This window comes from Micromonospora sp. DT48 (assembly GCF_049844495.1).
Classification (GTDB): Bacteria; Actinomycetota; Actinomycetes; order Mycobacteriales; family Micromonosporaceae; genus Micromonospora.
Genome location: NZ_JBNCLE010000007.1, coordinates 1 through 57,671 on the forward strand (window position 1 = coordinate 1; position 57,671 = coordinate 57,671).

Annotated in this window: 44 protein-coding genes and 1 riboswitch (1 of these 45 running past the window's edge); of the genes, 22 read left to right on the forward strand and 22 right to left on the reverse strand. The window is 71.2% G+C overall.

All coding sequences use genetic code 11. The annotated features are described in order from the left end of the window. Positions 1 to 77: 77 nt before the first annotated feature. Entirely contained in the window at positions 78 to 797 is a 720-nt protein-coding gene (locus ACLQ2S_RS08140; RefSeq protein ID WP_155216692.1) for a hypothetical protein, read from the reverse strand. 397 nt (positions 798 to 1,194) lie between these two features. On the opposite strand from ACLQ2S_RS08140, the gene ACLQ2S_RS08145 reads away from it, so the two are divergent. The 4 genes from ACLQ2S_RS08145 to ACLQ2S_RS08160 all read left to right on the forward strand — a co-directional run bounded on the left by ACLQ2S_RS08145 (position 1,195) and on the right by ACLQ2S_RS08160 (position 6,404). Beyond that, positions 1,195 to 2,337 (forward strand): helix-turn-helix domain-containing protein, encoded by a 1,143-nt coding sequence (locus tag ACLQ2S_RS08145; RefSeq protein WP_425701440.1) that lies wholly within the window; start codon positions 1,195 to 1,197, stop codon positions 2,335 to 2,337. Between the two features lie 124 nt (positions 2,338 to 2,461). After that, positions 2,462 to 2,602: a hypothetical protein gene (locus ACLQ2S_RS08150; RefSeq protein ID WP_155216688.1), complete on the forward strand. Its 141-nt coding sequence runs from the start codon at positions 2,462 to 2,464 to the stop codon at positions 2,600 to 2,602. Between the two features lie 62 nt (positions 2,603 to 2,664). After that, positions 2,665 to 2,869: riboswitch (cobalamin riboswitch) on the forward strand. Positions 2,870 to 3,012: 143 nt separating this feature from the next. Further along, complete coding sequence (locus tag ACLQ2S_RS08155; protein ID WP_155217003.1) at positions 3,013 to 5,373, forward strand: ribonucleoside-diphosphate reductase subunit alpha; 2,361 nt, start codon at positions 3,013 to 3,015, stop codon at positions 5,371 to 5,373. Then, a complete protein-coding gene (locus ACLQ2S_RS08160; protein ID WP_155216686.1) occupies positions 5,364 to 6,404 on the forward strand; it encodes a ribonucleotide-diphosphate reductase subunit beta in 1,041 nt (346 codons plus the stop codon). Before ACLQ2S_RS08155 ends, ACLQ2S_RS08160 begins: the two co-directional genes overlap by 10 nt. Before the next feature lie 59 nt (positions 6,405 to 6,463). Here ACLQ2S_RS08160 and ACLQ2S_RS08165 read toward each other — a convergent pair whose 3' ends face one another. The 9 genes from ACLQ2S_RS08165 to ACLQ2S_RS08205 form a co-directional block, all read right to left on the reverse strand. Further along, on the reverse strand, positions 6,464 to 7,180 hold the full coding sequence (locus ACLQ2S_RS08165; RefSeq protein WP_155216684.1) for a class I SAM-dependent methyltransferase: 717 nt from the start codon (positions 7,178 to 7,180) through the stop codon (positions 6,464 to 6,466). Further along, a complete protein-coding gene (locus tag ACLQ2S_RS08170; RefSeq protein WP_155216682.1) occupies positions 7,177 to 7,962 on the reverse strand; it encodes an ABC transporter ATP-binding protein in 786 nt (261 codons plus the stop codon). Before ACLQ2S_RS08170 ends, ACLQ2S_RS08165 begins: the two co-directional genes overlap by 4 nt. Continuing rightward, positions 7,959 to 8,945, reverse strand: a complete 987-nt coding sequence (locus ACLQ2S_RS08175; RefSeq protein ID WP_155216679.1) for an ABC transporter substrate-binding protein — start codon at positions 8,943 to 8,945, stop codon at positions 7,959 to 7,961. Before ACLQ2S_RS08175 ends, ACLQ2S_RS08170 begins: the two co-directional genes overlap by 4 nt. A 23-nt stretch (positions 8,946 to 8,968) precedes the next feature. Then, entirely contained in the window at positions 8,969 to 10,066 is a 1,098-nt protein-coding gene (locus ACLQ2S_RS08180) for a FecCD family ABC transporter permease (protein ID WP_155216677.1), read from the reverse strand. Positions 10,067 to 10,188: 122 nt separating this feature from the next. Next, positions 10,189 to 11,316, reverse strand: coding sequence for an alanine racemase (locus tag ACLQ2S_RS08185; RefSeq protein WP_309223033.1), 1,128 nt, complete (start codon positions 11,314 to 11,316; stop codon positions 10,189 to 10,191). Further along, on the reverse strand, positions 11,313 to 12,944 hold the full coding sequence (locus ACLQ2S_RS08190; protein WP_425701441.1) for an IucA/IucC family protein: 1,632 nt from the start codon (positions 12,942 to 12,944) through the stop codon (positions 11,313 to 11,315). The genes ACLQ2S_RS08185 and ACLQ2S_RS08190 overlap by 4 nt, the downstream gene beginning before the upstream one ends. Further along, positions 12,941 to 14,563 (reverse strand): IucA/IucC family protein, encoded by a 1,623-nt coding sequence (locus tag ACLQ2S_RS08195; RefSeq protein WP_425701442.1) that lies wholly within the window; start codon positions 14,561 to 14,563, stop codon positions 12,941 to 12,943. Before ACLQ2S_RS08195 ends, ACLQ2S_RS08190 begins: the two co-directional genes overlap by 4 nt. After that, on the reverse strand, positions 14,560 to 15,729 hold the full coding sequence (locus ACLQ2S_RS08200) for an ATP-grasp domain-containing protein (protein WP_155216995.1): 1,170 nt from the start codon (positions 15,727 to 15,729) through the stop codon (positions 14,560 to 14,562). The genes ACLQ2S_RS08195 and ACLQ2S_RS08200 overlap by 4 nt, the downstream gene beginning before the upstream one ends. Before the next feature lie 13 nt (positions 15,730 to 15,742). Further along, a complete protein-coding gene (locus tag ACLQ2S_RS08205; protein WP_155216675.1) occupies positions 15,743 to 16,030 on the reverse strand; it encodes a hypothetical protein in 288 nt (95 codons plus the stop codon). 6 nt (positions 16,031 to 16,036) lie between these two features. Here ACLQ2S_RS08205 and ACLQ2S_RS08210 point away from each other — a divergent pair, with 6 nt between their 5' ends. Beyond that, positions 16,037 to 16,336, forward strand: a complete 300-nt coding sequence (locus ACLQ2S_RS08210) for an amphi-Trp domain-containing protein (protein ID WP_155216673.1) — start codon at positions 16,037 to 16,039, stop codon at positions 16,334 to 16,336. 60 nt (positions 16,337 to 16,396) lie between these two features. On the opposite strand, the gene ACLQ2S_RS08215 is transcribed toward ACLQ2S_RS08210, so the two are convergent. Further along, complete coding sequence (locus ACLQ2S_RS08215) at positions 16,397 to 16,795, reverse strand: hypothetical protein (RefSeq protein ID WP_155216671.1); 399 nt, start codon at positions 16,793 to 16,795, stop codon at positions 16,397 to 16,399. Positions 16,796 to 16,870: 75 nt separating this feature from the next. Here ACLQ2S_RS08215 and ACLQ2S_RS08220 point away from each other — a divergent pair, with 75 nt between their 5' ends. From ACLQ2S_RS08220 to ACLQ2S_RS08245, 6 genes are all read left to right on the forward strand, one after another. Continuing rightward, positions 16,871 to 17,491 (forward strand): L-threonylcarbamoyladenylate synthase, encoded by a 621-nt coding sequence (locus ACLQ2S_RS08220; RefSeq protein ID WP_155216669.1) that lies wholly within the window; start codon positions 16,871 to 16,873, stop codon positions 17,489 to 17,491. Between the two features lie 276 nt (positions 17,492 to 17,767). Further along, positions 17,768 to 18,358 (forward strand): hypothetical protein, encoded by a 591-nt coding sequence (locus ACLQ2S_RS08225; protein ID WP_425701443.1) that lies wholly within the window; start codon positions 17,768 to 17,770, stop codon positions 18,356 to 18,358. A gap of 255 nt (positions 18,359 to 18,613) precedes the next feature. Next, the gene (locus ACLQ2S_RS08230) at positions 18,614 to 19,408 is read left to right on the forward strand and encodes an SCO2525 family SAM-dependent methyltransferase (protein WP_155216663.1); all 795 of its coding nucleotides are present in this window, start codon (positions 18,614 to 18,616) and stop codon (positions 19,406 to 19,408) included. Positions 19,409 to 19,613: 205 nt separating this feature from the next. After that, positions 19,614 to 21,455, forward strand: a complete 1,842-nt coding sequence (locus tag ACLQ2S_RS08235; RefSeq protein ID WP_155216661.1) for an SCO2524 family protein — start codon at positions 19,614 to 19,616, stop codon at positions 21,453 to 21,455. Then, the gene (locus ACLQ2S_RS08240; RefSeq protein ID WP_155216659.1) at positions 21,456 to 22,385 is read left to right on the forward strand and encodes an SCO2523 family variant P-loop protein; all 930 of its coding nucleotides are present in this window, start codon (positions 21,456 to 21,458) and stop codon (positions 22,383 to 22,385) included. Next, on the forward strand, positions 22,385 to 23,353 hold the full coding sequence (locus ACLQ2S_RS08245; RefSeq protein ID WP_196222504.1) for an SCO2522 family protein: 969 nt from the start codon (positions 22,385 to 22,387) through the stop codon (positions 23,351 to 23,353). Before ACLQ2S_RS08240 ends, ACLQ2S_RS08245 begins: the two co-directional genes overlap by 1 nt. Positions 23,354 to 23,365: 12 nt before the next feature. Here ACLQ2S_RS08245 and ACLQ2S_RS08250 read toward each other — a convergent pair whose 3' ends face one another. Further along, entirely contained in the window at positions 23,366 to 24,394 is a 1,029-nt protein-coding gene (locus ACLQ2S_RS08250) for an SCO2521 family protein (protein ID WP_155216655.1), read from the reverse strand. A gap of 211 nt (positions 24,395 to 24,605) precedes the next feature. On the opposite strand from ACLQ2S_RS08250, the gene ACLQ2S_RS08255 reads away from it, so the two are divergent. Then, positions 24,606 to 28,817, forward strand: coding sequence for a HEAT repeat domain-containing protein (locus ACLQ2S_RS08255; RefSeq protein ID WP_196222503.1), 4,212 nt, complete (start codon positions 24,606 to 24,608; stop codon positions 28,815 to 28,817). Between the two features lie 77 nt (positions 28,818 to 28,894). On the opposite strand, the gene ACLQ2S_RS08260 is transcribed toward ACLQ2S_RS08255, so the two are convergent. Genes ACLQ2S_RS08260 through ACLQ2S_RS08275 form a run of 4 tightly spaced genes read right to left on the reverse strand, consistent with a single transcriptional unit; the run spans position 28,895 to position 32,045 of the window. Next, entirely contained in the window at positions 28,895 to 30,019 is a 1,125-nt protein-coding gene (locus ACLQ2S_RS08260; protein WP_425701444.1) for an ABC transporter ATP-binding protein, read from the reverse strand. Continuing rightward, positions 30,016 to 30,861, reverse strand: a complete 846-nt coding sequence (locus ACLQ2S_RS08265) for an ABC transporter permease (protein ID WP_425701445.1) — start codon at positions 30,859 to 30,861, stop codon at positions 30,016 to 30,018. Before ACLQ2S_RS08265 ends, ACLQ2S_RS08260 begins: the two co-directional genes overlap by 4 nt. A 3-nt stretch (positions 30,862 to 30,864) precedes the next feature. Further along, the gene (modA, locus tag ACLQ2S_RS08270) at positions 30,865 to 31,590 is read right to left on the reverse strand and encodes a molybdate ABC transporter substrate-binding protein (protein ID WP_425701571.1); all 726 of its coding nucleotides are present in this window, start codon (positions 31,588 to 31,590) and stop codon (positions 30,865 to 30,867) included. Between the two features lie 32 nt (positions 31,591 to 31,622). Further along, complete coding sequence (locus tag ACLQ2S_RS08275) at positions 31,623 to 32,045, reverse strand: TOBE domain-containing protein (RefSeq protein WP_425701446.1); 423 nt, start codon at positions 32,043 to 32,045, stop codon at positions 31,623 to 31,625. 239 nt (positions 32,046 to 32,284) lie between these two features. On the opposite strand from ACLQ2S_RS08275, the gene ACLQ2S_RS08280 reads away from it, so the two are divergent. The 7 genes from ACLQ2S_RS08280 to ACLQ2S_RS08310 all read left to right on the forward strand — a co-directional run bounded on the left by ACLQ2S_RS08280 (position 32,285) and on the right by ACLQ2S_RS08310 (position 42,663). After that, positions 32,285 to 34,699 (forward strand): family 43 glycosylhydrolase, encoded by a 2,415-nt coding sequence (locus ACLQ2S_RS08280; protein ID WP_425701447.1) that lies wholly within the window; start codon positions 32,285 to 32,287, stop codon positions 34,697 to 34,699. Between the two features lie 143 nt (positions 34,700 to 34,842). Next, positions 34,843 to 37,191, forward strand: coding sequence for a family 43 glycosylhydrolase (locus ACLQ2S_RS08285; RefSeq protein WP_425701448.1), 2,349 nt, complete (start codon positions 34,843 to 34,845; stop codon positions 37,189 to 37,191). A gap of 36 nt (positions 37,192 to 37,227) precedes the next feature. Further along, positions 37,228 to 37,860: a hypothetical protein gene (locus ACLQ2S_RS08290; RefSeq protein WP_425701449.1), complete on the forward strand. Its 633-nt coding sequence runs from the start codon at positions 37,228 to 37,230 to the stop codon at positions 37,858 to 37,860. A gap of 91 nt (positions 37,861 to 37,951) precedes the next feature. Next, on the forward strand, positions 37,952 to 38,998 hold the full coding sequence (locus tag ACLQ2S_RS08295; protein ID WP_425701450.1) for a hypothetical protein: 1,047 nt from the start codon (positions 37,952 to 37,954) through the stop codon (positions 38,996 to 38,998). A gap of 108 nt (positions 38,999 to 39,106) precedes the next feature. Then, complete coding sequence (locus tag ACLQ2S_RS08300) at positions 39,107 to 41,065, forward strand: copper resistance CopC family protein (protein ID WP_155216641.1); 1,959 nt, start codon at positions 39,107 to 39,109, stop codon at positions 41,063 to 41,065. An 84-nt stretch (positions 41,066 to 41,149) separates the two neighbouring features. Beyond that, positions 41,150 to 42,031 carry a hypothetical protein gene (locus ACLQ2S_RS08305; RefSeq protein WP_155216639.1) on the forward strand — a complete coding sequence of 294 codons (882 nt, stop codon included), beginning with the start codon at positions 41,150 to 41,152 and terminating at the stop codon, positions 42,029 to 42,031. Positions 42,032 to 42,129: 98 nt separating this feature from the next. Continuing rightward, complete coding sequence (locus ACLQ2S_RS08310) at positions 42,130 to 42,663, forward strand: AAA family ATPase (RefSeq protein WP_425701451.1); 534 nt, start codon at positions 42,130 to 42,132, stop codon at positions 42,661 to 42,663. On the opposite strand, the gene ACLQ2S_RS08315 is transcribed toward ACLQ2S_RS08310, so the two are convergent. Continuing rightward, positions 42,660 to 43,643, reverse strand: a complete 984-nt coding sequence (locus ACLQ2S_RS08315) for a hypothetical protein (protein ID WP_425701452.1) — start codon at positions 43,641 to 43,643, stop codon at positions 42,660 to 42,662. The genes ACLQ2S_RS08310 and ACLQ2S_RS08315 overlap by 4 nt on opposite strands. A 189-nt stretch (positions 43,644 to 43,832) precedes the next feature. Between ACLQ2S_RS08315 and ACLQ2S_RS08320 the strand changes: the two genes are divergently transcribed. Beyond that, positions 43,833 to 44,390 (forward strand): GNAT family N-acetyltransferase, encoded by a 558-nt coding sequence (locus ACLQ2S_RS08320; RefSeq protein ID WP_155216635.1) that lies wholly within the window; start codon positions 43,833 to 43,835, stop codon positions 44,388 to 44,390. A 76-nt stretch (positions 44,391 to 44,466) separates the two neighbouring features. On the opposite strand, the gene ACLQ2S_RS08325 is transcribed toward ACLQ2S_RS08320, so the two are convergent. Beyond that, entirely contained in the window at positions 44,467 to 46,341 is a 1,875-nt protein-coding gene (locus tag ACLQ2S_RS08325) for a Xaa-Pro dipeptidyl-peptidase (protein ID WP_425701453.1), read from the reverse strand. 452 nt (positions 46,342 to 46,793) lie between these two features. Between ACLQ2S_RS08325 and ACLQ2S_RS08330 the strand changes: the two genes are divergently transcribed. After that, complete coding sequence (locus ACLQ2S_RS08330; protein WP_155216631.1) at positions 46,794 to 48,134, forward strand: cellulose binding domain-containing protein; 1,341 nt, start codon at positions 46,794 to 46,796, stop codon at positions 48,132 to 48,134. Positions 48,135 to 48,206: 72 nt separating this feature from the next. On the opposite strand, the gene ACLQ2S_RS08335 is transcribed toward ACLQ2S_RS08330, so the two are convergent. From ACLQ2S_RS08335 to ACLQ2S_RS08350, 4 genes are all read right to left on the reverse strand, one after another. Further along, entirely contained in the window at positions 48,207 to 49,151 is a 945-nt protein-coding gene (locus tag ACLQ2S_RS08335; protein ID WP_309223024.1) for an acyltransferase domain-containing protein, read from the reverse strand. Between the two features lie 162 nt (positions 49,152 to 49,313). Next, on the reverse strand, positions 49,314 to 51,056 hold the full coding sequence (locus ACLQ2S_RS08340) for an ABC transporter ATP-binding protein (RefSeq protein WP_425701454.1): 1,743 nt from the start codon (positions 51,054 to 51,056) through the stop codon (positions 49,314 to 49,316). Then, a complete protein-coding gene (locus ACLQ2S_RS08345) occupies positions 51,053 to 52,729 on the reverse strand; it encodes an ABC transporter ATP-binding protein (RefSeq protein ID WP_425701455.1) in 1,677 nt (558 codons plus the stop codon). The genes ACLQ2S_RS08340 and ACLQ2S_RS08345 overlap by 4 nt, the downstream gene beginning before the upstream one ends. A 125-nt stretch (positions 52,730 to 52,854) precedes the next feature. Further along, entirely contained in the window at positions 52,855 to 54,261 is a 1,407-nt protein-coding gene (locus ACLQ2S_RS08350; RefSeq protein ID WP_155216625.1) for a condensation domain-containing protein, read from the reverse strand. Between the two features lie 137 nt (positions 54,262 to 54,398). Here ACLQ2S_RS08350 and ACLQ2S_RS08355 point away from each other — a divergent pair, with 137 nt between their 5' ends. Continuing rightward, on the forward strand, positions 54,399 to 57,671 hold the 5' portion of the coding sequence (locus tag ACLQ2S_RS08355) for an amino acid adenylation domain-containing protein (RefSeq protein ID WP_425701456.1). 2,235 nt of this gene lie beyond the right edge of the window; 3,273 of the gene's 5,508 nt are visible here — the first part of the coding sequence; it begins with the start codon at positions 54,399 to 54,401; its stop codon lies beyond the right edge, outside the window.

The window sequence follows — 57,671 nt, forward strand, 5'->3', positions numbered from 1 at the left end:
AGCGCGACCGGGAAGACAACCTCTTCCCAGAAGAAATCGACCAATCCCCGGCCACGCCGCACAGGTTAAAGATCAAGTTAGGGCCATTGGACGGCATCGACGACGAGTTCTGCGGAGCACGAATTATCGTCGATCCGTTCGGCTTGAATGGTGAGCGATGACTTGCCCTGAGGTACGCGTAGTTCCTGTTTCTGGTGCCCGGAACCGGCAGTGCCGTTGCCGAGAGCTTCGCCATCGGCGAGAAGCTCCCACCGGACCTGCGCGCGGTCCGAACAGCCACTAACGGCGATGCTCAGATCTCTCTGGCGTGCCGGACCGGAAAGGGTGGCCTGTGCCTGGATCGTCTGGCCTGGCGAGTCCAGGAACCAGCGGTTGGTGCATGTAGTACGCGTTGCGAGATTGAGACCCGTGGTCGTGCATTCCTGCTGTGCCGCATTGCCGATGGAGAACCGGATCTCGGTGCGACTGTGAGCCGGAGGAATCTGGGAAAGAAGTAGGGCGGCGGTGACAGATGATGCTGCGAAGCCAAGTATCACTCCTGCCGTACCGAGCCTGCGGCGCGTTTTCTTGCGCAGGACATCTTTGGCGGTCGTACACTCGGATTCGTATGCTGCCATGATTTCTGGCTTGTCCAGGGAGAGCGCCAACGCGCGGACAAAGGGCCTCGCTACTTCCAGCGTCGCCTTCGTTCGGGCGGAGATGTTCGACGCTTGCACCGCCACGATGACAGTGACTAGCAGACCTATTATCGCGGCAATCCAGGACGCCCGTTCCAGCCAGTCCGCCCAGTCCGACATTGCTCTCCCTCTCCACCGCTCGGCAGTTGCAGGAAATACGAGCGAGCATAGATGACGTCTGGCGGTACACCGGTTCTCGCATTGCGCAGGGCACCCATTGCCCCATTTGCGTGTATCCCGGGGTCTCCCAGCTCCCACTCTTCGAACGAGGGCTGGGAGGCGTTGTTAGCCGCTACCTGAAGGGCGTCTCGTAAGCCCGTCATGGACGGCCGACGGGAATCATAGACGTCCCCCTTGGTCTCGGTCCTGAGTGGTACGGCCCGGCAGGGTTGGGTGAACAACCGCGACGACCACAACGGATATCCACGGGTTGCAGGGGATGATGGGGGAATGTGTGACGGCCCGCCGGTGTGGAGGCTGGTAGGCCGATCATGGTCCGCTGCCCGGGAGCGACGCTATGCCACCACGCGCACACACCATCGTAGACCCGCGTTTCCCGGCTGAGCTGGCCCGGCTGCGCCGTGAGCGGGGCGTGTCGCTGCGCCAACTGGCCGCTGCGGTGAACCATGGCAAGAGTGTTATCCATCAGCTGGAAACAGGGCGGACCCGGCCGGCCGTCGACATCGCCGCCCGCCTCGATGACGCGTTGGCTGCCGGTGGTGCGCTCGCCGCCATGGTCGTCGACGTTCCCGACGGTGGCCGGCGGGTCGCCTTCCTCGCCGTGCATCCGGGCCGTGTCGACCTGACGGGGGTACGCGCCTTGGGTGAGGTGCTCGCCGGATACCGGCGGCTGGAGGACTCCATCGGTTCCGCCGCCGTGCTTCCGCCCGTGCGTGTCCAACTCGACACGATCGTTTCGCTGCTGCGCGAGGTTGGTCACCAGGTTCGGCCAGCGGTGGTCGACATGGCCGCGCAGTGGGCGCAGTTCGCCGGTTGGCTCGGTATCGCCAACGGCGACGACCGGACGGCGCGTGTGTGGCTGGGCCGCAGTCTGCAATGGTCCACCGAGGCCGGCAACGCTGACCTTACGGCGACCGTGCTGTCCTTCCAGGGGCACCGGGCGGAGGGTCGCGGTGACCTGGCGGAGATGATCGGGCTGTCCCGGGCCGCTCGGGAGGACCCGCGCGCCAACCCGGCGTTGCGCGCGTACTCCGCCGGTCAGGAGGCACGTGGGCTGGCCATGGCCGGTGCGTCGCCGACCGAGGTGCGACAGATGCTGACGCAGGCCGTCGACCTGGCCACCGAGGCGGCAGAGACGCCGCTACCCGCGTGGGGGTACTGGTACACCCCGGCCTTCTATGCGGTACAGCAGGGCATCGTGTGGCGGTACCTGGGTGAACGGGAAGCGCGGGCCAACGACCGGGCCATCGAGCTGTTGACCGTCGGCACGGCCGGGGTGGACGAGACGGCCGAGAATGCCGACTGGCATGGCCGGCACCTCGTGCACCTTGCCATCGCCCACGGCCGGGCCGGGGACAGCGGTTCGGCGTTGCAGGTGCTGGAGCGGGCCCGGTCCATCGCGGTGTCGACGGCGTCACGACGCTTGGCCGAGCAGATCGACGCAGTTGTCCGCGACGTGGGCGTGTCCGTCAACCCGTAGCGGACACGCGCCTCTGACCTGGGCGGACACCGCCATCGCACGATGTTCGAGGGTGGCGGTGGTGTTCCCCCGTGCAGCGCCGTCACCCCCTTTCTCGACCTGGTGGAGGTGGTGGCGTGAGCAGGTGGCGCAGGTTCTGGTGGCGGCTGCGGCGGCGGCCGAGCCGCTGGTTGACAGCGGACAGTGGCGGGAGACCGTCGAGCAGGAGGCCGCCCGGCAACGCCTGCTCGACCAGGCCCGGCGCAACGGCCGGTGGCCGGCATGACCGAGGCGTGACCGACACGCCGGCACATCATCTGGTGTCTTGCTTTCGTGGGTGGCCCATATATGGTGTCACCTGTAGCTGGTTCGGCGCCCATCCGGGGCGGCCGAGGCAAGAGGGAACCCGGTGCGAATCCGGGACTGCCCCGCAGCGGTGAGTGGGAACGACAGCCGTCACACAGCACTGGGCTCCGGCCTGGGAAGCGACGGCCAGTAGGAGCGCGCGAGCACGCCCACGAGTCCGAAGACCTGCCAGCACGCCGTCCACATCCGTGGGCGGCGGCCGTAGGCCGCGCGGGACGGCCGACGCCAGGAACGGGCCGTGCCTGCTGCGCGGATCCCGTGGCGTCCTCTCGCGTGTCCGAGGCCCTCAGCAGACGGCGCGAGGAGAGAGACGTGACGGTCGTGCGGGAGATGCCGGGCTCCGACGCGGATGTGTCGCAGCGGCACCGGCAGGTCAGGCAGGTCCGCAGACGCGACGGCGCCACGGAGGTGGTGGACGTCGACACGATCGTCCGGGCGGTGACGCGGTGGGTGGGCGATCTCGACCAGGTCGACCCGCTGCGGGTGGCCACGAAGACCATCAGTGGGCTGTACGACGGTGCCACCGCCGCCGAGGTGGACAAGCTGTCCATCCAGACGGCAGCCGAGTTGATCGGTACGGAGCCGCAGTACTCGAAGCTGGCGGCCCGGCTGCTGGCCGCGTACGTGGACGCCGAGGTCCGTGGACAACGGGTGGACGGCTTCAGCCGGTCCATCCGGTACGCGTACGACCTGGGGCTGATCGGGGAGACGACGGCGACGTTCGTGGCCGGTCACGCCCGCGAGTTGGACGACGCCGTCGACCCGGATGGTGACCTGCGGTTCGAGTACTTCGGGCTGCGCACGGTCGCGGACCGGTACCTGCTGCGGCATCCGCAGACCCGGCTGGTGGTGGAGACGCCGCAGTACTGGCTGCTGCGGGTCGCGTGTGGGCTGTCGCAGACGCCCGGCGAGGCGATCGGGTTCTACCGGCTGATGTCCAGCCTGGCATACCTGCCGAGTTCGCCGACCCTGTTCAACTCGGGAACCCGGCACACCCAGATGTCGTCGTGTTTCCTGGTCGACTCGCCGCGCGACGAACTCGACTCGATCTACGAGCGGTACCACCAGGTGGCGAGGCTGTCGAAGTACTCCGGCGGCATCGGCATCGCCTGGTCGAGGGTCCGGGGTCGCGGTGCGCTGATCCGGGGGACGAACGGCCTGTCGAACGGCATCGTGCCGTTCCTCAAGACCCTCGACGCGGGGGTGGCGGCGGTCAACCAGGGCGGCCGTCGTAAGGGCGCGGCCTGCGTGTACCTGGAACCGTGGCATCCGGACGTCGAGGAGTTCCTGGAGCTGCGGGACAACACGGGGGAGGAGTCCCGGCGTACCCACAACCTGAACCTGGCCAACTGGATCCCGGACGAGTTCATGCGGCGGGTGGAGGCGGACGCGGACTGGTCGCTGATCGACCCTTCTGACGCACCCGAGCTGCCGGACCTGTTCGGTGCGGCGTTCGACGAGGCGTACCGGGCAGCGGAGTGCAAGGCCGTCCGGACGGTCCGGGCCCGCGACCTGTACGGGCGGATGATGCGTACGCTCGCGCAGACCGGCAACGGGTGGATGACGTTCAAGGACGCGGCGAACCGGCTGTCCAACCAGACCGGCGCGCCGGGCAACACGATCCACCTGTCGAACCTGTGCACCGAGATCCTCGAGGTCAACAGCGACACCGAGACGGCCGTGTGCAACCTGGGGTCGGTCAACCTGGCCGCGCACGTCACCGCCGACGGCGTCGACTGGGAGCGGCTGCGCGCCACGGTACGCACAGCGGTGGTGTTCCTGGACCGGGTGATCGACATCAACTACTACCCAACCGAGCAGGCGGCGGTGTCGAACCCGCGCTGGCGTCCGGTCGGGCTCGGCCTGATGGGTTTGCAGGACGCGTTCTTCACCCTGCGTATGCCGTTCGACTCGGTGCGGGCGCGGGAGCTGTCGACCCGGGTGCAGGAGGAGATCCTGCTGACCGCCCTGGAGACCTCGGCCGGGCTCGCCGAACGGTTCGGCCCGCATCCCGCGTACGCCGAAACCCGGGCCGCGAAGGGTGAGTTGCATCCGGACCTGTGGGGTGCGCAGGTGACGCAGACGTGGCGGTGGACCGTGTTGCGGGAGCGCGTCGCCCGCCACGGCCTGCGCAACTCGCTGCTGGTCGCGATCGCGCCGACCGCGACGATCGCGTCCATCGCCGGCTGCTACGAGTGCGTCGAGCCGCAGGTGTCCAACCTGTTCAAACGCGAGACGATGTCGGGGGAGTTCCTTCAGGTCAACACCTACCTGGTCCGGGAGCTGAAGGCACGCGGACTGTGGACGGCGGCGATCCGGGAGCAGGTCAAACGGGCCGACGGGTCGGTGCAGGGCATCGCCGAGCTGCCGGCCGACGTGCGGGAGCTGTTCCGGACGGCGTGGGAGCTGCCGCAGCGGGCGCTGATCGACCTGGCCGCCGCCCGTGCCCCCTTCGTCGACCAGTCGCAGTCGCTGAACCTGTTCCTGAGCGCGCCGACCATCGGCAAGCTCTCCTCGATGTACCTGTACGCCTGGAAGTCCGGGCTCAAGACCACCTACTACCTGCGCTCGCGTCCCGCGACCCGCATCCAGCAGGCCACTGTCGCGATCACCCCGACCGTCGCGGTCAGCGATGACGAGGCACTGGCCTGCTCCCTGGAGAACCCCGAGACCTGCGAGGCATGCCAGTGACCACCGTTTCCGAGACCAGCACCGACAAGCGGCAGATGCTGCTCGACCCCGGTATGGACCTGACCCTGCGGCCGATGCGCTACCCGCAGTTCTTCGACCGGTTCAAAGACGCGATCCGCAACACCTGGACCGTCGAGGAGGTCGACCTGCACTCCGACCTGGCCGACCTGGCCAAGCTCTCCCCGGCGGAGCAGCACCTGGTGTCCCGGCTCGTCGCGTTCTTCGCCACCGGCGACACCATCGTCGCCAACAACCTGGTGCTCAACCTCTACCAGCACGTCAACTCCCCGGAGGGGCGGCTCTACCTGTCGCGGCAACTGTTCGAGGAGGCGGTGCACGTCCAGTTCTACCTGAACCTCCTCGACACCTACGTGCCGGACGAGCGGGAACGGTTCGCGGCGTTCGCGGCGGTGGAGAACATCCCGTCGATCGCCCGCAAGGCCGAGTTCTGCTTCAGGTGGATCGACTCCATCTTCGAGCTACGGGAGCTGAGGACCCGGGAGGACCGGCGGGCGTTCCTGCTGAACCTGATCTGCTTCGCCGCCTGCATCGAAGGGCTGTTCTTCTACGGCGCCTTCGCCTACGTGTACTTCCTGCGCTCCCGGGGCCTGCTGCATGGGCTGGCCTCGGGCACCAACTGGGTGTTCCGGGACGAGTCGATGCACATGGCCTTCGCCTTCGACGTGGTCGACACCGTACGCGCCGAGGAGCCGGACCTGTTCGACGCCGACCTGGAGCGGCAGGTCCGCGACATGCTCGCCGAAGCCGTCGAGTGCGAGGTGCAGTTCGCCGCCGACCTGCTCGAACAGGGCGTCTCCGGGCTCCCGCTGGCGGACATGCGCGCGTACCTCCAACACGTCGCCGACCGCCGGTTGGCGCAGTTGGGCATCGAGCCGCTGTACGGGTCGACGAACCCGTTCGCCTTCATGGAGTTGCAGGACGTGCAGGAGTTGTCCAACTTCTTCGAACGGCGGGTGTCGGCCTACCAGGTGGGTGTCTCCGGCACGGTCGCCTTCGACGACGACTTCTGACGGGCCGCCTCCCGGCCCGGCGGGCGATCCTGATGATCCCCGCCGGGCCGACGGCCTGCTCAGGCCCGGCCGGAGATGAGGTACTGCATCCGGTGCTCGTGGTTCGGGGCGACACCGAAACGCCGGTCCAGTTCGAAGATCGACGTCAGCGGCGTGGCGGTGACCCCGGTCAGCCCCGCCCGTTCGAGCACGGCCACGGTCTGGTCGATGGAGGTCGCGGTGGCCAGCGGCAACGCCGCCCGGACCTGACTGTCGTAGTGGTCGGCGAAGTTCTCCGAGGCGTTGTCCAGGCCGTCGGGGAACCAGGTGGAGTCGACCACGGCCACCGTGCCGCCGGGGCGCAGCAGGCGGACCCAGTTCGCCACCGCGGTCTCCGGCTCCCGCAGCGTCCACATGAGATAGCGGCTGACCACGGCGTCGAAGCTGGCGGGTGGGAAGTCCGGGTGCACCGCGTCGCCGGGGCGGATGACCGGGCCGTGGGCGACGGTGGCGGCGTGTTGGCGGGCCCGTTCCAACATGCCCTCGGCCAGGTCGATGCCGGTGACCCGGTGGCCGAGACCGGCCAGCACCATGGCGACCTGCCCGGTGCCGGTGCCGACGTCGAGCACCTCCAGCGGTGCCGGAGGCAACGCCTGCGCCCAGACCTGCGCCCAGGCCCGCGTGTCCTCGGCCAGCCGGTCGGGACGCTGCTGGTACTCGTCGTAGCCGGGTGCCCGCTCGGTCCAGTACGAGTTGATCCGATCCTGGGTGTCGGCTCTCCGATTGCGCTCGCTCATGCGGCGCTCCTTTCGGGGACGGGCTGGTGCACCGGGTGGTACAGCAGGTGTATGGCGCCGTCGAGGTCGAGACGCTGGATGCCGATGCCGTAGACGGGTTCGAGGACGGCGGGGTCCAGGACCTCGTCGGTGGTGCCGGCGGCGGCGACCCCGCCCCGGCCGAGCAGCACCAGGTCGTCGCAGTAGCGGGCGGCGAGGTTCAGGTCGTGCAGCACGACGACGGCGCAGGTGCCGAGGTCGCGTACCAGGCGCAGGATCTCGTGCTGATAGCGGATGTCGAGGTGGTTGGTGGGCTCGTCGAGCAGCAGGTGGGTGGCCTGCTGCGCCAGCGCCCGGGCGATGAGCACCCGCTGCCGTTCGCCGCCGGAGAGACCGGCGAACGGGCGCGACCCCAGGTGGGCGGCACCGACGCGGGCCAGGCACTGCGCGGCGATCAGATGGTCGGCCGCACCGGTGCGCTGGAAGGTGTTCAGGTGTGGGCCCCGCCCCAGCAGCACCAGTTCCGCCACGGTGAGGGCGGTCTCGCCGCCGGACTCCTGCACGACCACCGCCAGGCGGCGCGCCGCCTGGCGGGACGGCAGTGCGGCCAGGTCGTCGCCGTCCACGACGACCCGCCCGGTGCCGCCGCGCAGCGCGCCGTAGAGCAGCCGCAGCAGCGTGGTCTTGCCGCTGCCGTTGGGGCCGATCAGTCCGAGGACGCGGCCGGGGCGCGCGGTCACACTGACCCCGTCGATGACCGGGTTGGCGCCGTAGCGCCAGGAAACCTGGGTCGCCTCGATCATGAGTCGGTCCCGAACCGCTGCACGATCCGCTCCAGGCCGTCGATCGACAACGGGGTCGGCGGCTCGGTGAAGTTGAACAGCTGGGTCATCACCGCCCCGTCGCGGACCGCGTTGAGCTTCTCGGCCCCCGGAAGACCGGTCAGGGCCTGCTCGACCGCCGCGGGATCGCCGTCGCTGTGGAGCAGGATCAGCACGTCCGGGTTACGGCCGAGCAGTTCCTCGACGGTGACCTCGAAGACGCGTTCCGAGGTGTCGCCGAAGACGTTGCGGAAACCGGCCGCCGCCAGCTGCGGGTGGGCCATGCTGGTGGAGCCGTACGCGTACGTGGTGCCGCCGCCGACCGTCGGGTAGAGCACCGCCGCGGTACGGCCGGACGCCGTACCCGCCGCTGCCTGGATCGTGGTCATCCGGTCCCGCAGCGCGTCGACGGCCGTGGCCGCCTCGGCCTCGCGGCCGAACACCCGACCGTAGGTCTCCAGCTGCCGGTAGATGTCGTCGAAGCTGGGGGTGCCGGTGCTGTTCGGGCACATGGCGGGCTCTTCGAGCAGCGGGATGCCCACCGCCGAGAGGGAGTCGCGGGAGAGGCTGTCCACCTCGCCGAGCACCAGGTCGGGCTCCTGGCTGATCACCACCTCCTTGGAGATCTGGAGGTGGCCACTGGTGTCGATCTTGTCGGTCAGCAGTGGGATCCGGTCCAGCGCGGCGAGGGTCTCGGCGTCGTAGTACTCCTTCGGGTACTGCCCGGCGCGGGCGGTGACCCGGTCCAACACGCCGAGCGCGTGCAGGTAGGGCACGGCCGCGCTCTTGAGCAGGACGACCCGTTCCGGCGCGGAGCGGAAGGTCACCTCCGCGCCGCAGTTGGTGACGGTGACCGGATATCCCGGGCCGGTCGCGGTCGGCTCCTCGGCGGCACCACCACAGGCGGCGACCAGCAGCGCCAGGGCGGACACGGTCGCGGTGACGGCGAGTCGGGTTGCCTTCATCGATGCTCCTCGGCTCATGGCGTTCAGCTGCCGGTGGCGTGCAGACGACGGATCAGGATCAGCAGGAACGGGGCCCCGAGCAGGGCGGTGATGATGCCGATCGGGATCTCCTGGGGGGCCAGCAGCACCCGGGCGAGCACGTCGGCCCAGACCAGCAGGATGGCGCCGAGCAACGCGGCCACCGGCACCACGCGGACGTGTGGGGCGCCGACGATCCGGCGGGCCAGGTGCGGTACGACGAGACCGACGAAGCCGATGCTGCCGGCGGCGGAGACCAGCACGCCGACGCTGAGCGAGACCAGCACGAGCAGCCGGAGCCGGAACCGGTCGGGTGAGACACCGAGGGTCTGTGCCGTCTCGTCACCGATGGCCAGCACGTCGAGCCGTCGCCCGACGACGGTCAGGTAGCCGATCATGCCGCACAGCACGACCGCGGCGATCAGCAGCAGGACGTTCCACCGGGCCAGCCCGAGGGAGCCGAGGAGCCAGAACATCACCGAACGGGCCCCCTCGGCGGACCCCGAGGCGAAGATCAGGAAGCTGGTGGTGGCGTAGAGGGCGTATCCGACGGCGACGCCGGAGAGCAGCAGCCGGATCGAGGTCACCCGTCCACCACTGCGGGCGATCAGGAACACCAGCAGCGACGCGCCGAGCGCGCCGAGGAAGGCGCTGCTGGACAGGGCGTACTGGCCGAAGCCGGCGCCCGCGCCGAACAGGATGGCGGCGGCGGCCCCGCTGGAGGCCCCGGAGTTGATACCCAGCAGGTACGGGTCGGCCAGCACGTTGCGGACCATGGCCTGCAACGCCACCCCGCACGCGGCCAGCCCGGCGCCGACGAGCACGCCGAGCAGCACCCGGGGCAGGCGTACCTGCCAGACGATGGCCTCCTGCGGCGGTGTCCAGGTCACCTCGGCGGGCAGGCCGACCAGATGGTGCCCAATGATCTTGGCTACCGTGGTGGGCGGGATGCCGATCGAGCCGGAGCCGACGGCGACCACCACGGTGAGGACCAGCGCGACGGTCAGGGTGACCAGCCAGCTGCCGGTGCGGCGGCGCTGTGCCGCCACGCCGAGCAGATCCGGCCGGCCCGTGGGCAGGGCGGTGGAAGTCGCCGCACCCATTTGCACTCCCCTAGCTCTTGCAAAACTATGGCAAGAAGCTAGCAGCAAGATCAGGGCAGCGGAAAGCGGATGAGGCGTTCTTCACGGCGACGCCGGTCAAGCGGCATCAGTACCCCTGCGCGCTAGCGACCCCAGTCGTGGGCGACGGCGAGTGGATCTCCGACCCGGAACTCGGGTGGATCGTGCATGAGGAAGTCGCGGTGGCTGATGTTCCACGCGTAGGCGCCGGCCATCGCGAACACCAGCACGTCGCCGACCGCGATGGTCGGGCCGTCGCTGGTGTACGCGAGGACGTCCTTCGGTGTGCAGAGCTGACCGACGACGGTGACCGGGCCGCCGTCGGTACGCGGCCCGGCACCACCTTGAGGCACCACCACGTACGGCTGCGAGTGCCCCTTCGCCGCCGGGGTGCGCAGCTGGTGGGTGCCACCGGCGACGACGACGAACCACCGCCCCTGGGACCGCTTCACGTCGATCACCTCGGTGAGGTACGACCCGCAGTACACCGCCACCGCGCGGCCGGGCTCGATCCGGAGCCGGACCGTCGGGTGGGCGTCGGTCACCTCGCGGAGCAGCCGACCATAGCCCGCCCAGTCGAAGCGGTGCTCCGGACGGCGGTAGTCGACGGCCATGCCACCGCCGACGTTGACCTCCTCGGCCCCGACCTGCCGTACCGCCCAGTCGGTCACCTCGCGCGCCACCGAGGCGGCGGTCACCGCGTCGAGCCCGCTGGCCAGGTGGGCGTGCACGCCCCGGACCCGGACGCCTTCCGGCGGATCGGCGGCGAGCCGGACCGCCTCCTGCGGGTCCATCCCGAACGGGCTCGGCTGCCCGCCCATCACCAGCACCGCTCCCGGCGTCGCGACCGGCAGGTTCACCCGTAACAGCACGTCGACGGTACGCCCGGCGGCCCGCGCCAGGGCGGCCAGCCGGTGCAGTTCGGCGGCGGACTCGACGTGGATCCGGGCCACGTCGGCGGCCAACGCCGCCGCCAGATCCGCGTCGGTCTTGCCCGGCCCGGCGAAGGCGGCCACCCGACGATCGGGCAGCACGGACGCCAGGTGCCGCAGTTCGCCTCGGCTGGCGGCCTCGAACCCGTCGACGGTGGGCGCGAGGGTACGCAGCAGCTCCGGGTCGGGATTGGCCTTGACCGCGTAGAGCAGCTCGACCCGTTCCGGCAGGGCCGCCCGGACGGCGGCGGCGTGGGTGGCCAGGGCGGCGAGGTCGTAGACGTAGGTCGGTCCGGTCACCGGGCACCCCCCAGCGGGTTGGGCACCGCGACGTAGGGTGCCTGCTGGTCGGCCGCCCGGTGCCAGCGGACCAGCAGGTTCGCCTTGGCGGCGAGCGGGGTGCCGTCGAGCAGCGGGGTCAGCTCGGCCGGCTCGCCCAGGTCCGCGTACGTCGCCTCGACGGCTCGCCGTACCGCCCGCCACAGCCGGGACTCGATGCCGGGATGACCGTCGGCGAGCGCACCGGCGAGACCGGCGAGATGGTTGACGAACAGGCAGTAGACGACGCGTTGGGCCGCCTGCGCGGGAGTGTAGGCGGCCTGCCGGGGAACCCGGTCGGGCCAGGCCGCCAACCGGGCGGGATCCAGCTTCAGGCCCTCCAGGTCACGCAGTACCAGACGCACCGGACGGCCGTCGGGGTCCAGGACGACCAGCACGTTCTGCGGGTGCGCCTCGTGTACCACGCCGTGACCGAGCCACAGCCGCAGGACGGTGGGGACGAGCAGGTCGAGGTAGGCGTGCCACCAGTCGAGCGGGTCCGGCACGGTCAACGGCGCGGCGGCAAGCGCGGCGGCCATCACCACCCGTTCACCCGGCCGCAGGTGTTCGCGGATGCCGGTGCGCAGGATCGTGCCGTACGCCTCGTCCGCGCCCGGCAGATCGACGGTGCGGTAGCCGGGCTCGCGGAGCAGCCCGACCCGGGCGGGAAGCGGCACGGTGGACAGGAAGCGGGTCAGCGCCACCGCGCCGGTCAGCTCGTAACGGGCGTTCTTGCGCAGGCAGTTGGTGATGCGTACGTGCAGGCTGGTCTTGAGGAACAGGTCCACCGACGGGGCGTAGAGCGTCCGGACGCTGGCGGTGGGCCGGATCGGCACCCCGGCCGGACCCAGCCGGCGCAGCCTCGGGTCGGTCGGCGGCATCAGCGACAACTGCCACGGGTGCACCGGCAGCAGCTGGTGCCCGGATGGCGCGTCCGGCGGATCGAGCCGCGCGATCAACGCGTCGAAGGGGCCGTCGTCGGCCACCAGCTCGTCGGGCACGGCGAGCCAGCAGAGCCGGAAGGAGCTGCGCAGCTCCGGGGCGTAGCGATGCCAACTCGCCGGATCGCCACTGCGCCACTTCGGACTGGGGTGGTGTGGGTGCCCGTGCACCAGGGACTGTTCGGAGTCGACGTAGCCGTCCACCACCGGGTCGCCGGTCGGGGTGGGGTCGTCGGTCGGGCGTCGCCGCAGCAGGGTGGCCAGCGCGTCCCGGCTGCCGAGCACCTGCTCGACGAACTCGTCGTTGGCCTGCCCGGTGCGGGCGGTCAACTCGGCGGCGAGCAGCCGGGCCAGCTGCGCACCGTCGACAGGTGTGTCGCTGCCCGACGGGGGCGGGGGACCCGGACGAAGCGAGCTGTCCTCTGTCGGTCGGCAGCGGACCGGTCCGGCGTAGCGGTGCGCCAGCACCGGGGAGACCCGGGCGAGTCGGCAGGCCAGCGTCAACCCGAGGTGCGGCAACCGGATCCGCAGGACCGTGCCGGCGATCTCGGCGACGCCGTCGGGCGCGGCCACCTCCCGCAGGTAGCAGGAGAGCAGGGCGTGCGCGGCGGCCAGGTCGGCGACCCGTTCCGCGGGCCGGGTGGCCGGTTCGGCCGTACGCGGGCTCACGCGGCGCTCCGCAGGTAGTTGGGTCCGGTGCGGCGGTAGTACTTGTTCACGTCGGTGCAGCCGAGCCGGTGCTTGGGCAGCAGCGTGCCGGCGGTGAGCATCGCCTTGACCGGCAGCCGGTCGGCGGTCAGCACGCGGTCGACGAGATCCCGTGCGGCCGGTGTGTCGCCCCACCGGTCGCGGGCGTCGCGTAGCCGGGAGGCGAGCGCCTCGGCGGGTGAGGGCACGGCGACACCCTGCTCCGCCAGGGCGAGCAGGGGTGCCGCCGCCGCCAGGTGAAGGGTGATCGTGACGAACATGTCGGCCAGCTCCCCGGGGTGGCGGATCCACATCCGCTGGTCGCGCAGCCGGAGCGTGTCCGCGTGCCGACGGTCGAGCCGGGCACCGTCGTTGTCCTTGTACAGCAGCCGGACCGGGCCGTCGACCGGCAGTACCAGGTGGATGTTCTGCGGGTGTGCTTCCAACGCCACTCCGTACCGTAACCACAGGCACACGTGCCAGTCGAGCAGGAGGTCCAGGTAGGACTCCAGCAGCGGGGTCGGGTTCGTGCCGCCGATCCGTTGGGCGACCGTGCCGGTGGTGGGATCCGGCGCGGCGAGCGCGGCCACCGGCACCACGGTGGCCCGGTCCAGCCCGGTGGGCAGTCGGCGCAGCAGGAAGGAGCGCAGCTCGTCGTCGCAGTGACCGAAGGTGCTCTCGTCGGCGTGGATGATCCGGTCGGCGAAGCGGGGCTGTTCCGCGGCGATACCGCCGAGCAGCCCGGCCACGGCCGCGCCGTCGCACAGCGAGTCGGGCGCGAGGGTGCGGCGGTTGCGGGCCCCCAGGCTCGCGGTGGCCAGCGGCAGCTTCAGGTGGGTCGTCGGATCGCTGTCCAGGGCGACGGTCCGCATCGACAGGGTGGGCCGCACGAGGCTGCCCGGTCGGTCCAGCACCGGCAGGTCCAGCCGGTCGGCGGTGAGCGGATGCACCGGCAGCAGCACCTCCCCGGCCCGGCGTGGCGGCGGCCACCAGGCGGGCAGCCGCCCGGTCAGCCGCAGCGTCCGAGCCGGTACGGGCAGCCAGCGCAGGGCGAACCTGGTGGCGTGTTCCGGCGCGTACCGGAGCAGGTCGGCGTCGTCCAGGCCGTGCCGGCACCGGTCGGTGGGGTAGACGGCGTGGCCGACGTGGGCGGCCAGCACGTCGTCGAGCAGCGCGCCGGCGAAGCCGGTCGGCGTGCCGACCCGGGCGGCGGCGACCCGCGCGTAGACGCCGGACCGGGTGGTCGTGGCCAGCCGCCGGGCGAGCAGATCCTGCCGGCACTCGTCGGTGAAGGCGCGCCAGCCCTGCTCGGCGTCGGCGTCGCCGTGCGGCGCGAGCAGCTCCAACAGCTGCGCCAGCGTGCCGACCCGGCGGGCCGCCGCCGGTGCGGGCGGATGCACGTACAGCTCGGCGCGGGCGAGCCGTACGGCGTGCTGGAAGCCGTCCGGACGCACCGGGAGGCGTAACCGGCCGCCCCGGTGCGGGGCCTGCCACCAGCCGGGACCGTCGGGGCCGCCGCCGCTGCCCAGGCCCAGGTGGTCCTCGCGCAGCAACGCGTCCACCACCCGGCGGAACAGCTCCTGCTCGACCGGGTCGCTCACGCGGCGATCACCCAGTCGAGTTCCGCGCGGAACTCGACCAGCGCGCGGCCGACGGCGACCGGGTCCGGTCCGATGGCGTGCAGGACGGCCAGGTAGTCGCGGTTGGTGCCGGTCCGCTCGGCGGTGGTCCCGACCGTCCGCAACGGACGGCAGCCGAGCCGCACCCCGTCGCGTACGGTGTCGACGGGCCCGGGAGCGGCGACGAGCGTGCCGCCCCGGTCGGCGCAGACGTACTCGACCCGGGCGGTCTGTCCGATCGTCGCCGGGTCGGGCAGGTGGAGGTCGGCCACCGGCTCACCGAGGTGCAGCCGGATGACGTACTCGAACAGCGGCACCCCGAGCAGCTCGGCGAGGATGAGGTCCATCCGGTCACCGATCAGCCGGTCGTTGACCTCGATGAGGCGGGGCCGGTCCCGGTGTACGACGAACTCGGTGTGACAGGCGCCGAAGCGTACGCCCAGCGCGTCCAGTTGGGCCCGGAGCGCGTCGGCCGTCGCCGGTGGTGTCGGTGCCCACTCCAGACACAGCTCGGTGAAGGTGGGCGGCGGCCCGAGGGTGGTACGCCAGCCGCCGAGCACGGTCATCGTCTCGGCGTCGCCGAGGGTGTCGTGGGTGCGGACGTCCCCGGGCAGGTACTCCTCCACCACCAGTGACGCGTCCGGTCGGCGACCGCGGATCTCGGTCACCCGCCGGGCCAGGTCCGCCTCGTCGGCCACCAGGTAGGCGTCCTCGCTGGCGACCCCGTCCCGGGGCTTGACCACGGCGGGGAAGACGTCGAACGCCGCTGGCCGGTCCGGGGCGAGCAGCCGAGCGCGTACCGCGTCGAGACCGGCGTCGGCGACGGCCCGGCGGGTGGCGGCCTTGTCCTTGCAGCGCCGTGCCGCCTCGGGGTCCTTACCGGGCAGACCGAGGTGGCGGGCGGCGAGCGCGGTCGCGGCCTGGAGGTGGTCGCTGTTGGACAACAGACCCGCCGGTGCGGGCCCGTCCCGCACCGCCTCGGCGACAGCGTGTGGATCCCGCACCGCGCAGCCCCGCACCGGCGCCGTCTCGGGCCAGTCGTCGGGGCGGTCGGTCAGCACGGTCACCGGCAGGCCGAGGGCAGCGGCGGCGGGCAGCAGGCCGTCCCGCACGGAGTCGGTCGGGTTGAGGGCGGTCAGGTACAGCATCACGAGGCGGCGGTCACGGGGCGCACCGGTGCGCCCGGTCCAGCTGCCCGACGATGGCCGCCGCGCAGGCCATCCGGAGCCCGTCCGCACGGCCGGTGGTCAGGGCGGAGGTGACGGTGTCCACCAGATGCTGACCCTCCTCGCCTCGCCGCACCCACACCACCACCTCGCCGTGCGGGCGGGTGCGCGGCGGCAGATTCCGCTCGCCCTCGTGGGCGTACGCACGCCAGATTCTGCCGACATCGACCGGCGGCGTCGAGCAGGCCCCGTGCGGACCGGGCCGGGCGGGGGATGCCAGCATGGCCGCATGGATATCTACGAGGACGAGCGGACGGTGTCCCGGACGGACCTGGCCGCGTGGCTGCGTCAGGTGGCGAGCCAGCTGGAGAGCGGGCAGGTCTTCTACGGCGCCGCCGGGGCGATCACCGTCGCCGATGAGGTGCGCTGCGAACTGGAGATCGAGCAGGAGGGCGCCGACGAGTTCTCGATCGAGATCGAGTTCTCCTGGGTGAACCCGAAGGCCGAGCCGGTCAAGGCCGAGCCGGTCACGGCCGCGGCGGCCGGGGCCGACGGGGCAGACGAGACGGCTGGCTCGACCGGCGATTGACGAGGCACGCGGGCCCGCATCGGGTCGGGCCCGCTACCCGGATGTCGAGGCTGATCCGGGTCAGCGCAACCGGCCGTGCCCACGGAACCAGTCCCGGGAGACCCGGCTGTTGAGGGCCAGGACCACCCCGGCCAGCAGGCCCAGACCGACGATCGTGATCGCGCCGAAGAGGCCCAGCGAGGCGGCGGCCAGCAGACCCGCCAGGGCGTACGCCGGATAGGGCGCCCAGCGGCGGCGGGCGGCCAGACTGATCGCGACCAGCGTGCACGCGGCGGTCATCACGGCGAAGAAGGCGACGGCGCCCAGCGAACCGGTCGAGCTCAGCAGCCGGTGCACCGTCGCGAGGGCGAACAGCAGTGACAGTAGGGCGAAGGCGAGCACGGTGGCCCGTACCGGGGTCGGCGTCGTCGGGGGTCGGAGCATGTCCCCGTAGCCGCCGCCGGATGCGCGTACGACCATAGAGACAACGATGAGCGTCGACATCTCGCGGGGTGTGCCACTGTCGGCAACGCGACAGCACTCTAAGCTTCGCCCATGGCGAGGTACTTCGACGTGCACCCGGACAACCCGCAGCCGCGCATCATCGGCCAGGTGGTCGACATCGTCCGTGCGGGCGGGTTGATCGCGTACCCCACGGATTCCTGCTTCGCCCTGGGCAGCCAGTTGGGCGACAAGGACGGGATGGACCGGATCCGGGCGATCCGCGACCTCGACAGCGGCCACCACTTCACGCTGATGTGCCGCGACTTCGCCCAGCTCGGGCAGTTCGTGCACCTGGACAACGCGGTGTTCCGGGCGGTGAAGGCGGCCACCCCGGGCCGCTACACCTTCATCCTGCCCGCCACCAAGGAGGTGCCCCGACGGCTGTGGCACCCCCGCAAGAAGACCGTCGGGGTACGCATACCCGCCCATCCGGTCACCCGCGCGTTGCTCGACGCGCTCGGCGAGCCGCTGCTGTCGAGCACCCTGCTGCTGCCCGACGACGAGGAGCCGATGACCCAGGGCTGGGAGATCAAGGAGCGCCTCGACCACGCCGTCGACGCGGTGGTCGACGCGGGCGACTGCGGCACCGAACCGACCACCGTGGTCGACTTCTCCGACGGTGGGCCGGAGATCGTCCGGGTGGGCGCCGGTGACCCGTCCCGGTTCGCCTGACCCCTCCGATCGACCGACCCGAGGAACAGTCCCGGGCCCGTGTCGCGCTCGCCCGGCTGGGCGCGCCGGTCGACGCGTGACGACCGCTTTCGCTGCCTCCGACGAAAGTTCGGTACGAAGCTCTGAAACCATCGACGTCGCTGATGGTAAGGGCTACGCTCCCTGGCAACAGCCGTCGATGCGAGGGGTGCCATGTCCCGCCGAACCGGAAAGCCCTCCTATCTGCTCGCCCCGCCAGCCCAACGGAACCGGGCGAGGGCACCGATGGTGGCTGCCGTGGCGGCGGTCCTGGTGGCGGCGCTGCTCGGCGGCGTGGTCGGGTACGCCCTCGGTCGGCCCGACCCGATCGAGGCGAGCGTGGCGCAACTGCGTCAAGCCGACGCCGAGCGGGACGCCCGGCAGATCGTCGAGCTGACCGAGTTGGCCCACCGGACGGGCGAGCAGCTCGCGCCGATCGTCCGAGGCCTCCGGCAGGACGCCGAGGCGGGGCGGGTGCCCGACCGGGCGCAGGTCGACGCCTGGCAGCAGACCATGCGGCAACTGGCCGCTCAGTTCGCCGACCCGCCGTCGGGTATGACCGCCACCAACGTGGCCCGTGGCGGCCTGCGCGGTGCCGTCGACCAGGCGGCCGTCGCGGTCGACTCGGTCGCTCTCGCGCTGGCCGGTCCGCCCGCCGGGCGTACCGAACTGATGACGCTGGCGGCGCGGCAGGCGACTCTCGCCGCCAGCACGTGGTCGGTCGCCGCGACCCAGCTCGACCAGATCAACGTCGACGCCGGACACGGCCACCAGCACGTGCACCTCGACGTGGGCGACGTGGAGGGCGCGCTCGGGCCGGACGGCTCGGCCGAGGGCACCGGCGGCTGACCCTCCTCACCGGTTCCGACCGCCCGTCCGCACCCGGGCTCGCGGTACTCGCCGCCGGGGATGACCGCCGCCGCATGGCGACGGCGGTCAATGCCGATCAGGCAACTCGATGGCAGCCGTCGCGGTCCGGGGATCGCGCTTACCTCGACCTCGACACTTGCGAATCGGTATCGCATCCGATGCATAATGGGCAACGGGCTGAGCGCGTCGGGGCAACGACCAAAGTGATCTGCCAACTCCAATGGAGGCACCTCCATGGCATTGATTCCGGCGGCTGGTGCAGGTTGTAGCGGGCCGTCGACCCCGCCGTCACGAGTTGAGGCCCCGCGAACTGTCAATTCCGAGGTGGAGTGGGACGGCTTCGACCCGCGTGCCTACCTCCAGCACAACTACTCCGTCCTGCGGGACGATGATCGCGAGATTCTCTGTCGGATAAGAGACTTTTTCGCGGAGGCTGCGATTGCCGACGTGCACTGTGTCGATGTGGGATCGGGGGCGAACCTCTACCCGGCGCTGTCCCTTCTGCCATTCGCCCGCAGCGTGGAACTCTGCGAATATTCCACGGCTAATGTGCACTGGTTGCGGCACCAGATCAGCGGCTATGACGAGTGCTGGGACGCGTACTGGCAGGTGTGTGCCGAACACGCCGCGTACGCCGCGCTGGCCGATCCCCGTGGTCACCTGGCCAGGGTGGGTCGGGTGCTGCAACTGAGCGTCTTCGACCTGCCCAGGAGGGCCTGGGGCGCGGGCACCATGTTCTTCGTGGCCTGTTCGATCTCGGCCGACCGGGCCGAGGCGGAGCACGCCATCGGCCGGTTCCTGGGCGCGCTACAGCCCGGTTCGCCGTTCGCCGCGGCGTTCATGCTCGGCTCGAACGGCTACCGCGTGGGGCAGTCCTGGTTCCCGGCCGTGCGACTACAGCGCGCGGAGGTGGTGGCGAGCATCGCCGCCGGAGCGTACGACGTGAACATGCACGAGGTTCGGCCGACGCCGGCGCTACGGGACGGATACCTGGGCATGTTGCTGGTGACCGGACGTAGTCGCGGCTGACCTCCCACATTGTCCCCGCCGTATCCCCACAGCGCTCTCAGCAGGACGGTTGGGTCGTCCGGTTTCTCCGGAAGATCGGTACGCACGGGCGTTCAGGTCACGCTCCGACAGGGATACGATGACGGGTGCGGGTCATCATGGATCGCCATGAGCCAGGCAACATCAGCAGCTCCGTTTCGACGACTACAGCAGACGGTGGTGGATCATGCGGATGCAGCCGCGCCAGGAGATTCTCGATATCTGGCGGGCCACGGTCCGTAGCTGCATACGCAACGGCGATTGGGAGTGGGGTGGCCGCAGCGGGTCCAATTCCATCAGCGACGCCGAGCAACTGCTGACGTTGCTGCTGCCGGCGACCAAGATCCCGGTGCTCGCACTCGACGATCCGGACCGCATCGATGAGGAGGTCATCGACGCCCTCGGCGCGATCGGCGGGGCGATAGAGATTCCCCGGCGGCTGGTCAGGATCATGACCGATTACTTCGTCCGCTACACCGACGAGAACGGCTCGCCGACCTTCGGTGGCGGCACCTATCTCAGCCCGGTCGCGGGCGGTCCGGACCTCACCGAGGAACAGCGCAACATGGACGTGGTCGACTCCTTCGCGGTGTCGGTCACGCTGACCCTGGCCACCATCGGTTTCGTCAAGATCTACCGCCCCTCCACCAAGCGGGCCGACCTGCGCGCCCAGCTGGACAAGCTGGAACAGATGGCCAGTCTTCGGCTGACCGCGGCCATGGTCGGTCTGCTCCGCAGCTTCAGTACCTCGGTCTTCGCGGCCACCGACGAGTTCGGCATCCGGCTGTGCGACATGGTCAACCAGGACGAGTTACCGCGCCGGGAGGTGGTGGCCGCACTGCGCTCCGAGCTGCGGGACACCATGGCGAGCCTGCGTAACGTCGTGGTCGGATCCGGTCAGGTCACCGAGGACCTGGACAACAGCGAGATGCTTTTCGAGTGCGGCTGGTCGTGGGGGACCATCGCCGGCGCCGAGGAGGTCGCGACGACCGAGCCGATCGGCCCGCAACGCGAGGGCTCGGCGGAGAACGCCCCCTACCTCTACTTCACCGTCATCGCGGTGGACGCCATCGACGACCTTAACTCCGAACGGACCCGTCTGCTCGGCCTGCTCAACGAGGAACAGCAACGACTGTTCCGGATCCTGCAACTGCGCTGGGAGCTGACCCGGCGCTACTGGGCGACGGTGGCGACGTTCGGCAACCGACGCCGGTGGCCGATCGAGGACATTCCCTGGCGTACCACCGACGGCGACCGGACCGACTACTACACCTTGCAGGCCACCTCGCTGGCGGTGAAGGGTCTGGTCGCCAGCGGGCGCGGCGGCGACGAGGAGTTCGGACGGATCGGCAACGTGCTGGTGGAGTTGGCCCAGCGCGGCCGGATCACCCGACGCGCCACGCCCAACGAAGCCGCGTTGGTCGTGCACGCCCCGGGAAAACAGGTGACCCTCAACGACGCCTCGTCGAAGCCGATCATGACGTGGAACGTCAACGAGTTCTCCACCGTGTTGCTCCAGCGGGCCACCACCCTCGCCGGTCTGCTGAACAATGCCCGGCGGCGCAGCGAGATGCTCGAGCTCGCGGACGAGGTGTGGGAACACCTCCTGCGGCGGCGCATTCCGGAAGGCCGGCACCAGGGGCTGTGGGATCACGCCGGAGGCGCGTTCCCCGGGCTGGCGCCACTGCCCGAGGCGCCCTCCTGGTACCTGAGCGAGCGGGTCGTGCAGGCCCTGGTCAACGCCGGTCAACTGCTCTGGGAACGTCCGTTCCCCCGCGCCCTGAACCTCTCCGCGTTCGCCCAGGACCTCATCGACGAGGCCGAGTACGTGTTCGACCGTGAGTTGATGAGCGGCACCTTCGCCGGTGAGGCGATGCAGCGCAGTATGCGCAGCATCCGGGCGACGCTGCGCCGCGCCCAGTCACTGGTGGACAACCAGCCGGGCACGGCCGCGGCGCTGGCGAGCACCCTGCTGCTCCAGCTCAACGACATCACCACCGGCCAACAGAAGGCCAGCGAGGGGATCTGAATGCTGGTCTTCGTCACGTCGCACAAGGGTGGCACCGGGCGCTCGGTGACCGCGGCGAACATCGCCTACCGCAGTGCGCTCTCCGGCCGCTCCACCTGCTACCTGGACTACGACTTCGGCTCGCCGACGGCCGGGATCACGTTCCAGATCCCCCAGGCGACCAACGGCATCGAGGGCGCCGGCCCGAACGGCGGCGGCCTCCACCGCTACCTGCGGGGTGAGATCCCGTCACCGGAACAGCTGGACGTGTGGGGCACCTCGGAACGGGTCAGCCTGCGCCAGCGGCCGACCGGCTCGGGCTCGCTGGTGCTGCTGCCCGGCCAGCGCAACGGCAGCGAGTTCGGCTTCACCGACGACATCGGCCGCCGCTGCGCCGAGCTGTTCCTCCGACTGGAGGAGGAGTTCGACCTGACCCTGGTGGATCTGAGCGCCGGCCGGTCGTACGCCAGCCAGATCGCGTTGGCGGCCACCGCCAACCGGACGCTGCGCAAGGTGACCGTGCGGTGGCTGGTGTTCCACCGCTGGACGCCGCAGCACGTGATGGCGGCGGCGGACCTCGCCTTCGAGTCCGGCGGGATCCTGGCCATGGGCAAGGAGTACGGCCACGAGCCGGACCGGCTACGGGAGTCACTGCGGTTCGTACGGACCGCGGTGATCGATTCACGCGGCCCTGAGGTGGGCCATCTCGATCTGGCGCAGCAGGCGTTCCTGCGTAGGTGTGACGCGGAACTGGCGGAACTCGCCCGTAGGCGGGGGACCGGCCGGACCACGCTGCTCGGTGCGGTGCCGTTGGACCCGCTGCTGCAGTGGCGCGAGCAGCTGATCTCGGACAACGACGTGCAGGCCAAGATCGCAAATGCCAGGACCGTGGATGCCTTCGTGGAGCTGACCGAGCGGCTCTTCGACGAGACCGCATGGGAGACCGTGTGATGAGCGTGGATGTCAGGTTCCAGGAGGCAGCCGCGGTGCGTCGTACGGAGAGCGTGCCGTACTCGCATCTGTCGGTGGAGTTGGGGCACGTCTACGCCGAGGACTTCGGCGACGGGTGCCGCGACCTTCGGCGCAAGTTCGCCCGGATCGCCGACTGGGCGCAGGCGATCCCGGCGCTGGCACGCCGTGGGCTGCGCCCGCACCGACAGCCCAGGATCAGCACGTGTTTCCTGGTCGACGACTACTTCCACCGGTTCGCCACCCCGCGTGAGGTGATCCCGCAGGTGCAGCAGGCCGCCGCGGAGCACGGGCTGGTGCTCGACTACGTGGCCCGCGAGTCGAGCTTCGCCCGCTACGACGACGTCGAACTGGCCCGGCTGGTGGTGGACACCCTGGTCGTCGAGCCGCCCCGGCACACCACGGGGAGTCGCCCGCCGCTGAGTGAGTCGGGCTGGCTGTCCAACGGCAAGCGTACGCCGGGGCACGCGGACGCGCCCGCGATGACAATGCCCGTGCCCTGGTCGCCGCCGTTGCAGTCGGGCGACGCGCAGCACTCCATCTTCGTCGACATCGAACTGTGGTCCGATGAGCCGGGTCGCCGGGTGTGGGCCTGTGCGCTGCTCGCCTCGGTGTGGCAGATGACCCGGCTGGGCGTGCTGCGGCACCGGGGGCAGACGATCACCCAGCCGTACCGGCTGCCGCCCGACGAGCCGCTGCCGACCGACTGGGACCGCCTGCCGGCGATCGTCCAGTTGAACCCGGACGCCACGCCGTTCTGCGGGTACCGCACCGTGACGCTGATGGACACCCGCTACCTTCCGGTCGAGTTGGCCGTGCGGACCATCCTCGGGCAGGTGGCGGTGCCACCGGCGGTTGCGCGCCAGGTCGCCAAACGGGCCAGCAGTGAGGGCCTGGAACTCCCCGACGAACTGGTCGACCGGTTGAGCTACGTGTTCATCGGGGAGTGAGGCGGTCGCCGGTCACCCGTGTGGCGTCTGTGCCCCACGGCCGCCCCGGCGGCTGCCGGCGGTGGAGAGCGGCTCGCCCATCGTGGTGTGCCCGCACGGCTGGCTGACCGCCGCCCGACCGGCCAGGTCACGCAGGATGGCCATGTTGCCGACGGTGATCTGGTCACGGATCCAGTTGACCGACGACTGCCACTGCCGGCTGAACCCGGGCACCTGCTCCAACTGGTCCCAGATCGGGCGCAGCCGCGGGTCGACCCGGGCCCCCGGAAGCCACAGGTGCAGCAGGTGCTCCAACACCGGCCGCAGCCGTTCGATGTGCTCCTGGGTGGAGCCGGCGCGGGTCACCGCGGCCTCGACCAGCGCCGACAGCATGGTGAGCAGCCAGTCGTGCAGGGCTAGGTCCTCGCAGAGGCCGGCGACCGCCGCCGGCACGTCCTGCGGGCTGACCGTGAGGCGTACGGTGCGCAGCGTCGGGGAGTCCACCGCGACGTCGGCGGTGGCGTTCTCGCCCGGCTGCTCGTGCACCCGTGCGGTCCACCGCAGCCGGGTACGGGCCGCCCGCAGTGGAGGGCGGCGGTCCAGCAGGTCGGACATCTGCACACTGTCGAGCACCCGGCCGGTGATCGCGTCCAGGTTCAGCACGTCGGCGGCGTTGCCGTGCAGGAAACCGTTCGTCAGATCGTCGACGTCCAGTTTGCCGACCGTCTCCAGCACTCCCGGGTTGGCCAGGTAGTGCGACCACGGCCGGCGGCGCTCCCCGGCGACGACCTGGATGATGGAGGATGCCTGCACGATCCGGCCGCCGGTGATGACCGCCCGGGTCACCACCGCGCCCACCGCGCGCAGTTGGCGGTTCTTCGCGCTCGGTAACCAGCAGTCGACACCGGTACGCACGTCGGGCGACACCGCGTACAGCGACGGGCGTCGCGAGGTCAACACGGCTTCGCCCTCGACCAGGCTGAGCACCTCGGCGCTCTGGTCCTGTGCCAGCGCCGTGCTGTGCTGCAGCAGGCTGGTGTGCACCTCGCCCACCGTGAGCATGGTTCCTCCGCATCGGCACCACGGGGGACACCGGCAGGCATGGGCCTTCGGCCGGTGACCGGACCGAATCCGTCCCGCGGTCATCATAGGCCCATCCGGTGTGGGAAAGCCGATATGCGCGCGGGGTGCGGGGATCACGGGGCGTATGGATGTGACAACGGCTGTTATTTTTAGGAATGCGGTCGCCAGCCACCCCTGGAGTTTGCCGTCGATGAAGGTCTACATTTCAGCCACCCAAAAGGACCTGCTGGAATATCGTGCGGCCGTGCACGCGGTGGCACGTCGCCTGGAGATCGAAGACGTCGCCATGGAGGCGTACGGGGCCGACGTCCGCCCGCCGCTGGAACGCTGTTTGGCCGATGTGCGCCGGTGTGATCTGTATGTGGGTCTTTTCGCCTGGCGCTACGGCTACCGGCCGCCCGGCCAGGAATCGTCCATCACGGAGCTGGAGTATCGTGCCGCGCTCGCGGCCGGCAAGCCGTGCCTGATCTTCCTGCTCGCCGAGGACACGCCCTGGCCGGTGGACATGATCGACCGTGACGACGACTGGCAACAGGTCGTGGCCCTGCGCAACGAGCTGAAGGAGCGCCACCTCTGCGCCTTTTTCTCCAGCGTGGACGACCTGTCCGCGAAGGTCACCGTGGCGTTGGCCGACATGCGCAGCGGTCGGTCACCGGCGCGTGAGCCCGGCGACCCCGACACGCACCTGCCGGAAGCGGTCCGCAGCCAGTACCACAAGCAGCTCCGGCTGCGCTACCAGGCGGTGCCGCTGGACGCGGTGGCGCCACGACCCACCATCGGCTACCTCACCGTCGGTCTGTCCAACGTGTTCGTAGAGCCGAGGGTGCACGAGGACGCCCGCCCGGAGATGCCGCTGGCCTGGTGGCGCTGGGCGGGATCAGGGCCGGACGGTGACGGCGGCGCGCTGCCCGGTGTGGTGGACCCGAGGGACGTGGAACGGCTCTGGGAGGAGTACGCCGCCAAGCAGGCGTCGGCACTGTTCGACGTGGTCTGCGACCCGGCCCGGCGGGCCATCGTGCTGCTCGGCGATCCCGGCTCCGGCAAGTCGGCGGCCGCTCGGTACCTCGCCCTCGCGTTGGCCGGGGTCTGCGAGGAGCCGCGCCTGGCGGCGCTGGACGGTCACCTGCCGGTCCTGATCGAGTTGCGGTCCTACGCGGCGCATAGTGGTGACGGCCGGTGCGACGGTCTGCTGGACTACGTCGGTCACCGGCACCAGCAGGGCCTGGCCGGGCTCGATCGGGAGGTGCTGGAGGCGTACCTGCGGCAGGGCGGCCAGGCGCTGTTCCTCTTCGACGGCCTGGACGAGGTCTTCGACTCGGCGCAACGCGAGGAGACGGCCGCCCAGATCGCCACCTTCGCCAACGAGTACCCCGGGGTGCGTACGGTGGTCACCTCGCGGGCGGCCGGCTATCTGCGACACACCTTCGCCAACGCCGGTTTCGACCACTTCACGCTGGAGGATCTCGACGACGAGCGGATCGCCCGGTTCCTCGGCAACTGGTACGAGTACGTGATGCCGACCCCGTCGGTCGAGGCGGACCGGCAGCGGCGGCAGATCCTCGACGTGGTGCGGCAGTCGCGGGCGATGCACGAGATCGCCGGTAACCCGTTGCTGCTGATGCTCATGGCGATCGTCGGCCGGGACCGCCCGCTGCCCAGAAACCGTCGGTGGCTCTACGCGCACGTCACGGACGTGCTGATCTCGGAATGGGACGTGACCAAGCAACTGCGGGAGAGCCACGGCGACGTGCCGCCGCTGGATCCGCAGGCGAAGCTGCGACTGCTGCGTCACCTGGCGTTCTGGATGCAGTGCCGGGAGTCGGGGCCGGCCGGCAATTACATCGAGGCAGATGAACTGTCGCGCATCTTCCGTGACCACCTGGTGGAGTTCTACGGTTTCGAGAACGAACGCGCGCACGCCATGGCGTACTCGATGATCGACAAACTACGCCAGCGCAGCTTCATCCTGGAACGGTACGGGCTGCGGCTGTTCGGGTTCGTGCATCGTACGTTTCTGGAGTACTTCTGTGCCGAGGAGATCGTGGACAGGTTTGATCCCGACTCGGACAGCTGGGGGATCGACCAACTGCGTGCGCTGTTCCGCGAGCACTGGGCGGATCCGTCCTGGCGGGAGGTGCTGCGGCTGGTCGCCAGCGCCCTACCCGCCGAGGTCGCCAACGATCTGGTCACCCTGCTGGCCACCGAGGTCAACCGGCCCTGGCCACCGCTGAACCTGCCCAGCCCACCGTGGAACCTGGTGCTGGCCGCACAGTGTGTGGCGGACGCGCCGCAGCCGGCGGGGCTGGCCGGTGCCGGTGAGGCGGTGCTGCGCCAGGTGGTGCTGCTGGTCGAGCACGGCATGTCCGCCGACGACCCGAACCTCGTCGAGGTCACCGAGCAGGAGCTGCTCTCCTCGATCCGGGCACTCGGACCGCAGTGGCCCGGCCGGGCCGTCTTCCTGCACTGGTACCGCCGCCGGGGGGTGCGCACCAGTTGGCGCTCCGGTTCGACCTTCGCCACCCGCGCGGCTGCCGCGCTGTCCACCGCCGACGAGCAGCTGGAGGAGGTGCTGGTCCGGGAACTCGGGCAGGGCCACGAGCGGCAGGCGCGGATCGCGCTGGTCGCCGGCCTGGCCGAGGCCGCCAGGCGGTTGGACACCACCGGCCGCAGCCGACGACACTGCCAGGAACTGCTGCTCGCCCAGGCGCGGGCGGAAGGATCGACAGCGGTGCGGCAGGCCGCGGTGCGCGCCCTGGTCGCCAACTTCGGCACCGGCGGCGACCTGGTCGAGGTGCTGCGCGACCTGGCCGAATCCCCCGACGCGGCGGTCCGCGCCCTGGCGATGCAGTCCCTCAACGGGCGGCCCGAGTTGACCGATGACGTCCGAGCGCTGCTGACGCGCGCCACGGAGGACCGCGACACCGGCGTGCGGCGGGCCGCGGTGACGGTGCTCGCCACCCGCTGCCCGAACCTGCCCGACGTCACCGAGACGCTGCACCGCCGGCTGGCCACCGACACCGATCCCGGTGTCGTGCAGGCCGCGTTGCGGTGCCTGCTCACCCTTCCCGGACACAGTGAGGCGGCTCGTGGGCGGGCCCTGTCGCGGATCGCCGGTGACTCCCAGGACGAGGTGCGGCGCTGCCTGGTGTGCGAACTGCTCCCCGGCCAGGGCGGCACGGACGGCACCGAGCTGTTGCTGAAACTGGCCGGTTCGGATGCCTCGGCGCGGGTGCGCGCGGTCGCGGTGCAACGACTGGTGCTGGTCAACGACCCGGACGGCAGGTGCCGGGACCGGCTGGTGGACCGGATCGAGCAGGACGAGGACGCCTCGGTGCGAGCGGCGGCGGTGACGGCGCTGACCGACCGCTACCGGGTGGACGACAGCGGCTGGGTGGTGGCTGCCCAGGCGGCGCGCACGGACGACGACGCGACGGTGCGGCTCGCCGCGGTCCGGGCGCTCGCCGAGGCGTACCCGGACCACCGCACCGGGGAACTGCTGCTCGAACGTGCCCGCCAGGATCCCACCGCCGGTGTCCGGCTCGCCGCCGTCGACCTGCTCACCGGTCGACCGCCGCTCGGGCACGCCGCCCGCGAACTGCTCATCAGCCGGGCCGCCCGGGAACGCGATCCGATCGTCCGGCTCCGCGTCACCCGAAGCCTGGCCCGCCTCGGTGATCCGCTCGACCCGGCCGTGGCGGAGTGTCTCGCCGAGCAGGTCCGCCGGGATCCCGACCCGAACGTGCTGCGCGTCGCCGCACAGGCGTTGGCCCGCGACGGTGGCACCGACGCGCTGGTGGAGACGTTGTCGCGGCGGGCCCGCCGGGACAGCTACGCGGGCATCCGGCTGGCCGCCGTGGAGACCCTCAGCGCGTACGGCGGCGCGGACGTGGTCACCGACGTGCTGTTGGAGTGCATCGGCTCGGACACCGATCCGGCGGCGTTCGACGCGGCGGTGTGCTGCCTGATCGAGCGGGGTGAGACCGCGATGGCCGTGACGTTGCGGTTGATGCGTCGGCTGGCCGATCGGGATCCGGCGATCCGGGCCCGCATCGCCGCCGCGCTCGGCGAGCATTTCGGCGACGACCCGGAGGTCCGGGTGCTGCTGGTGGGGCTGGTACGCGACGATCCGGCGCTGGAGGTGCGTCGCCGGGCCACCGAGCAGCTCGCGGCCAACCTGGCGGACCGGACCGGGGTGCGGGAGCTGTTGATGCGGTTGGTGGACGACGAGGACTGGGAGATCCGTCGTACCGCCCTGCTCGCGCTCGCCCGCCACTACGGCGAGGACACCCGGACCCGGCCGATACTCGTCCGGTTGGCCGGGCAGCCCGATCCCACCGTGCGGGGCCTCGCCGGGCAGTTGTTGGCGACGCTGCCCGGCACCGGCCCGGACGACTTCCCCTGACCGACAGCCCGACCGGCACCCCGGTCTGCTCGCCCTGGTCGCCCCGACCGGCTCGGGCTTCGGCCCGGGTGACCGGCTCAGGCTTCGGCCCGGGGTGTCGGCGTGGCCGGGTAGACCCGTGTCCCGGCGGCGTCCACGGTGGCCCAGAGTGTCTGCCCGGGTCTCGGGGTCAGCCGCGCGGCGGCGGCCGGAGTGATGTCGGCGGTCACGGCGACCGGGCCGGCGAGCTGGACCCGTAGGTGGTCGCCGTGGCGTTGGATGCCGGTGACGGTGGCCGGCCAGGTGTTGTGCGTACCGCCGTCGGGACGACGGGGATGCAGCGCCACCGTCGACGGCGTGAAGGCGACGAAGACGTCACCGGTGTGCCGGTCGCCGACGACGAGGTGGAACCCGTCGGTGACCCGGACCCGGTGCCCGTCGGCGTGCCCCCGGTGGAGGTTGAGGCCGACCAGGCGGGCGACGAAGTCGGTGCGCGGCTGGTCGATCACGGTCGCGACGTCGCCTTCCTGCACCAGGTGGCCGTCCTCGATGACGACGAGCCGGTCCGCGAGCACGACGGCGTCGATCGGGTCGTGGGTGACCAGCAGCGTGGCACCGGTGTGCCCGCCGAGGTGGTGCTGAAGTTGGGCGCGGGTGTCGAGCCGGGTGCGGGCGTCGAGGGCGGCGAGCGGCTCGTCGAGCAGCAGCAGTGCCGGTGCGACGGCGAGGGCACGGGCCAGGGCCACGCGTTGGGCCTGCCCACCGGAGAGCTGTCGGGGCTTGCGGCGGGCGTGTTCGGCGAGGCCGACCCGGGTCAGCCACCGTGCCGCCCGCTGTCGCGCTCGGTGTCGGCTCAGCCCCTGGCGCCGCGGTCCGAACGCGACGTTGTCCAGCGCGTTGAGGTGGGGAAAGAGCAGGTAGTCCTGGAAGACGACACCGATGCCGCGCTGCTCGGCCGGGATCCAGACCCGGCGGTCGGGGTGGTCCAGGTGACGTCCGGCGAGACGGAGATGTCCGGCGGTGAGGGGGAGCAGGCCGGCGAGGGCACGCAGCGCGGTGGTCTTGCCGGCACCGTTGGGCCCGAGGAGGGCGACGACCTCTCCGGGGCCGATGGTCAGCGGCAGGTCGAGTCGGAAGGCCCCCCGGTCCACGACCAGGCGGGCGTCGAGCACCGCGTCGCCGGATGCCGGTACGGCAGCGGGCTTGCCCGTCTCGGCGGTCACCGGCTGCCGAGCCAGCGGTCGCGGAGACTGGCCAGAATCGCCACCGAGACGGTGAGCAGGACGAGACTGAGCACGATCGCCGCCTCCAGGTCGGTTTCGAGGGCGAGGTACACCGCGAGGGGCATGGTCTGGGTACGGCCGGGGAAGTTGCCGGCGAAGGTGATGGTGGCGCCGAACTCGCCGAGCGCCCGGGCCCAGCACAGCACCGCGCCGGCGGCGACGCCCGGCGCGACCAGCGGAAGCGTCACCCGGGTGAAGGTGGTCCAACGGCCGGCGCCGAGGGTGGCGGCGGCCTCCTCGTACCGGACGTCCGCGCCGCGCAGCGCGCCCTCGACGGCGACCACCAGGAACGGCATCGCGACGAAGGCCTCGGCGAGCACGACACCGGCCGTGGTGAACGGCAGGCTGACCCCGAAGGTGCTGTCGAGCCAGCTGCCGAGGATGCCCCGCCGGCCGAAGACGAGCAGCAGCGCCACCCCGCCGACCACCGGCGGCAACACCAGCGGCACGGTGACCAGGGCACGCACCAGGCGGCGTCCGGGGAACTCGACGCGGGCCAGCAGCCAGGCCAGGGGCACCCCGAGGACGAGCGACAGCAGGGTGGCGAGGGTGGCCGCCTGCACGGACAGCCGCAGCGCGGTGAGCACCCCCGGCTCGGTGAGTCGTTGCGGCAGCGTGCTCCACGGCGTCCGAACCAGCAACCCGACCAGGGGGAGCACCAGGAAGAGCAGGCCGAGGGCGGCGGGCAGCAGCAACGCGACCGGCACCCGGCCGGTGTGTCTGGGTCGTGGTGGCGGCGTCGACCGGTCGGTTCGCGCCGCCACGGCGTCGCGTCGGGACATCGCCTACGGGGCCTGGAATCCGGCGGCGGCGAGGACGGCCTGACCCGCGTCGGAGAGTACGTGGTCGACGAACGCTCGGGCGGCCGGCTTGTTGGGGGCGTTGCCCAACACGACGATCGGATAGTCGTTGATCGCGCTGGCCGACTCGGGGAACTCGATGCCGTCGACGTCGGCGGCAACGGCCTGCGCGTCGGTGCGGTAGACCAGCGCCGCGTCGACCTCACCGAGGCGCACCTTGGACAGCGCCGCCCGCACGTCCCGTTCCAGGGTGACCGGGGTGAGGTCCACCCCGGCGGCGGCGAGGGCCCGCACCGCCGCAGCGCCACAGGGGACCTGTGCGGCGCAGAGCGCGACCTTGACCCCCGGCCGGTCCAGGTCGGCCAGACCGCTCACGCCGTTCGGGTTGCCGTCGGGCACCGCGATCACGAGTCGGTTGCGGACGAAGACCTTCGGGTCGTGGTCGTGGCTGTCGGTGACGGTGGTCATGGTGTCCGGCGAGGCCGCGGCGAAGACGTCCGCCGGTGCGCCCTGGTCGATCTGCGCCGCGAGGGTGGAGCTGCCGGCGAAACTGTACGTGACCCGGACGCCGGGGTTCGCCGCCTCGAAGTCCTCGCCGATCCGGGTGAACGGCTCGGTGAGCGACGCGGCGGCGAAGACCGTGACGTCGCCGGTCACGGCGTCGCCCTGCGGAACGGTCTGACCTGCACCGCAGCCGACCAGCCCGGCCATCGCCACGGCGGCGAGGGCTAGCCTGCGTACCGTCACGAGCCGTTCCTTCTGGTGTCCGGATGGGACGTGGGCCGCTCCACCACGACGGTGGTCGACTTGATCACCGCGATCGCCACCGAGCCGACTGCCAGTCCCAGGTCGTCGACGGCTTCGCGGCTCATCAGCGACACCACCCGGAACGGACCGGCCTGGATGTCCACCTGGGCCATCACGCCGTCCTTGACCACGGCCGTGACGATGCCCCGCAGCCGGTTACGGGCCGACGACTCGTCGGCCCGTTCGTCCGGGTCGCCGGCCTGTGCCCGTACGAAGGCAGCCAGGTCGACGCCGTCGACCACCCGATGTCCCTGGTCGTCGCGGGTGGCGGCGAGCCTGCCGGCGTCGACCCACCGGCGCACCGTGTCCGGGCTGACGCCGAGCAGGTCTGCCGCCTCGCCCATGCGAAACATCGTCACGGCGCACACCTTACGGGATGCATCCGCAAGCCTGACGGATGGGAAAGCCTAGGATCTGCGGGCTGATCCATGGATTCAGACGGCAACTGCGATACCTGGACGGGGCATGTCCGTCGGGGGTGCGTGCCGAGTGCCTGTTTCTCAGATATTTCAAATCGATCTCGGCCAAGGTCTTGACGATCGATGTTAGCGCTAACAGCATGGAGGCTTCCCGAAGCACTCGCGTCTGGAGCCCCGCCATGCAGGTGCCTGACGGCTCTCCCACCCCACGCTCACCACGACGGATCCCCCTGGTGGTGACCGGCGTACTCCTCTGCGCCGCCGCCATCTCGCCGGGCGCGGTGGCACACGCCGCCGAGGAATGGTCACCACCGTCGTCGTACACCTCGACCGATCGAGGCGACGGCACCTACCGCGTGCCGTTGCTGCGCTCCGACGTGCCGGACATCAGCGTGGAGCGGGTGCCGGCCGCCGAGAACGCCGAGGGCCGCGACGTCTACTACATGATCAGCACGACGATGCACCTCAGCCCGGGTGCGCCGATCATGAAGTCCTACGATCTCGTGAACTGGGAGATCGTCAACTACGTGTTCAACCGGGCGAGCGTCGGCGACGCGTTCTCGTTGCGCAACGGACAGAACTCGTACGGGCAGGGCCAGTGGGCCTCGTCGCTGCGCTACCACGACGGCGTCTTCTACGTCGTGTTCAACACAAACAACCTCGGTGGCGCGTACATCTACCGCACCGACGACATCGAGAACGGCGCGTGGCAGCGCACCGCGCTGGGCCGGGGCCTGCACGACCCCTCGCTCTTCTTCGACGTCGACGGTACGCCGTACATCTTCCACGGCTCCGGCGGGACCAGCGCGGTACGGCTCAACTCCACCCTGACCGCGATCACCGCTGACTACCCGAACATCTTCACCGCGAACGACTACGCCGGCCAGCCGTTCATCGGCGGGCTGTTCGAGGGCGCGCAGTTCTACCACATCGACGGCTGGTACTACGCGGTGATCATCACCTGGCCCTCCGGCCAGGGCCGACAGGTCGTCATGTTCCGCTCCCGGGAACTGCTCGGGCGCTACACCGCGCCCGGCGGGGTGAACACCTACGAGGCGCGGGGAGTGCTCAACTCCAACGGCTTCGCGCAGGGCAGCCTGGTCCCGATCGCGCGGGACGGCGGGGCGACCGACTGGTACGGCATGTTCTTCCGGGACACCTTCCCGGTCGGCCGGATCCCGGCGCTCATCCCCGCCACCTGGTCCGACGGCTGGCCGACCTTCGGCGCCGACGGGGTGGTGGCGGTGGACGGCACCTTCGCCAAACCGATCCGGCTCAGCCCCGCCGAGGAGTTGTTCGCCCGGCAGCAGAGCATCGTGGCCTCGGACGACTTCGCCAACGACGCGCCGCACAAGCCCTACCTGGACGAACAGTGGACGCCGCCACCGGGAGGCGAGGCGGAGATCGCGCCGAACGGGTCGCGGCTGGACCTGGCGTGGCAGTGGAACCACGCCCCGGACAACCGGTACTGGTCGCTGACCGACCGCACCGGATGGCTGCGACTGACCACCGGCACGGTGGTCACCGGCGACTACGTCTACACCAAGCTCGCCAACCGGGCCGAACTCGCCTGGTTCGAGGAGGCCCGCAACACCCTGTCGCAGCGTACGTTCGGGCCCCGGCAGTCGGTGGAGACCAAGCTGGACGTCTCCGGGATGAAGGACGGCGACGTCGCCGGACTCGCCGCCTACAACCGGGGCTTCTCCTACGTCGCGGTCAAGCGCACCGGCGGCGTCAACACCATCGGCGTGGTGAACCGGGGGCAGCCGTTCGCGGTCGACCTGGACCAGGCGACACTGGAGGAGTTCCTGCCGGGCAGCACCGCGCCGCTCGGCGAGGCGACCGAGGTGCACCTGAAGGCGGACCTGGACTTCGCCGCGCCGACCGGTCAGCTCTGGACCACCTTCCACTACAGCCTCGACGGCCGCAGCTGGTCGCAGCTGGGCAGTCGGGTCGGCCCGCAGACGCTGGACGGCAGCCTCGCCCACTTCATGGGGCACCGGGTCGGTCTGTTCAACTACGCGACCCAGCAGACCGGCGGGCACGTCGACTTCGACCACTTCCTGCTCAGCGACACGTTGACGGCGCAGGGCCGACCTCTGGACACCAGCCGGCTCGACGCCGCCATCGCGTACGCCGACACGCTGGACGAGGCCGACTACCCGACCGACGCGTGGGCCGCGATGCGCGCCCGGCTGGCCGAGGCGCAGGCGGCGCGGGAGCGTGGCTTCGGCACCCAGAACCAGATCGACGCACCGGAGCGGGCACTGAGCTACCAGCTCGCCCGACTCGGCGTACTCCGGGCCGAGCTGCCGGTGACGGTCAGCGCGCAGGCACGCTGCGTCGGCGGCAGCGCGTACGTGGCGGTGCAGGCCCGTAACGACCATGACGCCCCGGTCGACATGGTGCTGGAGACCGCGTACGGCCGGCGGTCGGTGCCGGAGGTCGCGCCAGGCGCCCACGCCTACCAGCAGTTCACCACCCGGTCGGCGGCGGTGCCGGCCGGCACCGTGACCGTGCGGGTGAGCGGAGCGGTCGACGGTCGGGCGGTGACCACCGTGCGGACCGCGAACCACCCGGCCGCCACCTGCTGATCCGGCCGTCCCGACGTCCGGCAGGGGCTGAGGTCGGCACCGAACCCCCGGATCCACCGCAGTGATCAAGGAGGATGTCAGTGACACATCGCGTGCGAAGGGCGCCCGTGAGACGGGCCGCCGCTCTCGTCACGGTCGGGCTCATGCTGGCCACGGGGCTAGTCGCCGCGTCGCCGGCCCAGGCCGACGACACCGAACTCATCGTCAACGGCGGATTCGAGGACGGGCTCACCGGCTGGTTCGTCAACAACGGCAACGCGACCGACAGCGCCACGCTGTCGCTCACGTCCGACGCCCACTCGGGATCGAGCGCCGTCCTCGTCACCGACCGGACCACGACCGGGTCCGGCCCGATGCAGGACCTCAGCGGCCGGGTGCAGGCCGGACAGACCTACGCCCTGACGGCCCGGATCAAGTACGACAACCCGAACGGGCCGGCGACGAAGCAGTTCTTCGCCACGATGCACTACGGTGCCGCGAACTACACCAACCTCGTCAGCGTGGTGGCGACCAAGGGACAGTGGGCGCAGTTCGACGGAACCTTCACCATCCCCGCCGGACAGAGCGTGTCGACGGCCCGGCTGTTCTTCGAGACGCCGTGGACGAGCACGCCGTCCACGGACCCGGACCTGCACCTGATGGACTTCACCCTGGACAGCGTGTCGGTGGTCGGTGCGGAACCCCCGCCCCCACCGTCGAAGACCATCGAGGTCGTCGGCAAGCTGCCCGGTGAGCACAACCCCTTGATCGGGCACAAGTTCGGTGCCGACGGCTTCGGCTTCGTGCACGACGGTCGGGTCTACCTGTACCTGACCAACGACACCCAGGGCTACGCGCCCGATCCGGCCACCGGCGTCTCCCCGGGCATCAACTACGGCGACATCAACCAGATCACCGTGATCTCCTCGACCGACCTGGTGAACTGGACCGACCACGGCGAGATCCAGGTGGCGGGTCCGAACGGGGTGGCGCCGTTCACCAACAACTCGTGGGCGCCCGGCATGGCCCGCAAGGTGGTCGACGGGCAGGAGAAGTTCTTCCTCTACTACGCCAACGGTGGCGGCTCCAGCAACGTGATCACCGGCGACTCGCCCCTCGGGCCGTGGCGCAGCGAACGCACCAGCACGCTGATCGACGGCCGCACTCCCGGCGCGGAGGACGTGGCCTGGAAGTTCGATCCGGCGCCGTTCGTGGACGCCGACGGGGAGCCGTACCTCTACTTCGGTGGTGGTCCCGCGTCGACGAGCATGCCGCCGGCCGAGCGCTTCAACAACCCGAAGAACCTGCGGGCGATCAGGCTCGGTGACGACATGGTGTCGACCGAGGGTACGGCGGCAGTGGTCGACGCACCCGTTGCCTTCGAGGCGGCCCACGTCTTCGAGCGGGACGGCAAGTACTACCTGTCGTACTCCTCGCACTTCGGTGGCAACGACTTCGGCGGCAACCAGACGCCGCTGCCCGGCTACCCGGGAGGTGGTCAGATCGGCTACCTCATCTCCGACGACCCGATGGAATGGCCGAAGGAGACCTACGCGGGCGTGTTGTTCCCCAACCAGTCGCAGTTCTTCGGCGCCGGCACCGGTGGCAACAACCACCAGTCGGTCTTCGAGTTCGAGGGCCGGTACTACTTCACGTACCACGCCCCGACGCTGAACAAGCGGATCAACGGCGACACCACCCAGGGGTACCGCAGCCCGCACATCCAGGAGCTGACCTTCAACCCGGACGGCACGATCCAGCAGGTGGTGGGCACCTACGCCGGTGTCGACCAGGTCCGTGACTTCGACCCGTACCGGGTGTTCGAGGCGGAGACCTTCGGCTGGAGCAAGGGCATCGCGACCAGGAAGGTCGACGGCGGGTCCAGCCAGTTCGGTGACGGTACGCCGAACCTGGTGGTCGGCGACATCGACAACGGCGACTGGACCGCCCTGTCGTCGGTGGACTTCGGTGACGGAGCCCGCAGCGTGACGGCGAAGGTACGGCCGCTGGCGAGCGGCGGGGCGATCCAGGTCCGCCTCGACGAGGTCACCGCGCCGGTGGTCGCCACGATCCCGGTCGACGCGCCGGTGGGTGAGTGGACGGAGTTGACCGCCGAACTCAGCGGTGTCGCGGGTGTGCACGACGTGTACTTCACCTACACCGGGCCGGAGGGCGTCGACCTCTTCGAACTCGACACGTGGGCCTTCGAGGCCGCCGCCGGTGCCGAACTGCCGGTGACGGTCAGTGCCCAGGCGCGGTGCGTGGGCGGCAACGCGTACGTGGCGGTGCAGGCGCGCAACGACCACGACACGCCGGTGGACGTGGTCCTGGAGACGGCGTACGGGCAGCGGTCGGTGACCGCTGTGGCACCGGGTGCCAACGCGTACCAGCAGTTCAACACGCGGACGGCAGCGGTGTCGGCCGGGACGGCGAGCGTCCGCGTCTCCGCCGCCGGAAGCGCTGGCACGACCGTGCGTACCGTCGAGCACCCCGCCGTCACCTGCGGCGCCTGACCCGGTCCATCCACCACACACCACTTGGAGCAACGGATGAGCAGAAGGAAGCGCAACCGGCTGGTCGCGGCGGGGGCCGCGGGTGTCCTGCTGGTCGGTTCGGCGGTGGTGCCGTCGCCGGCCCTGGCCGAGCCGGGCGACAGCGGCGAGGTGAAGGTCACCGTCGACATCGAGGAGGTCCAGGAGCCGGGGGTGCTGGCGTTGTCGATCGCCGGTGACTCGGTGGCGTTGACCGAGGACGGGTCGACCCTGCTGGTACGCCAGTTCGTGGGCGGGTTGCCGACGGTCACCGTGACGGACACGCGTACGGCGGACGGGACGCCCGAGGGTGCGGCGTGGGCGGTGTTGGGCAGCGCGACCGACTTCGTCGGCAGCGCCGGTCAGCCGTCGATCGGCGCCGAGCACCTGGGCTGGAAGCCACGGTTGCTCGACGGCGGTGACACCGGCCTGGTCAGCGCGGGCGAGGAGGTCGTGACCGTGCTGGACGAGCCGACCCAACCCGGCAACAACGTGGGGCTGGTCGACCAGGAACTACTGGTGTCGACGTTCGCCTCGGGCACGGTGGCCGGGGACGCGTACTCGGTCGACGCCGACCTGTTCCTGCGTACCCCGGCGGATGTCGCGGCCGGTTCGTACACCTCCACGTTGACCCTGTCCCTGTTCGAGTGACATCCGGTGCGGCGGCCCGACCGCCGCACCGTCCGGGGGCCGTCGAGTGGCGGCCCCCGGGTTCGTACCCGGCCGACCTCGAAGGACTGTGATGATCCGACTTCTGCTACGGCGGGGGGCCGTGCTGGTCGCGTTGTCGACCATCGTGTCGATCACCTCGGTCGTCGCTCCGGTCGCCGCCTCGGCGGAGCCGACCGGCGCGGCGGTGACCTGGGCGGTGCAACCGGCGGACGGGCGCGGCCCGGACGGCCGTCGGTGGATCGAGCACACCCTGGATCCGGGTGCGGTGCTGACCGAGCACCTGGCGGTGCGCAACTTCAGTGACTCGGCGGTGGTGTTCACGTTGCAGGCCGCCGACGGTTACCTGACCGACAAGGGGCGGTTCAACATGCTCACCGCCGGCCAGGAGTCCGTGGACGGCGGCACCTGGATCACGCTGCCCGAGCGGGTGACCGTGGGCGCGAAACAGACGAAGGTGGTGCCGTTCACCATCACCGTGCCACCGGACGCGACACCGGGGGACCATCCGGCTGGTGTCGCCGCGACGGTGACCAGCACCGGTGGGACGGTGGCGGTGCAGAGCCGGGTCGGGTTCCGGGTCATGCTGCGGACCAGCGGGACGGTCACCGCTGCGATCGAGGTCGACGACCTGACCGTCAGGTACGACAGGTCGTGGAATCCGTTCACCGCCGGTGCGGTCCGGCTGAGCTTCACCGCGCGGAACACCGGAAACGTCGCGGTGACCGGAGGCGGCACCGCGACGGTGGGCGAACCGGTCGGCCGGGGAGGTCGCAGCGGCACCGTCGAGGTGCCGGAACTGATGCCGGGCGACGCCCGTCAGGTCGTGGCCCGGGTCGGCGGGGTGTGGGGACTGGGTCGGCTCACCACCACCGTCGAGGTGACCCCGGCGATCGTCTCCGGTGATCCGGCCGGCGCGCAGCTCCGCCCGACCACCGCCACGGTGACCGTCTGGACGGTGCCCTGGCCGCACCTCGTCCTCACGGCACTGGTCGGCGTGCTGGTCCTGGGGTGGTTGACCATCGCGCGCCGACGTCGCCGACACCTCGCCCGGCTGCTCGACCAGGCCCGCGCCGAGGGCCGGGCGGAGGGGCGTACGTCCGTGCTCACCGCCGACTGACCCATGTCGCTCCACGATGGAAACGGTCATCCCGTCCAGAACTTTTCCCATCTGAACAAAAAGATGGCTACCTATTGCGTGATACCTCGCCATCGCGAGGATGATTCGATGCGTCATCACCCCCGGGGCCCTGCCCGTGTGGCCGCCGCCCTGCTCGCCCTGGTCCTCGCGGCCGGTGTCGTCGTCCTCGGGGCCGCCACACCCGCGTCGGCGCACGGCACCCTGGCGATGTCCACCCCGGCCGATGGCGCGAAGGTCGGCGAACCCCTGACGGCGGTACGGCTCTACTTCACCGAGCGGGTCCGCGACGACGCGTACTTCACCGTCACCGCACCCGGCGGTGGGCGGGTCGACACCGGGTGGACGCATGGCGAACCCCGTGAGTTGGACCGCCCGGTGCGGGAGTACTTCCTGGTCGACGGCGTGTTCGAGCCACACGAGTACACGACCGGATTCCCGGCGGTGGTGACGCTCGCGCATCTGCCGGCGACCGGGCGGTACACGGTGAGCTACCTGTCGGTGGCCTCGGACGGTGACCCGGTGCGCGGCTCCGTCACCTTCCGGTACACCGGGAAGCCGACGGCCGCCCCGCCGAACTGGCGACCGCCCACCGGCCAGCCGGATCCGGCCCTGCTCGCCGCGGCCGAGCAGCACGGGAACTCCGAGCCGCAGGCCGCGCCGGGCACGAGTGCCGACCCGTCGCCGGTCACCCCGGCGACACCGGAGCCGACGGCCGAAGCCGCTGCGCCCATCTCGGACGACCCGGACAACGGCGGTCTGCTGGGCTGGGTCGTCGTGGCGGTGGCCGTCGTCGCCGGTCTCCTCTGGTGGCGGCTCCAACCGGCCCGCGTCCAGCCCAACCGCAAGGCGACACGTCGCACCGGTGCCGCCCGACCCCGTGGCACGCCCGCCAGTGCGACCAAGAAGCGCCGCACCCCCGCCCCCGGCGGGGACAAACGCCGGACGGTGGCCGCCACGGCCCGGCGCGGCACCCGGACGGCCCCGGCGGTGGAACCTGTCCAGCGACCGGCGGCTGCCGCCCCCGCGTCGGCCACCGGGGTGGCGGACCGCCCGGCGACGACGAACGATCCCGCCACGACGCCGGACGGCGCGACCCCGCGTCGACGGCCCCAGCTGGGCGACACGCGTACCGCATTGCTGGTCGGTGGACTCGTGGTGGCGCTGGTGGCCGGTTTCGCCCTCGGCCGGATCGGTGCCGCCGACAGCCCCACCGCCGCGCCGTCGGGCACCGCGCCAGGAGACGGCGGTCGGGACACCGCACCGGCGGTGGCGGTCGGCGACGGGCACCAGCACGCGCCGGGAACCGGCCCGCACACGCATCCGGGCGACGCTCAGGACCAGGCCACCGGTACGACGGTCAGCGTCGCCGGGTACACCCTGAAGCCGGTGCTGCGCTCCCAACCGGCCGGCGCGACCACCGACTACCGATTCCGGATCGTGGGCGTCGACGGGCAGCCGGTGACCGGCTTCGCGGTGGTGCACGGCAAGCCGCTGCACCTGATCGTGGTCGGTCGTGACCTCGGCGGATACCAGCACCTGCACCCGACCATGGCGGCCGACGGCACCTGGAGCGTGCCGCTGACCCTCGCCCGGCCCGGTGGTTACCGCATCTACGCCGACTTCACCGTCACCACCGGCGACAGCCGGGAACTGCCGCTGGTGCTCGGCGTCGACCACGAGGTGCCGGGCAGCTACCAACCGGCCGGACTGCCGCCGGCGCAGCCGCAGGCGAGCGTCGGTCCGTACACGGTGTCCATGGCCGGTACGCCCACCATCGGCATGATGGTTCCGGTGACCTTCCGCGTCGCCCGCGACGGGGTGACCGAGCCGGTGCGGTTGGAGCGCTACCTGGGCGCGTACGGCCATCTGGTCGTGGTGCGCGAGGGCGACCTGGGCTACCTGCACGTCCACCCGGAACCGGAACTGGTCGACGGCGGCATCGCGTTCTGGCTGACCGCGCCGAGCACCGGTCGTTACCGGGCGTTCCTCGACTTCCAGGTCGACGGAGCGGTGCACACCGCCGCGTTCACGATCAACCTGCCGTGACCTCCTCGTCCACCGTCGTGACCGGGCACCGGTCCCGGTGCTGTTCGGATGCAACCGATCGGCGACGGCCAACGTCGGATCGGCATGAGGATTCGTCGAAGCGGGCGGCTCGCGGTCGTCCCCTTGCTGTTGCTGACGTCCGCGGCCTGCGCCCAGCAGGCCGGTGGCGCCGGTTCGGGAGAGGCGGACTCGCCCGAACGGTCCTACTCCGCCGATACGGTGGTGTTCCGGATGGATCACACCGGCGGCTTCGTCACGCCGGCCATGCTCGCCACCCGGCTGCCCATGATCAGCGTCTACGGCGACGGCCGTGTGATCACCCAGGGCCCGGTCAACCTGATCTTTCCGGGACCGGCGCTGCCCAACCTCCAGGTGGGCAGGATCAGCGCCACGGAGGTCGACGAGCTGCTCAAGGCGGCCCGTGCCGCAGGGGTGGGCAGCGGGGCCGACCTGGGCAGGCCCCCGATATCCGACGCACCCTCCACCCGCTTCACCGTGCTCGGTGACAACGGGGCCGAGGAGTTCGAGGTGTACGCCCTCGCCGAGTCCGGCGACGTGACGACCGGCCTCTCCGCCGACCAGCGGGCGGGCCGGGACAAGCTGCGCGAGTTCGCCGAGTCGCTGACCGCCGAGTCCGGCCCGCTGGCCGCCGCGCAGGCGGACCAGCAGCCGTACGCGCCGAGCGCCGTCGCGGCCGTGGCCGAGCCCTGGGCCGCCAACGCCGACGCCGGGGAGCAGCCCGAGGTGACCTGGCCCGGTCCGGCGCTGCCCGGTGCCGACCTCGCCGAGGGTACGGGGTTGGGTTGTGTCACGGCGACCGGTGACGAGGCGCAGCAGGTGCTCACCGCCGCGGCATCGGCGAATACGGCCACGCCGTGGGTGTCCGACGGCAAGCGGTGGACGGTGACGCTGCGTCCGTTGCTGCCGGACGAGACCGACTGCGGCGACCTGACCACCAACCGCTGACACGCCGGTCCCGGGGCGGCCGATGAGCCGACCGCCCCGGACCCGGTGCACCGGCGCCCGGGTGGGCCGATGGCGGAACCGCACTAGGCTGCCGCCCGATGACCAAGAGGCTGTCTCGCATCCTGATCTACGGAGTTCACGGCTCCGGCAAGTCCACCCTGGCGCAGCGGCTGTCCCAGCGACTCGGGTTGCCCTGGTACCCGGTCGACGACATGCTCTGGGAACCCAACTGGGTCGAGGTGCCGGTGCCGGTGCAACGCCGCCGGATCGAGGACGTCTGCCGTCGGGACCGCTGGATCCTCGACGGGGCGTACCACGGTTGGCGCGATGTGCCGTTGGCCCGCGCGGACCTGGTCATCGGCCTGGACTACCCGCGCGGGCTGTCCTTCCGGTGGCTGCTGCGGCGTACGCTGCGCCGGCTTTCCACGGGTGAGCGGATCTGCAACGGCAACCGTGAGTCGCTGGGCAGCGTGCTGTCCACCGACTCGGTCCTGGTGTGGCACGTGACCGAGTTCGGCCGGGAACGACGTCGGCTGCGGGCCTGGCACGCCGATCCGACCGGACCACCGGTGCTGTTGCTCGACTCCCCCGAGGCGTTGGAACGCTGGCTGGCAGGCCTGTCCGGCGGTTAGAACTGCGCCGGTCGCCAGGACCGTCCCGCGATCTTCGGCGGCTTGGTCAGGGCGGGCTTGATGGCGCGCCAGGTGGCGTGCCACTCACTGGGCGGAAGGGCCAAGGTGGCGCACACCTCGCGTGCCATCTCCTCGGGGCCACGGCCACGCCACCGGGTGTCGACGAAGACCTGGTAGTCACGGTCGATCTGAAGGGCGACCCGGAACACGTCGTCATCGCAGTAGTCGTTGGCGACCCAACTGGTTTCGAGGCCGTGAGCGCGCAACCGTTCGCGGTCCAGTTCCGTCAGGACGAGTCGTCCGGCGGTGCGATCTGCCGTCTCCCACGAATGATCCGCAGCCACCCGGGCGACCTCGACGTCGTACTCGACGGCCGGGAAGGAGACGCCGCGGGCCATGGGCGCCTCGCCCGACCAGTCCCAGTGCACCAGCTCTCCGTCCCGGGTGATGGTGACGTCCGTGGACCCACAGCCATACACGCCACATGAGCAGCGGGCGATCGGAACGGTGCGCGGCTCGGCGGTGGCCACCAGATGATTGGTGGGGACAAAGATCTCGTACGGGTCCATCCCGAGTCCCGCTGCGGCCGAGGTCATCTCCGTACCGTTGACGTAGACCTGCACCTGGAATCCGTCGCCTACGTCCTCGAGCGTCGGCGCTACCTCCAGACGCAGCGAGTCGACGCCCGGTCGGCGCGCGACTCCTCCGCCGGTCGCCGGGGCGAAGCCTGGGGGGACAGTACCCGGAGCGGGGATCCCGAGTTCCTTGAGCGACTTGGTCACGAGTTCGGAGATGTCGCAGGATGGATCCCGCGCCGAAGCACCAGCGAGTTCGCGCAACATCGGCGAGTCCAGCCCGTCGACCAGCGCCTGGCAGGCGGCATGGATCATGTCCGCTGGGCCGTACCCGGGGTCGACGTTCCAGCGCGCCACAGTGTCGTACAGGCGCTGCTCGGCAGACCCGTTGCCCGTCTCGGTCACGCCGACATCATCCACAGCCACTGTGCGCACCGCACCGTCATTTCGCGCCTGCCATCCTCGCAGCGTCCGCTCATCGAGATGAGCGCCACGGCCGCCGACGCCCCCACCGGGCTGGCCACGTGGCCGCCCTCCGGACCTTGACCTGGGCTATGAGCGAAATTCCCTGGACAGCCTTGCGATCATGCGAGGATGCCCCACCTCGTCACCGAACGCCTTGTGCTTCGTCCGGTCGATGACACGGACGTCGACCGGATCCTGGAGTACCGCAACCTGCCGGAGGTCAAGCACTGGCTGCTCAGCACCGACGTCGACCCGGAGCGCTTCCGGGCGTCGTGGCGGCGCGCGGCCGATGATCCCAACGACCACAGCGTGGCTGTGACCCTCGACGGCACGGTGATCGGCACCGTCTCGTTCGACGTGGTCGACGGCATGGGCCAGCCCGGTATGCCGCCGCGGACGGAGGCGCTCCTCGGCTATGTCTTCGATCCGGCGTACGGCGGGCGTGGGTATGCGACAGAGGCGGTCACCGCGATGGTGGCGCACGCGTTCGACCAGCTGGGTATTCGCAGGATCACCGCTGGTTGTTTCGCCGACAACCTCGCCTCCGTGCGGATCCTGGAGAAACTCGGCATGCGCCGGGAGCAGCACGGGGTCGGGGACTCCTGGCACGCCGAGCTGGGCTGGGTGGACGGCTACACCTACGCCATCCTCGCCCACGAATGGCACGAGCGCTCGGCGCGGATGTGAAATCTTGGACAGTTCCTGTCAGGCGCTGACGGCAACTGTCCAAGAATGGCTACGCACCACCCGCGACCGGCTGGGGTCAGAAACCGAGGGCGGTCCGTCCGCCGACCACCGGTAGGCGTAGTTCGCTGTGCTGCGGCGCGACGCGCAGTCGGGTGCCGCCCAGCGGCAGCAGGGTGTACTCCTGGTCGGTGGAGAAGACCACCAGGCCGATCCGGTGGCCCGCCGGGAAGACGTGGTCCTTGGGTTCCAGCGTCCACCGCAGGTCGTACAGCTTGCCCTGGCGCAGCGGGTCGGTGCGCGACGCGCTGTGACGGTTCTGCGGGTCCATCCAGCCCCGGGTCACCACCGTCGGCGCGGCGTCCGAGCCGGGCGGGCCATAGTCGACCAGGTACGCGGTGAGGTTCGCGCCCGGCTTGTTGTCGATCGCCAGCCGGAGCCGCACCTGTGGGCGACCGGAGATGCGGACCTGCTGATCCAACGTGGGGGAGAGGTAGGCCAGCCGGTGTGGGCTGGTCGCGTCCGGAGCGGCGATGAGCGTGTCCGGGTGGATGGTGCGGCCCTCGTCGACGAAGCGCTGCTCGACCTGTTTCCTCGGCGGCTTCCCGGTGGTCAGTACGCCGGGGGTGGCGTCGGTGGCGGCCAGCCGCAGCGCGACCTCCCGGCTGCCCGGGTCGGGCCAGTTGGCGTACGTGGTGTAGGTGCTGTCCTCGCGCTGCACCACTGCGGTCGGTTCGTCCATGATCCCGTTGGGCACCTGCCACAGCCAGTGGTCGAACCAGCGGTTCTCGGTCTGCTTCCAGGTCCAGGTGCGGCCGTCGGGCAGGGTCACCGAGGCGGTGTTGCCCGGACCGCCGTGCCCGCCCTGGTGCAGCCAGATCCGGCGCGGAACGCGGTGCCGGGTCAACTCGTCCCACCAGCCGGCGAAGTGCTCGGTCTTCACGTTCCAGTCGTTGAGGCCGTGCACGACGAGCACGCTGGCCCGGACCTTCCGGGCGTCGAGGTGGTCCCGGTCGCGCCAGAAGGCGGAGTAGTCGCCGGTGATCCGGTCCTGCCGGTTGGTCAGCTCGGCGATCGCCGCGGCGCAGCGGCCCTCGGCCCGGGTCTGACCGGCGGTGAACCCGGCCAGCACGTCGGTGTCCTCACCCTGGTACGTCCCCGGCGCCACCACCAGACCGTTGGCGCGGTAGTAGTCGTACCAGCTGCTGATGGCGGCCACCGGCACGATGGTCCGCAGTCCCGGGACGCCGGTGGCGGCCACCTGGTTGGGCAGGGTGCCGTTGTAGGAGACGCCGGTCATGCCGACCGCCCCGGTGGTCCAGTCGGCGGTCACCGGCGTCCCGGCCGCGTCGTACCCCTGCGCCCGGCCGTTCAGCCAGTCGATCACCGCCTTGGTGCCGAGCGTCTCGGCCTGGTCTCCGCTGGTCGGGCAGCCGTCGGAGTCGCCGGTGCCGATGCTCTGGCCGACCACGACCGCGTATCCCCGGGGCACGTAGTAGTCGTCCAGCGTGCCGGGCAGGTTGGCCTTCGCCGCCGCCCGCTGCACCGCCGGATCGGACGTCCGCCGGTTCCCCCGGTGATCGATCCCGTTCTGCGGCAGCTCGTCCACCAGCACGCTCGGGTACGGCACGTCGTACCAGACGTCCTTGCGGTACGGGCTGTGCTCGAAGATGACCGGCACCTTGAATCCCTCGGTGGCGGTCTCCCGGGGCCGGGAGATGTCGATCGCCACCCGGTCGGGTCGGCCGTCGTCGTCGGTGTCGACAGTGGTCTCGACGTACACCCGTTCCTCGATCGCGTCGGCGAGCGAGAAGACCGGTTGGGTCATGCCGTCGACGACGACGATGCCGGGGACGGTGGGTGTGGGCCGTGCCGCCGCCGGAGCCGCGCTCAATGTCAGCGCGCCGGAGAGCCCGAGGCCGATCAGTGCCAGCAGGTGGGGGGATCGACGCACGTGCGGCTCCCTTCGGTGGCCGGACCGCCGGACGAAGGTGGCCATCGAAGTCATGCTATGCCGGTCGGAGTTGCCCGTGGTGATCCATTTATTTACATCTTGCGATGTTATCGATCACAGGTTAGGTTGCGGGGCAGGAGCGAAGGGCACGCTCCGACGTCCCCGCCCGGCCGGTGGCCAGGCGAGCCGAGGCGTGCAACGCCGGTTGACGGTGCGCTGCGAGCCCGTGTGGGACGGTCACGCCGACAGCTCAGGCGGCTGACGGCGCATCGCGGGAGCCATGGCACACGTCGAGACCGCCGTCCTGGGTCGCCCACCACCCTGACAGCCCGGGGACGGTGCCGCACCGTATCCAGGCGCATCTGCGCGTTGCGCCGGCCGTTCCCGGCGTCGCCACCACCGCGATGTGCCGCACCACCGCGCGTCCCCAGCGGGCGCGGAATGGAGTCCCGATGTCCAGGCGTAGATCGATCTTCGGACCGGTCGTGCTTTCGACCCTGATGGTGTTGGCCGCCGCCGGCACCGTGCTCACCGCGAACCCCGGCAGCGTGCCGGCCGCCCAGTCCGGCATCCTGGCCGCGACCGCCGGCTGCGGCAAGGCACCCACCTTGCGCAGCGGTACGCACACCATCCAGAGCAACGGCAAGAACCGCAGCTACATCCTGCGGGTGCCGGACAACTACAACAACAACCACCCGTACCGGCTGGTGTTCGGGTTCCACTGGCTCAACGGCTCGGCGACCGACGTGGCCACCGGCCAGACGGTGCAGCGCGACACCTGGGCCTACTACGGACTGCTGCCCCTGTCGAACAACAGCACCATCTTCGTCGCGCCGCAGGGCCTCAACAGTGGCTGGGCGAACTCCGGCGGCGAGGATGTCACCTTCGTCGACGACATGCTGCGGCAGATCGAGAACGACCTCTGCGTCGAGACCACACAGCGTTTCGCGCTCGGGTTCAGCTACGGCGGCGCGATGAGCTACGCCCTCGCCTGTGCCCGGCCGAACGTCTTCCGGGCGGTCGCCGTCTACGGCGGTGCGCAGTTGAGCGGATGCAGCGGCGGCAACCAGCCGGTCGCCTACTTCGGGGCGCACGGCATCCGGGACAGTGTCCTCAACATCTCCAACGGGCGGTCGCTGCGGGACCGGTTCGTCCGCAACAACGGATGCACCGCGCAGAACCCGCCGGAACCCTCGCAGGGCAGCCTCACCCACCGCAGCACCACCTACTCCGGATGCGCGTCCGGTTACCCCGTGGTCTGGGCGGCGTTCGACGAGGGACACATCGCCGCACCGCAGGACGGCGCGCCCGGTGACAGCGGCTCCCGGACCTGGCTGCCGGGCGAGACCTGGCGCTTCTTCACCCAGTTCGGTAGCGGCACCACGCCACCGCCGAACACCACCCCGCCGCCGAACACGACACCACCGCCGAACACCACTCCGCCGCCGGGCCCGACGACGCCGCCACCCGGTGGCGGGGCGTGCCGGGTCACCGCCACGGTCAACGCCTGGAACAACGGACTGACCGAGGAGATCACCATCACCAACACCGGTGGCTCCACCATCAACGGTTGGTCGCTGGTCTTCACGCTGCCCAGCGGGCAGACCATCACCGGCGGCTGGAACGCCAGCTACTCACCGTCCTCCGGACAGGTGACCGCGCAGAACGCGTCGTACAACGGCACCATCGCCGCGAACGCGTCGGTCAACATCGGCTTCCAGGCCACCCACACCGGCAACGCCGCGAAACCCACCGCGTTCACCCTCAACGGCGCGGCCTGCACCGTCAGCTGAGTCGTACGTCATCCGGGCGCGGATCCCACTCGGGGTCCGCGCCCGGTCCGTGCCGACCGGACGGCGTTGGGACTACATCGGGAACCGGCCGCTGCGCCACTGCCAGTGCCGACCGGCCTTGAGGTGGTCGATGACCGCGCGCTGGAGGACGGTGTCGCGCGGCAGCTCGTCGAGTGGTGTGGTCAGGCTGCGGAACACGAAGCGCAGCACCTCGGTGTCGGCGTCCAGCCCTTCCGGCTCCTCGTAGGGCGCCAACTCGAACCGGCGCTGGAACTTCACGATGTTGGAGTCCTCGGGCAGGTACTCCCGCAACTGCGGGTCGAGCAGCCACGATCCGCAGGCGAAGTCCGTGTAGTGCTCGTCGGGGAAGTGGCGCGGGAAGAACTCCCGCGCCTCGTCCAGTGACGCGTCGATCGCCGCCGGGGTGAGCGGTCCCGACTCGGGGATGTGCAGGCTGACGGCGTCGACGCCCCGGTGGTGCTGGAGCCGCCCCAACTCGTAGACGCTGCCCCGGGCGTGCAGCGTCAACCAGCTCTGCATCACCGGCCAGCCCTCACGGCGCATCCGCCGGTCGATCGCGAGGTTGCGGCCCAGGTCGGCGAGGGTCGCCCAGGAGACGGCGTCGGGGATGTCGTGGTCGCGGTGGTAGTCCCGGACCACGTCGACGAGGGCCAGGTACGCGTACACGTAGAGGTGTCGCCAGGCGGGGCCCCGCTCGCGCGGCAGCGCCGGCCCGGGCGGCAGCCATTCGTGCCCGCCGAGGTCGGCGCGGACCAGGGCGATCGAGCGGTCGAGCAGCCAGCGTAGCTCCGGGGTCCACAGTGTGGAGTCGGGGTCGGGCCAGCCGGCCATGATCTCGGCGGCGTCGTCCGGGCGTACCGCGAGCCGGTCGAGCAGCGCGGGCGCGTCGGCTCTGTCGGGCACCGGTGCCGACGGGTGGTCAGCGGCGAGTCGGTGTACGCGTTCGATCTCCTCGACGGGTACGCCGAGACGGGTGGCGATGACGTCCAGGTCCACGCGGACGACCCTAGCGCAGCGACCTGCCCCAACCGCACTGAGCGCAACCGTTGACGGGCGGCGTGACCGCGATGATCAGGTGGGCCGGTTGGTCGCCGGCGTCGCCGGGCGGGAGGTGGCCGTGGAGCACCTCCAGGTCACCGCGGCTGAGGCGGGTGCGCCTCAGCGTCGCCAGGCCGACCAGAGTTCGGCGTACCGGCCGCCGGCCGCCACCAACTCGTCCGGCGCGCCGAGTTCGACGATCCGGCCGTGCGCCATCACCGCGATCCGGTCGCAGGTGTGCGCCTGGCTGAGCCGGTGCGCGACCACCACGGCGGTGCGGCCCCGGATCAGGGCGGCGCTGGCCTGTTCGAGTTCCCGTGCGCCCGCGCTGCCGGCCTCGGCGCTGGCCTCGTCGAGAACGACGACCGGCGGGTCGAGCAGGGCGATCCGGGCCAGCGCCACCTGCTGCGCCTGACCGGCCGTGAGTGGGTGTTCGCCGTCGCCGACCCGGGTCGACAGCCCGTCCGGTAGGGCGTCGACCCACCGGTCGGCGCCGACCAGCCGCAACGCGGCGTGCAGATCCTCGTCGGTGGCGTCCGGCGCGGCCAGCCGCAGGTCCTCGGCGAGGGTGCCGGCGAAGACGTGGACCTCCTGGGTGACCACGCCGACGGTGCGGCGCAGCTCGACCGGCGGCAACTCGTCGATCGGGCGGTCGGCCAGCCACACCTCGCCCTCGGCGGCGGGGAAGACGCCACCGAGGATGGCCGCGAGGGTGGTCTTGCCGGCGCCGCTCTCGCCGACGATCGCCAACGACTCACCCTCGGCGATCTCGATCGAGACGTCCCGCACCACGGCGGGACCACCGGGGTAGCGGTGCCACACCGACTTGGCGGTGATGCCGGTCGGCCGCCGCTGCGGCACCGGTCCGGTCGGCCGCGTCGCGGGCACGTCGAGCCCGGTGATGCCGACCAGCCGGGCGAGCGCCGCACCGGCCGACTGGATGTCGTTGAACGAGATCAGCAACAGACCGAGCGGGCCGAAGAGGCGGTGGAAGAGCAGCGCCGCGGCGGTGACGTCGCCGACGCTGCTGTCGCCCGCGCGCACCAGGAGGAAACCGGTGAGCAGTACGGCGGTCAGCCCGAGCGCCTCCGCGTAGTTCATCGTGTTCGCGAACCAGAGGAAGCCGCGCACCGCGCGCAGCCGCGCCACGACCGCCTGCTGGGAGGTCTGCTCGACCCGTCGGCTCTGCCGCTCCTGCATCCCGTAGGCGTGCACCGTCCGGGCCCCGGTGAAGGTGGTCAACAGGCTCTGGGTCCGCACCGCGGCGGCTTCCCGCTCGGCGGCGTACAGCCGTTTCGCCTGAGGCACGAAGCGGCGCAGGCTCAGCACGTACACCGGGAACACGACCAGGAACGCCACGGCGATGCGCCAGTCGAGCGTGGCGAACCCGGCGAAGGTGATGACCACGGTGACCAGCGCGGTGAAGATCCCTGCCGCCAGCCGTACCGAGTCGGTCACCCGCTCCACGTCCTCGGTGACCCGCGAGGCCACGTCACCGGACCCGGCGCTCTCCAACCGGGTCGCGTCCATTCGCAGCGCCCGGTCGAGCACCTCCTCGCGCAGATCGGCGCAGGCGCGCATCCCCCACTCGGTGACCAGCCAGTTGGCGGCGCCGGTGAGGGCCGCGGCGGCCAGGCCCGCGCCGAGGATCAGCCCCGAGGTCAGCAGCAGTGATTCGACGGTGCCGCCGGTCACCACCAGGTCGACCAGCCGACCGAGCAGGATGGGCACGCCGACGGCGGCGACACTCGCGGCCGTGGCCGCCACGATCGAGGTCCAGGCCAGCAGCGGGTAGCGGCGCAGCGTACGCCAGAACGCGGTGAGCGTCGTCCGCCCGGACGCGACCGGCAGGATCGCGGTCATCGCAGCACCACCTCCGCGTACGACGAGTCGGCGAGCAGGTCGCGGTGGCGTCCCACGGCCACCACCCGCCCGTCCCGGAGGAAGACGACCCGGTCGCAGCGGTCGAGTAGCGGTGCGCTGGTGGTGACCAGCACGGTCGCCCGACCGTCGCCGGCCCGGTGGGCGCGGATGCCGTCGGCGATGGCGTGCTCGGTGACCGCGTCGATCGCCGTGGTCGGGTCGCGGAAGACGGTGACCGGCCGGTCGGCCAGCAGTGCGCGGGTCAGGGCGAGCCGTTGCCGCTGGCCGCCGGAGAGGTTCAGACCGTGGTCGACCAGTTCGCGGTCGAACCCGGCGTCGTGGGCGAGGAGGTCACCGACGGAGGCCGAGGTCATCGCGGTACGCAGGGCGGCGTCGTCCCGGTCGTCGCCGGTCTGGAGCACCTCGCGCAGGGTGGTGCCGAACAGGTCGACCCCGTGCGGTTCGACCAGCACTGCCCGGCGTAGCGAGGTGAGGTCCAGTTCCCGCATCGGCGTGCCGGCCAGGCGCACCTCCCCCCGGTCCGGCGACCGGGCACCGGCGAGCAGTTCGGCGACGTCGTCGGCGGTGCCGGTCTCCCCGGTGACGATGCCGAGCAGCTCACCGGGGGACACCACGAGGTCGACGCCGTCCAGGCCAGGGGTGTGCACCGTGTCGAAGGTCAACGTCCCCGGCCGGGCCGTACGCGTGCCGGACGGCACCCGCTCCGGGGCGGCGAGCACCTCGGCCACGCGGGCCGCGCTGGCCCGGGCCGTGGCCAACCGGAAGACGCAGTCGGCGAGGTTGAGCACCGGATCGGTGAGGAAGGTGGCCAGGCCGACGATCGTGATGAGTTGCCCGACTGTGATCCGCCCCTCCAGGGCGAACCAGCCCGCCAGCGCGGCCACCACGGTGATCAGCAGGCCGGTGGTGAAGGTGGAGGCGCCGATGAACGTGGCACCGGCCTTGACCGTGCTGACGCCGGCACGCAACGAGGTCCGGCTGGCCGAGCGGTAACGGCGTACGGCCTCGTCGACGCCGCCGAAGCCACGCAGCGGTCGGAGCCCGCGCAGCAGGTCCGACGCCGTGGCGGCGGCCCGGCCGACCGCCTGCTGCTGGGCGGACGTGCGGCGGCCCACGACCGGCCCGAGCGCGTTGAGCCCGAGCACCAGGATCGGCACGCCCACCACCAGACCGAGCCCGAGCAGCCAGTCGATCCGGAGCAACACCACCGTCGACACCGTCAGACCGATGAGCGCGCTCACGCCCCGGGTGCCCAGTTCGAGAAGCTCCGCGGCGGCCTGGGTGTCGGAGGTGGCGATCGAGAGCAGCTCCCCGCTCTGGCGGCTGGTCCGGATCCCCTGCCCACCGACCACGCGCCGGACCACCCGCATCCGCAACTCGTGGGACTCCTGGGTGACCGCCCGGGACAGGAACCAGAAGCCGGACCGCCAGCCCATGGTGAGCGCGGTGAACAGCGCGAAGATGCCCAGCACGGACCAGGCCATGGCCGCACTCGACCCGGTTCCGACGGCCTGGTCGATGACCAGACCGATGGCCACCGGGACGAGGGCCTCGCACACCTGGTGCAGTGACCAGAAGGCGGCACACAGGGCGGTGTCGCGGCGCTGCCGCCAGAACATCCGACGGATCAGTCGCCCCGTGGTCTGTGTCATGCCCCCGCCTCACGTACCGAGTCAGGGCAACCTAACCTGCCGTCCTCGTCCGACGCCATTTCGTGTCACCGACGCCACCGGGGCGGCGGAGCCCGGGGCACCCCAGGTGGGGCGCCCCGGGGCGGTCAGGTCGTGCCGGTCGCCGGTGACCACGGCCACGGCACGTCGGCGAAGGCTGCGGTGACCAGGAGTTCCTCCATGCCGCGCAGGAACGGCTCGATGGTGTCCACGGCGAGGTGACGGGTGTCGGCGGTGAGCGTGATCCCCACCCCGTCCGGTTCGTCGACCACGTGGGCCAGCAGGTGCCAGGACGCCTGGTGCAGCCCGGCGGTCCAGGAGAAGCTGCTGCGCTCCGTCGCGGCACGCAGGCCGGCCGGGGTCGTCTCCGGCACGGTGGCCTCGCCTCCGACCGGCAGCCGTACGTCGTTGAAGTAGTGGTGTGGCAGGAACGCGCGCTCGAAGTCCACCCCCTCGGCCTCGAAGGCCCGGCGCAGCTCCGCCGGTTCGTAGTAGGCGTGCCGCAGCCCGCCGAGGGAGGCGGCCCAGACGCGGGACAGCACCTCGGAGAAGTCGGGACGGCCGGTCAGGTCGATCACGCAGAAGCCGATCTGCCCCAGGTTGGCCACCGCGTTCGCGTACTCGGCGCGGAACCGGTTGTGGGCCATCGGGAACAGGCCGCTGAGTTCGCGCCCGGAGCCGCGTACCGCCATCACCTGGTACGCCGCCGCCAGCACGGCGGAGACGCTGACCCGCTGTCGGGCGGCGATCAGCCGGGCCGCCGTGTCGACGGCGGAGGAGACCAGCACACCCCGGCGCAGCGGCGGGTCCAGACCGGGCCCGGTCGGGGTCAGCGGTGTCTGGGGGAGTCGCCGGAACTCCCGGAGCCAGTGCCCGACGGACCGTTGCGAGCGGCGGCGGTCGGGGCCGTGCTGCAACCGGGCCACGTCCACCGACTGCGGGCCCGGCGGCGTGGGCAGCCCGCCGCGCAGCAGGAGCAGCCGCAGGTCCCGCAGCACCAGTTCGGCGGCGTACGCGTCGACGGTGGTGTGGCTGAACACCACGACGACCTGCCGTACCCGGTCGTCGACGGTGACCAACGCGATCCGCAGCGGCCATTCGGCGGTGTGGTCGAAGGCCACGTCACCGAGGCGGTTCGCGGTGTCCCGGGCGGCGTCGGCGCCGTCGCCGTCGCCGACCCGCAGCAGTATCGGCAGCACTCCGGCCGCCGCTGTCTCCTGGTGCGGCTCATCGCCGAGCACGCGCAGCCGGGTGCGCAGCGCGGAGTGCCGCCCGACCAGCGCGCTCACCGCCCGCACCGCACGGTCCACGTCCACCCCGGCCCGCGCGGACACGGCGACGGTACGGCGCAGGTTGAGGAACCGGTGGTTCGAGCCGAACCGGACGAGTGACCGCCACAGCACCTGCTGGGCCCAGGTCGGCGGTGCGGTCCCGCCGTCGGTGGCGGCGAACTCGGCGGGCACCAGCGTCTCCGCGGCCCACCCGGTAGGAATGACCACATCGGCGAAGCGCATTCCCGACGGTACGACGAGCCGTTTCGGCAGCGGATCGATCGATCGAGTCTTACACAGTGGACCGATCAGCCGATCCAAGGCGTTGCACACGAGATGCAGACTACTGACTCCTGTCCGTCACCGGAGGGAGGCGCTGCGTGACCAACGTTGACGTACCGACGCGGAACGCCACCATGTCGCCGAATGCCATCAACCCGGCCGGAACCCCCCGACTGTCGTTCGGCCAGGAGCGGATCTGGTTCACCGAGCAGCTCACTCCCGGCACCGCCGCTTACGTCATCCACGCCACGGTACGGCTGCGCGGCCCACTGGAGCTGAACCTGTTACGGGCCGCCGTCGACGCCACCGCCGCCCGGCACGACAGCCTGCGCATGCGGTTCACCGAGAACGCCGACGGCGAACCCGTCGGGCACGTGCTGCCGTCGGTGCGGGTACCGGTGACCGTCGCCGCCGTGTCGTCGCAGTCCCAGGCCCGCGACCTGGTGGCCGCCGCCGTGCACACCCCGTTCGACCTGGCCGTCGCTCCCCTGCTGCGGGTACTCGTCGTCCCGCTCGGCGAGCACGACCACCTGGTGCACGTCGCCATGCACCACATCGTCAGCGACGGCTGGTCGCTGGACCTGCTGTTGCGGGAGATCGCCGCCACCTACGGCGCGCTGCGCGACGGCACTCCCGCGCCGCAGACGCCGACGACCCGCTACGTCGACTACGCGGCGTGGCAACGCGACCGCCTCGACGGGCCGGCGACCGGCGACGGCTTCGCCTACTGGCGGCAGGCTCTGGCCGGGGTGCCTGCACTGGAACTGCCCACCGACCGGCCCCGCCCGGCTGTGCAGTCCTACGCCGGGGACACCTGCCGGTTCGCCTTCGACGCCGAGCTGACCGACGCGCTGCGCCGGCTGAGCCGTACCCACCGGGCCACCCTCTACATGACCCTGCTCACCGGCTTGCAGGCGGTGCTGTTCCGGTACAGCGGCCAACGCGACTTCGCCGTCGGTTCACCGGTCGCCGGTCGGGTGGTGCCCGAACTGGAGAACCTGATCGGTCTATTCGTCAACACCCTCGCCCTGCGCGCCGACCTGTCCCCGGTCGCCGCGAGCGCCGACACCCCGGCGACCGAGGTGAGTTTCGCCGCGCTGCTGCGGCGCACCCGCACCACCGTCGTACGCGCCCTGGCCCACCAGGAGATTCCGTTCGATCGCCTGGTCGCCGAACTCAACATGCCCCGGGACGTCAGCCGCACCCCGGTCTTCCAGGTGCTGTTCACCCTGCAGAACTACGCACAGGAGAGCGGCCACTGGCCCACCGGGCTCAGCGCCGAGGGGGTCGGCACCGACGCCGCCAGCGCCCGGTTCGACCTGTCGCTGTACGTCGGTGAGCGGGCGGACGGACTGCGCGGCATGTTCGTCTACAACACCGACCTGTTCGACGCGGCCACCGTACGGCGGCTGGCGGCGAGCTTCGAGACGCTGCTGCGGGCCGCGGTCGCCGACCCGGACCTGCCCGTGGTCGACCTGGACCTGCTCACCCCCGCCGAGCGGGAGCGTACGGTGGCCCTCGGTCGGCCCGAGCGCGACGATGTGGTCGGCGTGACCGGCTCGGCGCGGACCCTGGCCGACCTCGTCGCCCCGCACGTCGCCGCGACCCCGCAGGCTCCGGCCGTGACGTGTGGCCCCGACACCGTCTCCTACGAGGAGTTGGACACCCGGGCCAACCAGCTCGCCCACTGGCTGCGTACCCGGGGCATCGGCCCGGACCGGCTGGTCGGTGTCCTGCTGGAGCAGTCGGTCGACCTGGCGGTGACCCTGCTCGGCGTGCTACGGGCCGGCGGGGCGTACCTGCCGCTGGACCCGGAGCAGCCCACCGGGCGGCTCGGCCTGATGCTCGCCGATGCCCACCCGACCCTGGTGCTCACCAGTGGCGGGTTGGGTGACCGGCTACCCGACGAGGTGCCGGTGGTCGACCTGGACGAGGTCGACGTGGCGAGCCGACCCACCGACCCGCCACCGGCCACCGCGACCCCCGACCACCTCGCGTACGTCATCTACACCTCCGGTTCCACCGGCACCCCCAAGGGCGTGGCGGTGCCGCACCGGCAGGTGTTGCGGTACCTGGACGGGGTCGCCGACCGCCTCGCGGTGGTGCCGGCCGCCCGGTACGGGCTGATGCAGTCGATGTCGTTCGACTTCAGCGTCACCGTCTTCTACCTGGCCCTGGCTACCGGCGGCACGGTGCGGCTGCTGCCGCGTCGGTGCACCGGCGCGGAACTGGCCGAGGCGCTACGCAACCACCGGATCGACTACCTGAAGATCACCCCCTCGCACCTGGCCGCCCTGACCGCCGACGCCGCCGTGGCGGACCTGCTGCCGAGGCGCGCGCTGATCCTCGGCGGTGAGCCGTCCGATCTGGGCCGGACACGCCCGCTGGCCGCCGTCGGTCGAGCCCGGGTGGTCAACCACTACGGCCCCACCGAGGCGACCGTCGGTGTCACCACCTACGAGGTGAGCACCGACGGGCCGGACAGCGGGCCGGTGCCCGTCGGCAGACCCCTGCCGCACGCCCGGGTGTACGTGCTCGACGAGCGGATGCGTCCGGTGCCGGTCGGCGTGCCCGGCGAGCTGTACCTCGGTGGTGACCGACTCGCCCGGGGCTACCTCGGCCGCGGCGACCTGACCGCCGAGCGGTTCGTACCCGACCCGTACGGCCCACCGGGCGCGCGCCTGTACCGCACCGGGGACCTGGGCCGCTGGCGCTCCGACGGGAACCTGGTCTTCCTCGGCCGCCGGGACCATCAGGTGAAGATCCGTGGCTACCGGGTCGAACTCGGTGAGATCGAGGCCGCGCTGCGGGACTGCCCCGGTGTGGCGCAGGCGGCGGTGCTGCTGCGTGCCGACCGGTTGGTGGCCTACCTGGAGCCGCTGCCCGGCGAGACCGTCTGGGAACCGGCGCGGCTGCGTCGCCACCTGGCCGACCGACTCCCCGAACACATGCTGCCCAGCCGCTGGGTCCACCTGGACCGGTTGCCGTTGCAGGCACACGGCAAGGTGGACCGGCGGGCCCTGCCCGACCCGACCGACGAGCCACCGACCGGTGCGCGGGTGGCCCCCGACGGGCCGGTGGAGATCCTGGTCGCGGGGATCTGGCGGGACGTGCTCGGTCTCGACGAGGTCGGGGCCACCGACGACTTCTTCGACCTGGGCGGGCACTCTCTGCTCGCCACGCAGGTGGTGGCCCGGTTGCGCCGGGAGCTGCCCGCCGTGGTGGCCGGGACCGCGCCGACGGTCAGCGTGATGGACCTGTTCCGGCACCGCACCGTACGCGACCTGGCCGGTCTGGTCGCCGGGGACGCCGGGGGCAGCGTGGGCCTGTTGCACGAACTGACCCCGCCGATGCCCGCCGCCGCGCGGACC

Coding starts and splice junctions, on each gene's coding strand:
- ACLQ2S_RS08330 (WP_155216631.1), top strand. CDS start 46,794: ATGTCCAGGCGTAGATCGATCTTCGGACCGGTCGTGCTTTCGACCCTG.
- ACLQ2S_RS08340 (WP_425701454.1), bottom strand. CDS start 51,056: ATGACCGCGATCCTGCCGGTCGCGTCCGGGCGGACGACGCTCACCGCG.
- ACLQ2S_RS08170 (WP_155216682.1), bottom strand. CDS start 7,962: ATGATCGAGGCGACCCAGGTTTCCTGGCGCTACGGCGCCAACCCGGTC.
- ACLQ2S_RS08345 (WP_425701455.1), bottom strand. CDS start 52,729: ATGACACAGACCACGGGGCGACTGATCCGTCGGATGTTCTGGCGGCAG.
- ACLQ2S_RS08205 (WP_155216675.1), bottom strand. CDS start 16,030: ATGCTGGCATCCCCCGCCCGGCCCGGTCCGCACGGGGCCTGCTCGACG.
- ACLQ2S_RS08255 (WP_196222503.1), top strand. CDS start 24,606: ATGAAGGTCTACATTTCAGCCACCCAAAAGGACCTGCTGGAATATCGT.
- ACLQ2S_RS08245 (WP_196222504.1), top strand. CDS start 22,385: ATGAGCGTGGATGTCAGGTTCCAGGAGGCAGCCGCGGTGCGTCGTACG.
- ACLQ2S_RS08300 (WP_155216641.1), top strand. CDS start 39,107: ATGCGTCATCACCCCCGGGGCCCTGCCCGTGTGGCCGCCGCCCTGCTC.
- ACLQ2S_RS08295 (WP_425701450.1), top strand. CDS start 37,952: ATGATCCGACTTCTGCTACGGCGGGGGGCCGTGCTGGTCGCGTTGTCG.
- ACLQ2S_RS08320 (WP_155216635.1), top strand. CDS start 43,833: ATGCCCCACCTCGTCACCGAACGCCTTGTGCTTCGTCCGGTCGATGAC.
- ACLQ2S_RS08155 (WP_155217003.1), top strand. CDS start 3,013: ATGCCGGGCTCCGACGCGGATGTGTCGCAGCGGCACCGGCAGGTCAGG.
- ACLQ2S_RS08280 (WP_425701447.1), top strand. CDS start 32,285: ATGCAGGTGCCTGACGGCTCTCCCACCCCACGCTCACCACGACGGATC.
- ACLQ2S_RS08140 (WP_155216692.1), bottom strand. CDS start 797: ATGTCGGACTGGGCGGACTGGCTGGAACGGGCGTCCTGGATTGCCGCG.
- ACLQ2S_RS08145 (WP_425701440.1), top strand. CDS start 1,195: ATGCCACCACGCGCACACACCATCGTAGACCCGCGTTTCCCGGCTGAG.
- ACLQ2S_RS08210 (WP_155216673.1), top strand. CDS start 16,037: ATGGATATCTACGAGGACGAGCGGACGGTGTCCCGGACGGACCTGGCC.
- ACLQ2S_RS08240 (WP_155216659.1), top strand. CDS start 21,456: ATGCTGGTCTTCGTCACGTCGCACAAGGGTGGCACCGGGCGCTCGGTG.
- ACLQ2S_RS08350 (WP_155216625.1), bottom strand. CDS start 54,261: ATGCGCTTCGCCGATGTGGTCATTCCTACCGGGTGGGCCGCGGAGACG.
- ACLQ2S_RS08215 (WP_155216671.1), bottom strand. CDS start 16,795: ATGGTCGTACGCGCATCCGGCGGCGGCTACGGGGACATGCTCCGACCC.
- ACLQ2S_RS08165 (WP_155216684.1), bottom strand. CDS start 7,180: ATGAGCGAGCGCAATCGGAGAGCCGACACCCAGGATCGGATCAACTCG.
- ACLQ2S_RS08200 (WP_155216995.1), bottom strand. CDS start 15,729: ATGCTGTACCTGACCGCCCTCAACCCGACCGACTCCGTGCGGGACGGC.
- modA (WP_425701571.1), bottom strand. CDS start 31,590: ATGGCCGGGCTGGTCGGCTGCGGTGCAGGTCAGACCGTTCCGCAGGGC.
- ACLQ2S_RS08235 (WP_155216661.1), top strand. CDS start 19,614: ATGCGGATGCAGCCGCGCCAGGAGATTCTCGATATCTGGCGGGCCACG.
- ACLQ2S_RS08250 (WP_155216655.1), bottom strand. CDS start 24,394: ATGCTCACGGTGGGCGAGGTGCACACCAGCCTGCTGCAGCACAGCACG.
- ACLQ2S_RS08220 (WP_155216669.1), top strand. CDS start 16,871: ATGGCGAGGTACTTCGACGTGCACCCGGACAACCCGCAGCCGCGCATC.
- ACLQ2S_RS08305 (WP_155216639.1), top strand. CDS start 41,150: ATGAGGATTCGTCGAAGCGGGCGGCTCGCGGTCGTCCCCTTGCTGTTG.
- ACLQ2S_RS08285 (WP_425701448.1), top strand. CDS start 34,843: ATGCTGGCCACGGGGCTAGTCGCCGCGTCGCCGGCCCAGGCCGACGAC.
- ACLQ2S_RS08310 (WP_425701451.1), top strand. CDS start 42,130: ATGACCAAGAGGCTGTCTCGCATCCTGATCTACGGAGTTCACGGCTCC.
- ACLQ2S_RS08175 (WP_155216679.1), bottom strand. CDS start 8,945: ATGAAGGCAACCCGACTCGCCGTCACCGCGACCGTGTCCGCCCTGGCG.
- ACLQ2S_RS08290 (WP_425701449.1), top strand. CDS start 37,228: ATGAGCAGAAGGAAGCGCAACCGGCTGGTCGCGGCGGGGGCCGCGGGT.
- ACLQ2S_RS08230 (WP_155216663.1), top strand. CDS start 18,614: ATGGCATTGATTCCGGCGGCTGGTGCAGGTTGTAGCGGGCCGTCGACC.
- ACLQ2S_RS08160 (WP_155216686.1), top strand. CDS start 5,364: ATGCCAGTGACCACCGTTTCCGAGACCAGCACCGACAAGCGGCAGATG.
- ACLQ2S_RS08265 (WP_425701445.1), bottom strand. CDS start 30,861: ATGTCCCGACGCGACGCCGTGGCGGCGCGAACCGACCGGTCGACGCCG.
- ACLQ2S_RS08180 (WP_155216677.1), bottom strand. CDS start 10,066: ATGGGTGCGGCGACTTCCACCGCCCTGCCCACGGGCCGGCCGGATCTG.